This is a genomic window from Flavobacterium ammonificans (genome assembly GCF_020885975.1).
GTDB classification, from domain to species: domain Bacteria; phylum Bacteroidota; class Bacteroidia; order Flavobacteriales; family Flavobacteriaceae; genus Flavobacterium; species Flavobacterium ammonificans.
This window is the reverse complement of sequence record NZ_AP025183.1, coordinates 57,672-115,342: the sequence shown is the minus strand read 5'-3', so window position 1 is coordinate 115,342 and position 57,671 is coordinate 57,672. Positions and strand designations below refer to the sequence as shown.

General features: G+C 35.5%; 54 protein-coding genes and 2 tRNA genes (2 of these 56 cut by a window edge). 27 read left to right on the top strand and 29 right to left on the bottom strand.

What is annotated here, in order from left to right:
- The 4 genes from ftsA to LPC23_RS00510 all read left to right on the top strand — a co-directional run.
- Positions 1–217: the final stretch of a cell division protein FtsA gene (ftsA, locus tag LPC23_RS00525; RefSeq protein ID WP_229325471.1), read on the top strand. The gene continues 1,163 nt to the left of window position 1, outside the view; only the last 217 of its 1,380 coding nucleotides appear in the window; its start codon lies beyond the left edge, outside the window; its stop codon occupies positions 215–217.
- A gap of 54 nt (positions 218–271) precedes the next feature.
- Entirely contained in the window at positions 272–2,212 is a 1,941-nt protein-coding gene (gene ftsZ, locus LPC23_RS00520; protein ID WP_229330223.1) for a cell division protein FtsZ, read from the top strand.
- A 217-nt stretch (positions 2,213–2,429) separates the two neighbouring features.
- A complete protein-coding gene (locus LPC23_RS00515) occupies positions 2,430–2,879 on the top strand; it encodes a GatB/YqeY domain-containing protein (protein WP_229330220.1) in 450 nt (149 codons plus the stop codon).
- Between the two features lie 120 nt (positions 2,880–2,999).
- Positions 3,000–3,073 (top strand) — tRNA-Arg (locus LPC23_RS00510).
- Between the two features lie 32 nt (positions 3,074–3,105).
- Here LPC23_RS00510 and LPC23_RS00505 read toward each other — a convergent pair.
- The 6 genes from LPC23_RS00505 to LPC23_RS00480 all read right to left on the bottom strand — a co-directional run bounded on the left by LPC23_RS00505 (position 3,106) and on the right by LPC23_RS00480 (position 8,768).
- Positions 3,106–3,735, bottom strand: a complete 630-nt coding sequence (locus tag LPC23_RS00505) for a Crp/Fnr family transcriptional regulator (RefSeq protein WP_229330218.1) — start codon at positions 3,733–3,735, stop codon at positions 3,106–3,108.
- A 92-nt stretch (positions 3,736–3,827) separates the two neighbouring features.
- On the bottom strand, positions 3,828–4,490 hold the full coding sequence (gene rpe, locus LPC23_RS00500; protein ID WP_229330216.1) for a ribulose-phosphate 3-epimerase: 663 nt from the start codon (positions 4,488–4,490) through the stop codon (positions 3,828–3,830).
- A gap of 143 nt (positions 4,491–4,633) precedes the next feature.
- Positions 4,634–5,497, bottom strand: a complete 864-nt coding sequence (locus tag LPC23_RS00495) for a sigma-70 family RNA polymerase sigma factor (RefSeq protein WP_026707723.1) — start codon at positions 5,495–5,497, stop codon at positions 4,634–4,636.
- Between the two features lie 163 nt (positions 5,498–5,660).
- Positions 5,661–7,796 (bottom strand): polyribonucleotide nucleotidyltransferase, encoded by a 2,136-nt coding sequence (locus tag LPC23_RS00490; RefSeq protein ID WP_229330215.1) that lies wholly within the window; start codon positions 7,794–7,796, stop codon positions 5,661–5,663.
- A 142-nt stretch (positions 7,797–7,938) separates the two neighbouring features.
- Entirely contained in the window at positions 7,939–8,208 is a 270-nt protein-coding gene (gene rpsO / locus LPC23_RS00485; protein WP_229325447.1) for a 30S ribosomal protein S15, read from the bottom strand.
- A 104-nt stretch (positions 8,209–8,312) separates the two neighbouring features.
- On the bottom strand, positions 8,313–8,768 hold the full coding sequence (locus LPC23_RS00480) for a GAF domain-containing protein (protein ID WP_229330213.1): 456 nt from the start codon (positions 8,766–8,768) through the stop codon (positions 8,313–8,315).
- 130 nt (positions 8,769–8,898) lie between these two features.
- Between LPC23_RS00480 and LPC23_RS00475 the strand changes: the two genes are divergently transcribed.
- The 4 genes from LPC23_RS00475 to LPC23_RS00460 all read left to right on the top strand — a co-directional run bounded on the left by LPC23_RS00475 (position 8,899) and on the right by LPC23_RS00460 (position 12,538).
- Positions 8,899–9,303 (top strand): HYC_CC_PP family protein, encoded by a 405-nt coding sequence (locus tag LPC23_RS00475; protein ID WP_229330211.1) that lies wholly within the window; start codon positions 8,899–8,901, stop codon positions 9,301–9,303.
- 70 nt (positions 9,304–9,373) lie between these two features.
- Positions 9,374–11,383, top strand: a complete 2,010-nt coding sequence (locus LPC23_RS00470; protein WP_229330209.1) for a TonB-dependent receptor plug domain-containing protein — start codon at positions 9,374–9,376, stop codon at positions 11,381–11,383.
- A 39-nt stretch (positions 11,384–11,422) separates the two neighbouring features.
- Entirely contained in the window at positions 11,423–11,782 is a 360-nt protein-coding gene (locus LPC23_RS00465) for a heavy-metal-associated domain-containing protein (protein ID WP_229330207.1), read from the top strand.
- An 84-nt stretch (positions 11,783–11,866) separates the two neighbouring features.
- On the top strand, positions 11,867–12,538 hold the full coding sequence (locus LPC23_RS00460) for a DedA family protein (protein ID WP_229325437.1): 672 nt from the start codon (positions 11,867–11,869) through the stop codon (positions 12,536–12,538).
- Between the two features lie 115 nt (positions 12,539–12,653).
- Here LPC23_RS00460 and groL read toward each other — a convergent pair whose 3' ends face one another.
- From groL to miaB, 7 genes are all read right to left on the bottom strand, one after another.
- Complete coding sequence (groL, locus tag LPC23_RS00455; protein WP_229325433.1) at positions 12,654–14,279, bottom strand: chaperonin GroEL; 1,626 nt, start codon at positions 14,277–14,279, stop codon at positions 12,654–12,656.
- A 62-nt stretch (positions 14,280–14,341) separates the two neighbouring features.
- On the bottom strand, positions 14,342–14,617 hold the full coding sequence (locus tag LPC23_RS00450; RefSeq protein WP_229330205.1) for a co-chaperone GroES: 276 nt from the start codon (positions 14,615–14,617) through the stop codon (positions 14,342–14,344).
- A gap of 134 nt (positions 14,618–14,751) precedes the next feature.
- On the bottom strand, positions 14,752–15,078 hold the full coding sequence (gene secG / locus LPC23_RS00445) for a preprotein translocase subunit SecG (RefSeq protein WP_229330203.1): 327 nt from the start codon (positions 15,076–15,078) through the stop codon (positions 14,752–14,754).
- A gap of 2 nt (positions 15,079–15,080) precedes the next feature.
- Positions 15,081–15,902, bottom strand: coding sequence for a tetratricopeptide repeat protein (locus LPC23_RS00440; RefSeq protein WP_229330201.1), 822 nt, complete (start codon positions 15,900–15,902; stop codon positions 15,081–15,083).
- 98 nt (positions 15,903–16,000) lie between these two features.
- Positions 16,001–16,504: an LptE family protein gene (locus LPC23_RS00435; RefSeq protein ID WP_229325426.1), complete on the bottom strand. Its 504-nt coding sequence runs from the start codon at positions 16,502–16,504 to the stop codon at positions 16,001–16,003.
- Positions 16,505–16,549: 45 nt separating this feature from the next.
- Positions 16,550–17,809, bottom strand: a complete 1,260-nt coding sequence (locus tag LPC23_RS00430) for a sigma-54 interaction domain-containing protein (RefSeq protein WP_229330199.1) — start codon at positions 17,807–17,809, stop codon at positions 16,550–16,552.
- Between the two features lie 93 nt (positions 17,810–17,902).
- Positions 17,903–19,348 carry a tRNA (N6-isopentenyl adenosine(37)-C2)-methylthiotransferase MiaB gene (miaB, locus tag LPC23_RS00425; protein WP_229330197.1) on the bottom strand — a complete coding sequence of 482 codons (1,446 nt, stop codon included), beginning with the start codon at positions 19,346–19,348 and terminating at the stop codon, positions 17,903–17,905.
- Positions 19,349–19,620: 272 nt separating this feature from the next.
- On the opposite strand from miaB, the gene topA reads away from it, so the two are divergent.
- From topA to LPC23_RS00390, 7 genes are all read left to right on the top strand, one after another.
- Positions 19,621–22,140 carry a type I DNA topoisomerase gene (gene topA / locus LPC23_RS00420; protein WP_229330195.1) on the top strand — a complete coding sequence of 840 codons (2,520 nt, stop codon included), beginning with the start codon at positions 19,621–19,623 and terminating at the stop codon, positions 22,138–22,140.
- 3 nt (positions 22,141–22,143) lie between these two features.
- Positions 22,144–23,295 (top strand): formimidoylglutamase, encoded by a 1,152-nt coding sequence (locus LPC23_RS00415; protein ID WP_229330193.1) that lies wholly within the window; start codon positions 22,144–22,146, stop codon positions 23,293–23,295.
- 108 nt (positions 23,296–23,403) lie between these two features.
- Positions 23,404–24,807, top strand: coding sequence for a T9SS ring complex lipoprotein PorK/GldK (gene porK, locus LPC23_RS00410; RefSeq protein WP_229330191.1), 1,404 nt, complete (start codon positions 23,404–23,406; stop codon positions 24,805–24,807).
- 40 nt (positions 24,808–24,847) lie between these two features.
- Entirely contained in the window at positions 24,848–25,483 is a 636-nt protein-coding gene (gene porL / locus LPC23_RS00405) for a type IX secretion system motor protein PorL/GldL (protein ID WP_229330188.1), read from the top strand.
- Positions 25,484–25,533: 50 nt separating this feature from the next.
- Positions 25,534–27,072 carry a type IX secretion system motor protein PorM/GldM gene (gene porM, locus LPC23_RS00400; protein WP_229330186.1) on the top strand — a complete coding sequence of 513 codons (1,539 nt, stop codon included), beginning with the start codon at positions 25,534–25,536 and terminating at the stop codon, positions 27,070–27,072.
- A gap of 37 nt (positions 27,073–27,109) precedes the next feature.
- Complete coding sequence (porN, locus tag LPC23_RS00395; protein WP_229331597.1) at positions 27,110–28,000, top strand: type IX secretion system ring subunit PorN/GldN; 891 nt, start codon at positions 27,110–27,112, stop codon at positions 27,998–28,000.
- A gap of 90 nt (positions 28,001–28,090) precedes the next feature.
- Complete coding sequence (locus LPC23_RS00390; RefSeq protein WP_229330184.1) at positions 28,091–29,140, top strand: NAD(P)/FAD-dependent oxidoreductase; 1,050 nt, start codon at positions 28,091–28,093, stop codon at positions 29,138–29,140.
- A 2-nt stretch (positions 29,141–29,142) separates the two neighbouring features.
- Here LPC23_RS00390 and LPC23_RS00385 read toward each other — a convergent pair whose 3' ends face one another.
- The gene (locus LPC23_RS00385; protein WP_229330182.1) at positions 29,143–29,526 is read right to left on the bottom strand and encodes a DUF983 domain-containing protein; all 384 of its coding nucleotides are present in this window, start codon (positions 29,524–29,526) and stop codon (positions 29,143–29,145) included.
- A 64-nt stretch (positions 29,527–29,590) separates the two neighbouring features.
- Here LPC23_RS00385 and abc-f point away from each other — a divergent pair, with 64 nt between their 5' ends.
- Positions 29,591–31,498 carry a ribosomal protection-like ABC-F family protein gene (abc-f, locus tag LPC23_RS00380; protein WP_229330181.1) on the top strand — a complete coding sequence of 636 codons (1,908 nt, stop codon included), beginning with the start codon at positions 29,591–29,593 and terminating at the stop codon, positions 31,496–31,498.
- A gap of 44 nt (positions 31,499–31,542) precedes the next feature.
- Here abc-f and LPC23_RS00375 read toward each other — a convergent pair whose 3' ends face one another.
- Positions 31,543–32,694: a peptidogalycan biosysnthesis protein gene (locus LPC23_RS00375; protein WP_229330179.1), complete on the bottom strand. Its 1,152-nt coding sequence runs from the start codon at positions 32,692–32,694 to the stop codon at positions 31,543–31,545.
- A 171-nt stretch (positions 32,695–32,865) separates the two neighbouring features.
- Between LPC23_RS00375 and LPC23_RS00370 the strand changes: the two genes are divergently transcribed.
- Positions 32,866–33,024, top strand: a complete 159-nt coding sequence (locus LPC23_RS00370) for a lmo0937 family membrane protein (protein WP_229325404.1) — start codon at positions 32,866–32,868, stop codon at positions 33,022–33,024.
- Between the two features lie 17 nt (positions 33,025–33,041).
- Positions 33,042–33,272 (top strand): YtxH domain-containing protein, encoded by a 231-nt coding sequence (locus LPC23_RS00365; protein WP_229330177.1) that lies wholly within the window; start codon positions 33,042–33,044, stop codon positions 33,270–33,272.
- Between the two features lie 149 nt (positions 33,273–33,421).
- Here the strand turns inward: LPC23_RS00365 and LPC23_RS00360 are convergent, their stop codons facing one another.
- From LPC23_RS00360 to LPC23_RS00350, 3 genes are all read right to left on the bottom strand, one after another.
- Entirely contained in the window at positions 33,422–34,891 is a 1,470-nt protein-coding gene (locus tag LPC23_RS00360) for a magnesium chelatase ATPase subunit I (RefSeq protein WP_229330175.1), read from the bottom strand.
- Between the two features lie 16 nt (positions 34,892–34,907).
- On the bottom strand, positions 34,908–36,026 hold the full coding sequence (locus tag LPC23_RS00355) for a vWA domain-containing protein (protein ID WP_229330173.1): 1,119 nt from the start codon (positions 36,024–36,026) through the stop codon (positions 34,908–34,910).
- A 339-nt stretch (positions 36,027–36,365) separates the two neighbouring features.
- Positions 36,366–36,438 (bottom strand) — tRNA-Met (locus LPC23_RS00350).
- A 118-nt stretch (positions 36,439–36,556) separates the two neighbouring features.
- Here LPC23_RS00350 and era point away from each other — a divergent pair.
- From era to LPC23_RS00335, 3 genes are all read left to right on the top strand, one after another.
- Positions 36,557–37,438: a GTPase Era gene (gene era / locus LPC23_RS00345; protein ID WP_229330171.1), complete on the top strand. Its 882-nt coding sequence runs from the start codon at positions 36,557–36,559 to the stop codon at positions 37,436–37,438.
- Positions 37,439–37,604: 166 nt separating this feature from the next.
- Positions 37,605–38,915, top strand: coding sequence for a ribosome biogenesis GTPase Der (gene der, locus LPC23_RS00340; RefSeq protein WP_229330169.1), 1,311 nt, complete (start codon positions 37,605–37,607; stop codon positions 38,913–38,915).
- Between the two features lie 60 nt (positions 38,916–38,975).
- Positions 38,976–39,764: an SDR family oxidoreductase gene (locus LPC23_RS00335; RefSeq protein WP_229330167.1), complete on the top strand. Its 789-nt coding sequence runs from the start codon at positions 38,976–38,978 to the stop codon at positions 39,762–39,764.
- Between the two features lie 41 nt (positions 39,765–39,805).
- Here LPC23_RS00335 and LPC23_RS00330 read toward each other — a convergent pair whose 3' ends face one another.
- From LPC23_RS00330 to LPC23_RS00300, 7 genes are all read right to left on the bottom strand, one after another.
- On the bottom strand, positions 39,806–42,376 hold the full coding sequence (locus LPC23_RS00330; RefSeq protein ID WP_229330165.1) for a TonB-dependent receptor: 2,571 nt from the start codon (positions 42,374–42,376) through the stop codon (positions 39,806–39,808).
- Positions 42,377–42,597: 221 nt separating this feature from the next.
- Complete coding sequence (locus LPC23_RS00325) at positions 42,598–43,011, bottom strand: RrF2 family transcriptional regulator (protein WP_229330162.1); 414 nt, start codon at positions 43,009–43,011, stop codon at positions 42,598–42,600.
- 55 nt (positions 43,012–43,066) lie between these two features.
- A complete protein-coding gene (locus LPC23_RS00320; RefSeq protein ID WP_229330160.1) occupies positions 43,067–43,864 on the bottom strand; it encodes a TPM domain-containing protein in 798 nt (265 codons plus the stop codon).
- On the bottom strand, positions 43,864–44,301 hold the full coding sequence (locus LPC23_RS00315) for a TPM domain-containing protein (protein ID WP_229330157.1): 438 nt from the start codon (positions 44,299–44,301) through the stop codon (positions 43,864–43,866). The genes LPC23_RS00320 and LPC23_RS00315 overlap by 1 nt, the downstream gene beginning before the upstream one ends.
- Positions 44,302–44,320: 19 nt before the next feature.
- Complete coding sequence (locus LPC23_RS00310; protein WP_229330155.1) at positions 44,321–44,914, bottom strand: LemA family protein; 594 nt, start codon at positions 44,912–44,914, stop codon at positions 44,321–44,323.
- 38 nt (positions 44,915–44,952) lie between these two features.
- Positions 44,953–45,285 (bottom strand): MerR family transcriptional regulator, encoded by a 333-nt coding sequence (locus tag LPC23_RS00305; RefSeq protein WP_229330153.1) that lies wholly within the window; start codon positions 45,283–45,285, stop codon positions 44,953–44,955.
- Positions 45,285–46,262, bottom strand: coding sequence for a M23 family metallopeptidase (locus tag LPC23_RS00300; protein WP_229330151.1), 978 nt, complete (start codon positions 46,260–46,262; stop codon positions 45,285–45,287). The genes LPC23_RS00305 and LPC23_RS00300 overlap by 1 nt, the downstream gene beginning before the upstream one ends.
- A gap of 196 nt (positions 46,263–46,458) precedes the next feature.
- Here LPC23_RS00300 and alaS point away from each other — a divergent pair, with 196 nt between their 5' ends.
- Positions 46,459–49,095, top strand: coding sequence for an alanine--tRNA ligase (gene alaS, locus LPC23_RS00295; RefSeq protein ID WP_229330149.1), 2,637 nt, complete (start codon positions 46,459–46,461; stop codon positions 49,093–49,095).
- Between the two features lie 130 nt (positions 49,096–49,225).
- The gene (locus LPC23_RS00290; protein WP_229330147.1) at positions 49,226–50,179 is read left to right on the top strand and encodes a GSCFA domain-containing protein; all 954 of its coding nucleotides are present in this window, start codon (positions 49,226–49,228) and stop codon (positions 50,177–50,179) included.
- Here the strand turns inward: LPC23_RS00290 and ilvA are convergent, their stop codons facing one another.
- The 3 genes from ilvA to LPC23_RS00275 form a co-directional block, all read right to left on the bottom strand.
- Positions 50,180–51,424: a threonine ammonia-lyase IlvA gene (ilvA, locus tag LPC23_RS00285; RefSeq protein ID WP_229330145.1), complete on the bottom strand. Its 1,245-nt coding sequence runs from the start codon at positions 51,422–51,424 to the stop codon at positions 50,180–50,182.
- 89 nt (positions 51,425–51,513) lie between these two features.
- On the bottom strand, positions 51,514–52,074 hold the full coding sequence (locus tag LPC23_RS00280; protein WP_229331595.1) for a DUF4136 domain-containing protein: 561 nt from the start codon (positions 52,072–52,074) through the stop codon (positions 51,514–51,516).
- Between the two features lie 64 nt (positions 52,075–52,138).
- Positions 52,139–52,318: a C1orf53 family protein gene (locus LPC23_RS00275; protein ID WP_229325364.1), complete on the bottom strand. Its 180-nt coding sequence runs from the start codon at positions 52,316–52,318 to the stop codon at positions 52,139–52,141.
- Positions 52,319–52,420: 102 nt separating this feature from the next.
- On the opposite strand from LPC23_RS00275, the gene LPC23_RS00270 reads away from it, so the two are divergent.
- Genes LPC23_RS00270 through hemL form a run of 3 tightly spaced genes read left to right on the top strand, consistent with a single transcriptional unit; the run spans position 52,421 to position 55,418 of the window.
- Positions 52,421–53,317: a 1-aminocyclopropane-1-carboxylate deaminase/D-cysteine desulfhydrase gene (locus LPC23_RS00270; RefSeq protein ID WP_229330143.1), complete on the top strand. Its 897-nt coding sequence runs from the start codon at positions 52,421–52,423 to the stop codon at positions 53,315–53,317.
- Positions 53,310–54,113 (top strand): glucosaminidase domain-containing protein, encoded by an 804-nt coding sequence (locus LPC23_RS00265; protein WP_229330141.1) that lies wholly within the window; start codon positions 53,310–53,312, stop codon positions 54,111–54,113. Before LPC23_RS00270 ends, LPC23_RS00265 begins: the two co-directional genes overlap by 8 nt.
- Positions 54,114–54,131: 18 nt before the next feature.
- Positions 54,132–55,418, top strand: a complete 1,287-nt coding sequence (hemL, locus tag LPC23_RS00260) for a glutamate-1-semialdehyde 2,1-aminomutase (protein ID WP_229330139.1) — start codon at positions 54,132–54,134, stop codon at positions 55,416–55,418.
- Between the two features lie 75 nt (positions 55,419–55,493).
- Here the strand turns inward: hemL and lysS are convergent, their stop codons facing one another.
- Complete coding sequence (gene lysS, locus LPC23_RS00255; RefSeq protein WP_229330137.1) at positions 55,494–57,203, bottom strand: lysine--tRNA ligase; 1,710 nt, start codon at positions 57,201–57,203, stop codon at positions 55,494–55,496.
- 297 nt (positions 57,204–57,500) lie between these two features.
- On the opposite strand from lysS, the gene LPC23_RS00250 reads away from it, so the two are divergent.
- Positions 57,501–57,671, top strand: the beginning of a protein-coding gene (locus LPC23_RS00250; protein WP_229330134.1) for a hypothetical protein. Its footprint extends 555 nt past the window's final position; only the first 171 of its 726 coding nucleotides appear in the window; its start codon is at positions 57,501–57,503; the stop codon falls past the right edge of the window.

Genomic DNA, 57,671 nt, shown 5'->3' with positions numbered 1-57,671 from the left:
GCAGAGTGCTGTTAGAATAGATCAGGTCCAAGCCCCGGAAATGCCAGTCTATAAAGCTCCAGTAATGGAGGCAGATGAAGTCGTTGCAGCTGAATCAGATTCAGTTGAAATTACAAAAGAAGAAAGTAAAGACAAATCGACAGAAACTCAAATTAGAAGATCCTTTTTTGATAAGTATGTAGATAAAATCAAGGATTTCTTAGATAATGCAGAATAGAGGCTATGCCTTTCACAATATTAAATTAACAACAAATAGCAAAAACCAAATAAAATGATGAGCAACTCAGAATTTGGAAGTATTTCATTTGATTTACCAAAGAACCAATCAAATGTAATTAAAGTAATTGGTGTTGGAGGCGGCGGGAGCAACGCCATCAACCACATGTTTAAACAAGGAATCAAAGGGGTAGATTTTATTGTTTGTAATACAGATTCACAAGCTTTACAAAATAGTGCTGTGCCTAACAAAATTCAGTTGGGAGTTCACTTAACAGAAGGATTGGGAGCTGGAGCAAATCCAGATGTAGGACAACAATCAGCTATCGAAAGTATTTCTGACATTGAAAAAATGTTAGATCAAAATACTAAAATGGTATTTATCACTGCTGGTATGGGAGGTGGAACCGGAACTGGTGCTGCGCCTGTGATTGCTCAATTGGCTAAAGAACGTGATATTCTTACAGTAGGTATTGTGACCCTTCCTTTTGTTTTTGAAGGTAAAGTACGTCAAGAACAAGCCTTAATTGGTATTGAAAAATTACGCAAACAGGTTGATTCGCTTATTGTAATTAACAACAACAAATTGAGAGAAGTTTACGGAAACTTAGGTTTCAAAGCTGGTTTCTCAAAAGCGGACGAAGTATTAGCAACTGCCTCAAGAGGTATTGCTGAAGTAATTACACATCACTACACTCAAAATATCGATTTACGTGATGCTAAAACGGTATTGTCAGATAGTGGAACAGCTATAATGGGTTCCGCAATAGCTGAAGGTGAAACTAGAGCGAAAGATGCTATTATTTCTGCTTTGGATTCTCCTTTATTAAATGACAATAAAATAACAGGTGCCAAAAACGTATTGTTGCTTATCGTTTCTGGAACTAACGAAATTACTTTGGATGAAATTGGTGAAATCAATGACCACATTCAATCTGAAGCAGGTTTCAATGCGAATATTATCATGGGAGTTGGTGAAGACGAAACTCTTGGGGATGCTATCGCAGTAACTGTTATAGCTACAGGTTTTGACTTGGAGCAACAAAATGAAATCGTGAATTCTGAGCCAAAAAAGATCATCCACGCTTTGGAGGATGAGCAAAAAATCACTCACAATTTATCAAATACTCCAGTTCCTGCATTCGATTTGAATACAGAAACTCCAGTGGCTAGTGAAGAAAGAATTGTTTTTGAATTATTGGAGGAGGAGCCAGCAGCAGCAATTGTAGCTGAAGCAGTTCCAGCTTACGATGCTATTACCAATGAAAATGATTTAATCGTAATGTCTGAATTTATCAAAAATTTAGATGTGACTTTCGAAATCGTTTCGCCAATTAATGATATTGATTTTACTTTCACAACGCCTGAGGTACATGCTATCGAAACAGCGCAGCCAAAAGCTGTTCAAGTGGAAGAGCAAGCTGCACTATCCTTTGATTTACCCTTATTTAAATCAGAGCCAGTTGCAGAAGAAAATAAAATAGTTTTTGAATTGACTAATGAAATCAACGACATGCATGTTGTAGATCCTGTTGTTTTTGTACCTGTAACAGAAGTGGCTGAAAACGGAGTTATCCGTCACTCGTTAGAAGAGTACATGGAAGTAGAAAATGATTTTGTAGCAACTAAAACTATTGAAAAAGTGGCTGAAGTTGTTCCAGAAGAATTGAATATCACCATGAAAAAAATGGAGGAGTCAACAATTGCTTCTTCAGAGTTCGAATCGATTTCCCCAATGGAAATGACCATAGAAGAAACTTTACGCGCGCGCGCCGACGAAAGAAGAAGAAAGTTGAAAGAATTCAATTATAAGTTTCACAACAACGTTTCTAAAATTGACGAATACGAGAAAGAACCTGCGTATAAAAGATTGGGGGTAGAACTTTCTGCCAATCAATCAAATACAAATAACTCGAGAATATCAGTGGGAACAGACAGCAATAACGATTTGCAGTTGCGTTCAAACAACTCGTATTTACACGATAATGTAGATTAAAAATTACAAACTAATCAAAACCATTTTAGCCCGAAAGTCAAACGATTTTCGGGTTATTTTTATCCATTCAGCTTAAGAATCAATCTTTTGTTTGTTCGGGTAAATTGTTCTAAATTTGCGAGCCATATCACGACTGACATTGCTAGCTTTTTACTTAAAAAGACTATTTATTGTCCTCTGTTTCAAAAAAGAAAACACACTAAAAAAACAAAAAAATATGAGTTTAGCCACACAAATCATGGACGAAATTAAAAACGCCATGAGAGCCAAAGATACCGTTGCATTAGAATCATTGCGTGCAGTGAAATCAGCTCTGCTTTTAGCACAAACTGAAACGGGTGCCAAAGAAGAAATTAGTGCTGAGGAAGAAATCAAATTGTTGCAACGTTTGGTCAAACAACGTAAAGACAGTGCCAATATCTATACTGAACAAGGACGCCCTGATTTAGCTGAACCAGAATTGTTACAAGCAGCCGTAATTGAGAAATTCTTACCAGTTCAATTATCAGAAACAGAAGTGGAAGCTGTAGTAGCTAAAATTATTACAGATAATGGTGCTTCAGGAATGGCAGCCATGGGAAAAGTAATGGGATTGGCTTCGGCTGAATTAGCAGGAAAAGCCGATGGTAAAACCATCTCGACTATTGTCAAAAAATTATTATCTTAATTTCGTAAATCGTACATTGTCAATCGTATATAAATAAGACTGCGTAGTTCAACTGGATACCTGTCTGCCGACAGGCAGGGAATATCAGATTCAACAAGTAGTGATTAATGAAATAAACCTGACTGCGTAGTTCAACTGGATAGAATATCAGATTTCGGCTCTGAGGGTTGCAGGTTCGAACCCTGCCGCGGTCACAAAAAAACCAGAACATTTGTTCTGGTTTTTTTTATACTAAAACTTCAACTGAAGCTCTATTTAATTTGATTCGACCTTTGATTTCTAATGCTTTTAATAGTCTTGAAATAACTTCTCTTGATGAATGCAGGTCGTATGCAATTTCCTTATGAGTACTGAATATTTCACGAGAGTGATTGATTTTACATTTTTCAAAAAGATAATTGAGTAATCGTTCTTCCATATTCATGAAAGCCAAACTATCAATAGCATTTAGCATTTCTTTCAAACGGTTGTTGTAGTTATTAAAGACATAATTTCTCCAGCTTTTGTATTTGCCTAACCATTCTTCCATTTTGGTAACAGGAATCATGATTATTTTACCTTCTGTTTCAGCTACGGCTCTAATTTCACTTTTGGCTTCGCCAATACAACAGGCCATAGTCATCGCGCAGGTGTCTCCTTTTTCAATGAAATATAAAAGCATTTCGCCTTCGTCAAAATCTTCTCGTAAAATCTTAATTGCACCTTCAATAAGCAAAGGCATTTTTTTGATATAATCGCCAAAATCGATTAAAATATCTCCTTCTTTAAATTCTACCAATGTAGCAACAGCTATGATTTCATTAATAAGTGAATCCTCAAAAACAAATCCGTAACTGGCAGTAAGTAAATCTCTCATTTCTTTTCGTTTGAAACAAAAATAACTAATAATTACTAAAATAAAAGGGCTTAAAAGTTAATTTAAGCCCTTAATCTAATTGTATTATAAAGTTAGAAAGCGGTTAATTTTTTTAAATCAGCTACAGTAGCAATTGGGTCTTGGGCGCCAAAAACATAACTACCTGCCACTAAAACATCAGCACCTGCTTCGGCTAATTGTTTGGCATTTTTATTGGTTACACCACCGTCGATTTCGATTTGAGTGGCAGCACCTTTTTTAGTAATTAAAGCTTTTAGTTGGCGTACTTTTTCATACGTATTTTCAATGAATGATTGTCCGCCAAAACCTGGATTCACACTCATGATACACACTAAATCAATATCGTTGATTACGTCTTCTAATAATGTAACACTCGTATGTGGGTTCAAAGCTACACCTGCTTTCATTCCAGACGCTTTAATCGCTTGAAGTGTTCTGTGCAAGTGCGTACAGGCTTCGTAGTGAACCGTTAATACATTCGCTCCTAAATCAGCAAAGGTTTTGATATATCGATCCGGATCTACAATCATCAAGTGTACGTCGATGGTTTTTTTAGCATGTTTTGAAATTGCTTCTAAAACGGGCATTCCAAAAGAAATATTGGGAACAAAAACACCGTCCATAATATCAATATGAAACCAGTCGGCTTCACTAGCATTAATCATTTCGATGTCACGTTGTAAGTTGGCAAAATCAGCAGCTAAAACGGATGGGGCGATAAGTGTATTTTTCATTTGTAATAATAATTTATTGTTCAACATTCAAAATTCCAAGTTGAATATTCAAAATTAAAAAATAATGAACAATGAATTTTGAGTAACGAATTTTGAAATTAAGTTAAAAAAAACTCCGGAATGAAGCCGGAGTTTTGGTAGGATTACCCTAAATATGTTTTTAATATTTTACTTCTTGAAGTATGTTTCAATCTGCGGATGGCTTTTTCTTTAATTTGGCGCACACGCTCACGAGTTAAGTCAAAAGTTTCTCCAATTTCTTCCAAAGTCATTGGGTGTTGATCACCTAGACCAAAGTACAAACGAACTACGTCAGCTTCTCTTGGAGTTAAGGTTTCTAAAGAACGCTCGATTTCAGTACGCAATGATTCGTGAATCAATTCGCGGTCTGGGTTGGGAGACTCACCTGAACGTAATACGTCATACAAGTTAGAATCTTCTCCTTCTACTAAAGGCGCATCCATTGATAAGTGACGCCCTGAGTTTTTCATAGACTCTTTCACGTCATTCACGGTCATATCCAATTCTTTTGCAATTTCCTCTGCAGAAGGTGGACGCTCGTTAGATTGCTCCAATAAAGCGTACATTTTATTGATTTTATTGATAGAACCAATTTTGTTCAAAGGCAAACGAACGATACGAGATTGTTCAGCCAAAGCTTGAAGGATAGACTGACGAATCCACCAAACAGCATACGAAATGAATTTGAAACCGCGCGTTTCGTCAAAACGTTGTGCTGCTTTGATCAAACCTAAATTTCCTTCATTAATCAAATCGGGAAGTGTTAATCCTTGATTTTGGTATTGTTTAGCCACCGAAACAACGAAACGTAAATTGGCTTTGGTCAATTTCTCTAAAGCGCGTTGGTCTCCGGCTTTGATCTTCTGAGCTAATTCTACTTCCTCGTCAGCAGTAATAAGGTCAACTTTTCCAATTTCTTGTAAATATTTGTCTAATGAAGCGGTTTCACGATTGGTAACCTGCTTGGTAATTTTAAGTTGTCTCATGTTTTTGTCTCCTCAATTTTTTAAGTGTACAAAGGTTATACGTAGGGAAATGAATAAAAGTTACAAAACTTTTGATTTATTTTCATAAAAACGAAAAATCCCGTTCTAATACTTTAGAACGGGATTTTTTCTATCAATAAACCTTTAGTAAACTAAGATTGGATTACTCTTTTTTCTCCTCACGTGGAGGTCTTGGTAAAAGCGCTTTTCTTGACACTTTTTCTTTTCTAGTTTTAGGGTCAAGACCAAGGTATTTCACTTGGAATATATCGCCCATATTCACTACTTCAGAAACATTTTCAGTACGTTCCCAAGCCAATTCAGATACGTGTAATAAAACCTCGTTTCCTGGAGCAGCAGTATATTCTACAACAGCACCAAAATCTAACATTTTAATTACTTTTACTTCGTATGCTTCACCCACTTCAGGTTTGAAAATGATCGAATCAATTTTAGCCAATACTGCAGCAATTCCGTCTGGATCTGTACCTAAGATTTCAACTACACCTTGTTCGTCCACTTCGTTGATCACAATAGTACAACCAGTAGCTTTTTGTAATTCTTGAATTACTTTTCCACCAGGTCCAATTAAGGCACCAATGAAGTTACCAGGAATTGTACGCATGATAATTTTTGGTGCATGAACTTTAACGTCAGCATTTGGTTTGTCTAATGTCTCCATTATTTTTCCTAGGATATGCAAACGTCCATCACGAGCTTGAGCCAAGGCTTGCTCCATGATTTCGTATTTCAATCCGTCAATTTTGATGTCCATTTGACAAGCAGTAATTCCTTCAGAAGTTCCAGTTACTTTGAAATCCATATCTCCTAAATGATCTTCATCACCTAAAATATCCGATAACACTGCAAAACGTTCTCCATCAGTAATCAATCCCATGGCAATTCCAGAAACTGGACGAATCATTTGAATACCAGCATCCATTAATGATAATGTTCCAGCACAAACAGTAGCCATTGAAGATGAACCATTCGATTCTAATACTTCAGAAACTACACGAATTGTATAAGGACAATCAGCAGGAATCATGTTTTTCAATGCTCGTTGTGCCAAGTTTCCGTGACCAACTTCTCTTCTTGAAGTTCCTCTTAACGGACGAGCTTCTCCTGTAGAAAATGGAGGGAAATTATAGTGTAAATAGAATTTTTCTTCTCCTTGTTCAGATGGCGAATCAATTTGGTTGGCTTCTCTAGATGTTCCTAAAGTTGCTGTTGCCAAGGCTTGAGTTTCTCCACGTGTAAATAATGCTGATCCGTGAACCGATGGTAAATAATTTACTTCACTCCAAATAGGACGAATTTCAGTAGTTTTTCTACCGTCCAAACGAGTTCCTAAATCTAAAGTTACATTACGAACCGCTTCTTTGTTCACCTTATAGAAGTATTTAGAAACTAAATCTCCGTTTTCAGCTAATTCTTCTTCAGTAAATAACGCTTTTACTTCTTCTTTTACAGCGTCAAATGCAGCTGAACGCTCATGTTTAGCCGAACCTTTACTTGCAATAGCGTAAATTTTATCATAAGCGGCCGCTCTTACTTTTTCGTAAATAGCGTCGTCATTTTTTTCAGTTTCGTAGGTACGAACTTCTTTTTTTCCAAATGCTTGTGCCAATCTTTCTTGAGCATCAATTTGTACTTTAATGTGTTCGTGAGCAAATTTAATCGCTTCTACCATTTCTTTTTCTGAAATTTCTTTCATTTCGCCCTCTACCATGGCGATAGAATCTTTAGAAGCACCAATCATCATATCAATATCTGATAATTCTAATTGTGCACGAGATGGGTTGATGATGAATTTACCATCAATTCTTCCAACTCTAGCCTCAGAAATTAAAGTTTCAAAAGGAATGTCAGACAATGCTAATGCAGCTGAAGCAGCTAATCCTGCTAAAGCATCAGGCATAACGTCTTCGTCATGAGACATTAACTGAATCATAACTTGTACTTCAGCATGGTAATCTGATGGGAAAAGCGGACGCAATACACGATCCACTAAACGCATCGTCAACACTTCGCTATCACTTGGACGTGCTTCTCTTTTGAAGAAACCACCAGGGAAACGACCTGCTGCTGCAAATTTTTCACGGTAATCTACCGTTAATGGTAAAAAGTCAATACCTGGACTGGCTTTTCTTGCGGAAACAACTGTACCTAAAATAACAGTTTTTCCAATTCTAACTACTACAGATCCGTCTGCTTGTTTAGCTAAACGACCTGTCTCGATTGTGATGTTTCTGCCATCACCTAAATCGATACTTTCTACAAATAATTGTGGAATCATAAACTTTTTTAATAATTGATTAAAACCTTGGAACTAGTTGTGTTGTTGTGTGTAGTTGTTTATAATCCCAATGAAAAACCAAACTTTTTTTGTTGTTTGTAAAAATAAAAAGAGGCACTTTCGCACCTCTTTTTTATATTGATTATTTTCTAATACCCAATACTTTGATAATCTCACGATATCTCACGATATCTTTTTTCTTCAAGTAATCTAGTAAAGATCTTCTTTTACCTACTAATAATACTAGCGAACGCTCTGTGTTATAATCGTGACGATTTTTTTTCAAGTGCTCAGTTAAATGGCTAATTCTGTGTGTGAATAAAGCGATTTGACCTTCTGCAGATCCAGTGTTTTCTGCTTTTCCTCCGTGTTTAGCGAAGATTTCTTCTTTAATTTCTTTAGTTAAATACATTCCAATATTATTTAAATGATTATTATGTATGTTACACAGCTATTGAGTAACGGCTGCAAAAGTAGTGTTTATTTTTTGAAAAGTATGTAGATTTTTGAAAAAACTTAATACAATGTGGCTATTTCCGAATTTACAAACTCTAAAAAACGCTCGTCTTCAGCTGTAAATGGGTCTAAAACATGACTGTCAATATCAATTTGCCCAATATTGATTCCGTTGACAAATAAAGGCACCACAATTTCTGATTTCACGGTAAAGCTACACGCAATATAATTATCTTGAGCGGCTACATCTGGTACCACAAAGTTAGCATTCGATTCAGCTACTTGTCCGCAAATTCCTTTTCCAAAAGGGATTACAGTATGGTCAGTAGGAGCGCCAACATAAGGCCCTAAGTGTAAGGTTTTATCCTCGTGATTGGCAAAGTAAAAACCTACCCAATTGTAATGTGCGATATTTTCGTTGAGTAACTGACAAATAGCTTGCAGTTTTTCGTCTCTTGACAATTGTGCGTCACTAATTATTTCTGAAACTTTGGGTTGTAATTCTTGAAATGTCATGGATTATAATTTTAAACAAAAGTATTGATTTATTTATGATGTAAATAATTTTTATGGTACTGACTTAACTAAAATGCAACTTTAACATAAGTTTAATTCTAAAGGTGGGATTGTTGTGTAAATTTGCACTATGAAATGTAAAAAAGGCATCGGTTTACTCTTAGCACTACTAATATTGGTTTCCAATGTTGGATTGGCTTTTTCGATGCATTATTGCGGGGGCAAATTAGCTTCAGTTTCTATTCAAATCCCCTCAAGTTCGCAACAACAAATGACAAGTTGTTGTGCAAAAAAAGCAGTTGAAAAAGACAGTTGTTGTAAAAACAAGAAAGTTGAAATCGAAAAAAAATCAGATCATGCAACACTTAAGGCATTTTCTTTTGATCCCTATTTTGCCTGTATTGTCTCAATAAACAGACTGCCAATAGTTGTTGAATCAACTAGTTTTGTTACTAAATCTATTGCATCCTACTGTTGTGATGCTAATGCACCTCCTTTATTCAAGCTGTATAGTCAGTATGTTTTTTACGCTTGATTTATTGTTGTTGAAGTAAAGTTCTGTAGAACTTAAAAATATTTTTTTACAACATTAAATCATTATATCAATGAAAAAAACAATCTTTATTTTTGGATTGCTTTTACTCATAATTCCTGTTTTTGCACAAGAAAAACTAGATGAAGTAAAAGTGGTCAAAAAACGTAAAGGACTTCAAAAATCATTCACTGTTACAGGAAATACTACTTTGGTGACAAGTAAAGAGTTGCTGAAAGCAGCTTGTTGTAACTTGGCAGAAAGTTTTGAAACCAATCCTTCAATTGACGTTAATTTTTCGGATGCTCTAACTGGAACAAAGCAAATCAAAATGCTGGGGCTAACTAGTCCTTATTTAATGATCACTGAGGAAAACATTCCTTCAGTTCGAGGAGCTTCGCAAGCCTATGGTTTATCATTTACACCTGGCACTTGGGTTGAAAGCATTCAAATTACTAAAGGTGCAGGCAGTGTGGTCAATGGCTATGAAAGTATTTCGGGTCAGATTAACACCGAACTAATTAAACCTATAAATGATGTTCCGTTTTTTCTAAATGCGTATGGTTCTACCGATTCTCGATTTGAGTTGAATACTCATTTAAATACTTCGCTTTCTGATAAGTGGAGTAGTAGTTTGTTCTTGCATGGCAATACTCGAATTGCTAAAATGGATCAAAATAGGGACGGATTTTTGGACAACCCTTTAACCAAACAGGTCAACATGTTAAATCGCTATCAGTATTACGATGCTGAAAAGGGTTTAGTGAGTTTTATCAATTTCAGGTACATGAATGATAAAAAACAGACTGGTCAATTGCAATTTAATCCCAATACAGATAGAGGTACCACTAATTCCTGGGGTTCTGAAATTGACACAGAACGACTCGACATTGCTACTAAAGTAGGCTATGTGTACAAAGATTTGCCCTTTCAAAGTATCGGATTTCAAAACGCGTTTACTTCTCATAATCAACAATCGTATTTTGGTTTAAGGGGATATAATATCAAGCAAAATAGTTTTTATTCCAATTTAATTTTCAATTCGATTATCAATAATACGATGAATAAATTTGCAACAGGATTGAATTTTACCTTAGACAATTATCAAGAGTTGGTTCAACAAGTAGATTGGAGTAGAATCGACAATTCAGTGGGAGCATTCTTTGAATACACTTTTGATAATGATGATAATTTTAGTTTCATTTTAGGCGGAAGAATTGATAACCACAACCGATTGGGGACTTTTGTAACGCCAAGATTGCATCTAAGATACAATCCGTGGGAAAAAGCTGTAGTAAGATTTTCTGCGGGTAGAGGTAAACGTAGTGCTAATATTTTTGCAGAAAATCAATCACTTTTTGCTAGCTCAAGAGTTTTTTCAATACTAAATACTTCGGGAGCTATCTATGGTTTGAATCCTGAAATTGCTTGGAATTATGGAGCCAGTTTTACGCAGTCTTTTCTTCTTTTTGGTAAAAATGCCGATGTAACGCTAGATGTTTATCGTACTGATTTTCAAAACCAGGTAGTAGTAGATGTGATGCAAAGTCCACAGCAAGTGTTGTTTTATAATTTGACAGGTAGATCATTTGCAAATAGTGTACAACTGGAATTTAATTATGATTTCACAACTCGTTTTAAAATGCGATCGGCATATAAAATGTATGATGTTCAGACAGATTATCTTTCAGGGACTTTCCAAAGACCATTACAAGCACAAAACCGATTTTTTGCTAACCTGGAATATGAAACACTTCCGTTTTTAAATTCCAAACAATGGCGGTTTGACTTTACTTATAACTGGATTGGAAAGCAACAATTACCTACTACTAAAACCAATCCAACTAATGATCAATTTCCTGAGTTTTCACCTGCATATTCATTAATGAATACTCAAATAACAAGAGTATTTTCATCCGTATTTGAGGTCTACATTGGCGGAGAAAATATTGGAAATTATACACAATCTAGAGCGATTATTGGAAATGAAAATCCTTTTGGGACTAGTTTTGATTCCTCGATTGTGTATGCACCCATATTTGGACAGATGTATTATGCTGGGCTACGATTTACAATTAAATAAAATACAATATCAATATCAATAACAAAAAATAATTAAATCATGAAAAAAATAATTACAATAGTGCTTTTAGTGTTCGTTGGATTTTCGACCCAAGCACAAGTCAAAAAAAATAAAAACGCAAAATATGTTACCGAAGTAAATGGAAATTGCGAACAATGTCAGAAAAGAATACAGAAAGCTGCTTTCGGAGTGGAAGGGGTAAAATCAGCGATTTGGAATATTGAGTCACATCAGTTAACAGTCATTTTAAACGAAGAAAAATGCAGTCTTTTGGATGTGAAAAAAGCGATTGCTAAAGTAGGGCATGATACGGTTGAAGTTAAAGCTAACGATGAGGTTTACAAAAACTTACATCATTGTTGTCTTTACGATAGAGATGATATTAAAAAAAGCAATTAGTTAATTAAAGTTTAAAACCGGAGTTTAAATTGTAGTTAACTTAAAATATGCCTATTTTCACGCCGTATTATAATTAAATTTTTTATGAATAATTTTGATTGGACACAATTACTGAATCCTGAGTTTTATATTACATTTTCGATAGGAGGAGTTCAAATAGGGCTGTATATAGTGCTATTTATCATTTTTGCTGAAACAGGACTTTTTGCTGGATTTTTTCTACCAGGCGATAGTTTGCTTTTCCTTTCTGGTATTTACAGCGGTGATTTAATTGCTAATGTAATGGTAATTGAAAATGATTTTATTAATGTTACTTTATTGGCCTTATTAATTGCTTTAGCGGGTATTGTAGGGAATACGGTTGGGTATTGGTTTGGATCAAAAAGTGGCTACTATTTATTTAAAAAAGAAGATAGTTTTTGGTTTAAGAAAAAGTACTTATTACAATCCAAAGATTTTTTTGAGAAATATGGCGGTAAGGCAATAATTTATGCTCGTTTCTTGCCAATTTTTAGAACTTTTGCACCCATTGTAGCAGGGATAGTATCTATGGATAAAAAGAAGTTCATGTTTTATAATACTTTGAGTTCTTTTGTATGGTCATTTACTCTAGTTTTTTCGGGACATTATTTATATGGTGTTTTTTTAAAATTTGGAATAGATTTAAAGGAGCACATTGAGATGATTGTTATTGCAATTGTTTTAATTTCTACTTTTCCAGTCATTATGAAATTAGCAAAAAAAAGAGTTCAATAAAAGTTGAATAGTATTGAAATAAAAAAAATCCGAAGTGAAAACTTCGGATTTTTTATTTAAAATTTACTTCGTACTTCGTATATCGTACTTCGTATATCGTACTTCATAAATAGAATTACATCATTCCTGGCATACCTCCGCCCATTGGACTTGGTGCCGATTCTTCTTTGATATCTATTAAAGCACATTCTGTAGTCAAGATCATTCCAGCAACCGAAGCAGCATTTTCTAATGCTACACGAGTTACTTTCTTAGGATCAATAATACCTGCTTTTAACATGTCTACGTATTCGTCAGTTTTAGCATTGTAACCAAAATCACCTTTTCCTTCAGCAACTTTTGCAACTACAACAGAACCTTCTAGACCAGCATTTTCAACGATAGTTCTTAATGGCGCTTCTACAGCACGAGAAACGATTTGGATTCCAGTTGCTTCGTCAGCATTATCCGATTTAATTTTACTTAATACGGCTTTTGCTCTTAATAAGGCAACACCTCCACCAGCAACGATACCTTCTTCAACTGCTGCGCGAGTAGCGTGAAGTGCATCATCTACACGGTCTTTTTTCTCTTTCATTTCTACTTCAGAAGCAGCTCCAACGTATAAAACAGCAACACCTCCAGCTAATTTAGCCAAACGCTCTTGCAATTTTTCTTTGTCATAGTCAGAAGTAGTAGTTTCCATTTGACCTTTGATTTGGTTCACACGGTTTTTGATGGTATCCGCGTCACCTGCGCCACTAACAATAGTAGTGTTGTCTTTGTCAATGGTTACTCTTTTTGCTGTACCTAACATTTCGATAGTTGTGTTCTCCAAAGTATATCCTCTTTCTTCAGAGATTACTGTTCCACCAGTTAGGATTGCAATATCTTCTAACATCGCTTTTCTCCTGTCTCCAAAACCAGGTGCTTTAACAGCAGCAATTTTCAAGGCACCACGTAATTTGTTTACTACTAAAGTAGACAACGCTTCACCGTCAACATCTTCAGCAATAATCAATAATGGTTTTCCTGATTGCGCTACTGGCTCTAATACAGGTAGTAATTCTTTTAAAGAAGATACTTTTTTATCGTATAATAAAATGTACGGACTTTCTAATTCCGCTTCCATTTTTTCAGGATTAGTTACAAAGTATGGAGAAAGATAGCCTCTGTCAAATTGCATACCTTCTACAACGTCTACGAACGTATCTGTACCTTTAGCTTCTTCAACAGTGATAACACCTTCTTTTCCCACTTTTGCGAAAGCATTAGCGATTAATTCACCAATAACTTCATCATTGTTAGCAGAAATAGAAGCAATTTGTTTGATTTTTTCAGAATCACTTCCTACTACCTTAGCTTGTTTAGTTAAGTCTTCAACAATAGCTTCTACCGCTTTGTCAATTCCTCTTTTTAAATCCATTGGATTCGCTCCAGCAGCAACGTTTTTCAAACCTTCTTTTACGATAGCTTGTGCCAAAACAGTTGCAGTTGTAGTTCCATCTCCAGCTAAATCATTGGTTTTAGAAGCTACTTCTTTAACCATTTGCGCTCCCATATTTTCTAATGGGTCTTGCAATTCGATTTCTTTAGCTACGGTAACACCATCTTTAGTTACGTTTGGTCCACCAAAAGCTTTTCCAATAATTACATTACGTCCTTTAGGACCTAAAGTTACTTTTACTGCATTAGCTAATGCATCTACACCACGTTTTAATCCGTCACGTGCTTCAATATCAAATTTTATATCTTTTGCCATTTTATTGTTTATTTGTTTAAATTATTAATCTTAATACTTAAATACTCAAATCTTAATACTAATTAAATGATTGCTAGAATATCGTCTTCGCGCATGATTAAATAATCTTTTCCCTCTAATTTTAATTCGGTACCAGCATATTTCCCGTAAAGAACTGTATCTCCAACTTTTACGGTCATTGTGTGGTCTTTTGTTCCGTTGCCTACGGCAACAACAGTTCCTTTTTGAGGTTTTTCTTTTGCAGTATCTGGAATAAATATTCCTGATGCAGTTTTAGTTTCTGCAGCAACTGGTTCTATAAGAACGCGGTCTGAAAGTGGTTTAATGTTAAATCCCATGATTCTATATTTTTAAATTAATTTAATTAACGCTTATTGTATTTCAGAAATTATGCCATACCATTTTAACTGACATTTTTTCCTAAAAAAAATGCCAGCTTTGACAGGCTGGCATTTTGTATACTTGTATTTATTTATTTTGTAGCAGGAGCAGCTGGCTCAGTAGGTGTTGCTGGCATTGCAGCAGGAGCTTCTGATTTTTCAATGATTTTAGAATCAGTATCGCTTAATGTACCTGTAAAACTTAAACTAGATAGTAAAATTAGCACAATTAAAATTGTAGCTAATGTCCAAGTACTCTTGTCTAAAAAGTCAGTGGTTTTTTGAACGCCACCTAGCATTTGAGATCCTCCAATAGTAGAAGATAAACCGCCTCCTTTAGGGTTTTGTACCATGATTACTACTACCAATAGAAAGCAAACTATTGTAATTAAAACTAAAAAAATTGAAAATGTGCTCATTGTTATTTATTGTTATTTTGTTGTAAAATCTTGATGTCCGAAATACGGTCTGCAAAGAAACTAATTTTTTCTGGATATTTCAAAATTAATATTTCATACGCTTGAATTGCTTTTTGATATTTTTTTTGTTCCAAATAGACTTTAGCTAAAGTTTCGGTCATTAACATGGAATGGTCTTCTTTGTTTAAATCGAAGTTTATATTTGTGACAGCATCTTTTTTAACGGCAGGAATTTTCGGATTGGATTCAATAAATTTATCAATTAATTCCAGTTTCTGAGTTTTGTTTATTGATGCGATTTGAGTTCCCTCTTGATTTTCTCTAATAATTGGCTGAATTCTTGATAATTGAAGCCATTCTTGGAAAGAGTGTTTTTCATTGGTAGAAAAATCCAAAGGTTTTCCAATTTCTAATTTTTCTTCTACAGTTGATGCACTAGTTGTTTCTGGGTTAGATTCAATATCAGAAGTAGCAGCTTCATTTTGTTGATCGTTGAGTTTATTGGTAATTATGACTTCACTATCAATTACATTAATATCAAGTAGTTCCAATACCTTTTTATCGTAATATCCTTTCTGAATTGCCGTAAAAGTATCGGATGTAATAAAATCAAACAAAACGGTTCGGTCTGTGGTATGAGCCGCGGTAACCTTAAGATCATAATTGTATTTAAAACTATTTTGGTTGTAAATACCTTTTAATCGCAGGGCTCTAGCACTTTGAAAATAAGGGAAATCCTCTAATACTTGATGTAAAGCTTCAGTTTGCTTTTCATTGATAGTATCGGGTTTATTAATTAAAAAAGTGTAATCAGTAACGTTCATAAATGTTATTTTATTGAGGATTGGGCTAGCTGTTTATTCGTTTTTTTGTTTTTTTTTCATATTACCAAATCTACGAATCTCCGAATTTTCATTTTAATCTACCATTTAGCCAGCGACTCATTAAAAATATCTTGTGTTATTCTTTCGAAAATTTCATCTAAAGCCTTGTTCAATGTATTTCCATTCAGTTGTGCAGTAGCCGGATAATCATAAAAAAATTCAAAAGTTTTTTCAAAATTATCTTTCTCCGTTTTTTGATTGATAAATCTAACATTGACTCTTATTTTCAATCGGTTTTGAGAGGCTTGTTGGTCTGCAGTTGCAGTCATCGGACTAATTCGATAATCTACTATTTCGCCTTCATAAGTTAGGTCGCCTCCATTTTTAACCAAGTTTAAATTAGTTTGATTCTGAATTAAATCTTGTAATGTTAATGTAAATGTTCTGTCAATACCAGGTTCAATTAGCTCAGCATTATTTTGAAAAAAATTAACCTGAAATGTTTTAGCATCTATTTTTCCTGTTCCTGTAAAATTATATACAGAACAACCTGAAAAAAGTAGTGCAATTAGAATACTATATATATAATGTATGTTTTTCATTTTTTTATTTACAAATCAAAGATATTCAAAAACGATTGATATTTATTAAAGGTCAAATTGTTTTATTTTTCTGTATAATGTTCGTTCTGAAATTCCTAACTCATCTGCAGCTGCTTTGCGTTTACCTTTATTTTTTTCCAAAGAACGTTTAATCATTTCAATTTCTTTTTGTTCGAGCTTTAAAATTTCTTCCTCAGCTTCAATAGTTTCTGCAAAAAGGTAATTATCGTCGGCCTCGTCATATTCTTCCTCTTCTTCTGGTGCATTTATTATGGCTGCTCTAGGTGTCTCTTCAAAATGAATTTCGTTATCGCTTTCTTGATTCCCGTAGATTTTCTTGATGAGATTCTGATTCGTTTCTTGCACTTTAGACGTGCCATTTTTCATCAATTCTAATGTCAATTTCTTTAAATCATGCAAATCGCTTTTCATATCGAAAAGCACTTTGTATAAAATCTCTCTTTCGGTATTAAAATCGCTATCATTTTTTTTATCACTTACTACTGAGGGTAAATTACTGCCTTCTGACGGCAAATAGGATTGTAGCGTGATTGCATTGATGTCGCGACTGGTTTCCAAAACAGAAAGTTGTTCAGCTACATTTCGTAATTGACGAATATTTCCACTCCAGCGAAATTTTAGCAATAATTGAATGGCATTCTCATCCAATTTTAATGGTGGCATTTTGTATTTGTGAGCAAAGTCAGCTGCAAATTTTCTAAACAATAGGTGTATGTCATCTTTTCGTTCGCGCAATGGTGGTAATCCAATGTCAACTGTGCTTAAACGGTAATATAAATCTTCTCTGAATTTTCCTTTTTCGATAGCATTGAATAAGTTCACATTAGTAGCTGCTACAATTCGAACGTTTGTTTTTTGTACTTGTGACGACCCCACTTTGATAAACTCACCATTTTCTAATACACGAAGCAAACGAACTTGAGTTGTTAATGGTAATTCTCCTACTTCATCTAAAAAAATGGTACCGCCATTGGCTACTTCAAAATAGCCTTCGCGAGTATTTGTAGCTCCTGTAAAGGCGCCTTTTTCGTGTCCAAAAAGTTCGCTATCAATTGTTCCTTCAGGAATAGCACCGCAGTTTACAGCAATATATTTACCATGTTTCCGATGCGAAAGGGAATGGATTATTTTTGGAATACTTTCTTTTCCAACTCCACTTTCCCCAATCACCAGTACCGAAATATCGGTAGGAGCTACTTGAATTGCTTTTTCTATGGCGCGATTTAATTTTGGGTCATTCCCAATAATTTCAAATCGTTGTTTTATTGTTTGAACTGTTTCCATAATGTCATTGCGAGGCACGAAGCAATCTCTTTTTGTTAACCCTGTCCCAAAGTTTCGGGATACAGATTTATTTAAACTATTCTATAACCTTATTTAATTCATTTCACTTAAACCAACAGCTTCCCCTTTTAAAGTTCCGCTGGTACAAGATGTGATTTTTACATTCACGAAATCCCCTATTTTGTAATTTTCTTTTGGAAAAACTACCGTAATACTCTGTGAATTACGTCCAGAAAATTCTTCTTTTGATTTTTTTGACACTTTTTCAACCAAAACTTCTACAGTTTGCCCGATGAATTCTTCAGATCGGAACCAAGCGTGCTTTTGTTGTAAGTCCACAATTTCTTGTAGGCGTCTAGCTTTTGTTTCTTCAGGTACATCATCTTCCATTTTGCGTCCGGCCAAAGTACCTGGGCGTTCCGAATACGAATACATATAGCCAAAGTTATATTTTACATATTTCATTAAACTCAAAGTGTCTTGATGATCTTCTTCGGTTTCTGTTGGAAAACCAGCAATCATATCTTGAGAAATAGAGCAATTCGGAATTATGGTTCTGATTTTGTCAATCAATGTCATATATTCTTCACGTGTATGCAAACGGTTCATTTCCTTTAAGATACGATTGCTTCCAGATTGCACAGGTAGGTGAATGTGTTTGCAGATGTTTGGGTATTTGGCAATAACATGAAGTACTTCTTCATGCATATCTTGCGGATTAGAAGTCGAAAATCGGATGCGCATTTTAGGAAAAGTAACTGCAACATTTTCTAATAATTGATCAAACTTAATAGCTGTAGCTTTTTGGATTTCGCTAGCGTTTTCAAAATCTTTTTTCAATCCGCCACCATACCATAAATAGCTATCTACATTTTGTCCTAAAAGAGTTATTTCTTTAAATCCGTTATCCCACAAGTCTTGGATTTCTTTCATTATACTTTGTGGTTCACGACTGCGTTCACGACCACGAGTGAAAGGGACTACGCAAAACGTACACATATTATCGCAACCACGGGTGATGGAAACCAAAGCCGTTATACCATTGCTCATTAAACGAACTGGAGCAATATCTCCATAAGTTTCTTCTTTAGAAAGTATCACATTGATAGCATCACGTCCTTCTTCGACTTCGGCCAGCAAGTTGGGTAAATCTTTATAGGCATCAGGACCAACTACTAAGTCTACTATTTTTTCTTCTTCTAAGAATTGACTTTTCAAACGTTCGGCCATACAGCCTAAAACGCCCACTTTCATTTTGGGATTAATTCGTTTTACAGCATTGTATTTTTCTAAACGTTTGCGGATGGTTTGTTCAGCCTTGTCGCGAATGGAACAGGTATTGACTAATACCAAGTCAGCTTCTTCTAATATTTGTGTCGTATTAAAACCATTGTCAGATAGAATTGAAGCTACGATTTCACTATCTGAGAAATTCATAGCACAACCATAACTTTCTATAAAAAGTTTTTTAGTATTCTCTTTTTTTTGTTCTAAAACGAGGCTTTCACCTTGTTTACTTTCTACAATTACTTTTTCCATGTTCATTTTTCAAAGTGCAAATATACGTCTATTTTAAGAAATATGACAAGATGGCAGTCTAGTTTTAACAGTATTTTAGAGGTCGTTTTGAAATGAGAAATTTTGGGAGTAATTTAAAAGTACGGAAATAAATAGTCATTTCAGAACAAATCCAGTTATATAAATGAACTGTCGTTAAAATGCGTTTTTAGTCGGTAAAATTTACATTTAAAATTTAAAAAACTTAAAATTTAAAAAAATCCCATACTTTTGCACCTTCAAACAAATGGTATATGGCAAAGAATTTAGTTATAGTGGAATCACCTGCAAAGGCTAAAACAATCGAAAAATTCCTAGGAAGTGACTATCAAGTTGAGTCAAGTTATGGTCATATTGCCGACTTGCCTTCCAAAGAAATTGGTGTAGATGTTGAAAATGGTTTCAAACCTAAATACGAAGTTTCTGCCGATAAAAAAGCATTGGTTAGCAAACTAAAAACATTGTCAAAAAATGCTGAAATGGTTTGGTTGGCTTCCGATGAGGACCGTGAGGGAGAAGCGATTTCTTGGCACTTATCCGAAGAATTAAAATTAGACAAAAAGAAAACAAAACGTATCGTTTTTCACGAAATCACGAAGACGGCTATTTTAAAAGCTATTGATAATCCTCGCGAAATCGACTATAATTTAGTAAACGCACAACAAGCGCGTCGTGTTTTAGACCGATTGGTTGGGTATGAATTATCGCCTGTTTTGTGGAGAAAAGTAAAAGGAGGTCTTTCAGCTGGTCGTGTCCAATCTGTTTCTGTCCGTTTGATTGTAGAACGCGAACGCGAGATACAAAACTTTAAACCAGTTGCCAGTTATTCAGTTACTGCTGAGTTTACTAATGAAGCAGGAAAAATTGTTAAGGCGAAGTTGCCTAAAAATTTCAATACCAAAAAAGAAGCAGAAGATTTTTTACAAAAAAACAGTGCTTCCACCTATAAAGTAGGTGAGTTAGAAACTAAGCCTACAAAAAAATCACCAACTGCGCCATTTACTACTTCTACTTTACAACAAGAAGCCGCTCGTAAATTGTATTTACCAGTTGGAATTACGATGCAGTTAGCGCAACGTTTGTATGAGGCGGGGTTAATTACCTATATGAGAACAGATAGTGTAAACTTGTCCAAAGATGCAATGGACGCAGCACAGGCTGAGATCATTAAGTCTTACGGTAAAGAATTTTCAAAACCACGTACGTTTGCTAATAAGAGTAAAGGTGCTCAAGAAGCCCACGAAGCCATTCGTCCAACAGATATGTCACGTCACACCGTTAATATCGATAGGGATCAAGCGCGTTTGTATGATTTGATTTGGAAACGAACTTTAGCTTCGCAAATGAGTGATGCCGAATTAGAACGCACCAATGTTAAAATTGAAGCCAATAATCATAGTGAAGTCTTTACGGCTTCTGGAGAAGTTTTACTTTTTGAAGGTTTCTTGAAAGTGTATTTGGAAGGAAATGACGAAGATGATGAAGAACAAGAAGGCATGTTGCCAGCACTAAAAGTGAATGAAAGATTACAGAATAATTATATTACAGCTACCGAAAGGTATTCAAGAGCTGCAGCTAGATATACGGAGGCTTCTTTGGTTAAAAAACTAGAAGAATTAGGAATTGGTCGTCCTTCAACCTACGCGCCAACAATTTCTACAATTATCAATAGAAATTATGTTGAAAAAGGAAATTTAGAAGGACAAGAAAGAAAATACACTCAACTAACTTTGCAAGCTGGTAAAGTAGTGGAGAAAGTATTAAAAGAAAATACAGGTTCTGATAAAGGAAAATTAGTTCCAACAGATATTGGAACTATTGTCACTGATTTCTTGGTGAAAAATTTCGGAGCTATTTTAGATTATAATTTTACGGCAAAAGTAGAGCAAGATTTTGACGAAATTGCCGAAGGTAATATTGAATGGGCAAAGATGATGCAAGAGTTTTACGATAAATTTCACCCAAATGTGAAAGACGTAGAAGCGAATGCTGATAGAGAAAGTGGTGAACGAATTTTGGGTACAGATCCTGCAACAGGAAAACCAGTTTCTGTTCGTTTAGGAAAATTTGGACCTATGGCTCAAATTGGAGATGCTGAAGACGAAGACAAGAAATTTGCGAGTTTAAAAATTGATCAAAATATTGGGAACATTACTTTAGAAGATGCCTTGAATTTATTTTTATTACCTAAAAATTTAGGTTTGTATAAAGGAGAAGAGGTAGAAGTGAGTAATGGACGCTACGGACCATACGTTCGTCATGGTTCTGCTTTCATTTCGTTGCCAAAAGGCGAAGATCCATTAGATGTTTCAATGGAAAGAGCTCAGGAATTGATTGATGAAAAAGCTCAAGCCGATGCTCCAATTGCTACTTATAAAGGCTTAGGTGTGCAAAAAGGTGTTGGACGTTTTGGCGCTTTTATTAAATGGGATGGTCTTTTTATTAACGTGAGTAAGAAATACAATTTTGACAACTTATCTCAAGCTGATATCGAAGAATTGATTGAAGATAAATTACAAAAAAATATTGACAAAGTACTTCACAATTGGACCGAAGAAGGGATTTTAGTTGAAAAAGCTCGTTGGGGACGCTCTGTGATTACTAAAGGTAAAATCAAAATTGAATTGAGTAAAGATGTTGATGCAAGTAAATTGACATTGGAAGAAGTTCAGGAAATGATTGCCAAAAAAGCGCCTGCAAAGAAAGTAGCAGCAAAAAAAGCACCGGCAAAAAAAGCGTCGGCTTCAAAAAAACCGATTGCTAAAAAGAAGTAAAAAATGGAATTTGATTTTCTATCTCCTTTAGACAATGAAATTGTCGCCTTTAGAAACGAATTATCTTCTCAACAATTGGGGAGCAAAATTGTTTTGCATACTTCCCAAGATTTTCCTGAAGTGACTAAAGTATCAATTGGTATAATAGGAGTACTAGAAAATAGAGGAAATAGTTTTGGAAAACAAGACATTGATTTGACAGCAGTTCGCCATGAATTATATCAATTATATCCTGGGAACTGGGATGTTTCTATAGCTGATTTCGGAAATATTCAAGCTGGGAACACAATACAAGATACTTATTTTGCACTTAAAAAAGTAGCGGCACAATTAATTAAAAATAAAGTAATTCCAATTGTTATTGGTGGCTCTCAAGATTTGACCTTTGCACTTTACAGGGCCTACGACGATTTAGAGCAAATGGTCAATTTAGTCGCGGTTGATAGCAAATTTGATTTCGGAAAAGAAAGCGATGCAATTACGTCTTCTTCTTATTTGACAAAAATAATTATTGAAGAGCCCAACAACTTGTTCAACTATTGCAATATTGGTTACCAAACCTATTATAATTCTCAGGAAGAAATTGATTTGGTGGAGAAATTATTTTTTGATGGGTATCGATTAGGAGAAGTGTCAAATAATATTGCAATTGCAGAACCTGTTTTTCGTGATGCAGATTTAGTTAGTATCGATATGAATTCCGTAAAGTCATCCGATTCAGGTAATTTCAAACAATTTATCCCAAACGGTTTCAACGGAAAAGAAATATGTGCCTTGGCTAGATACGCTGGAATTAGTGATAAAGTAAGCTCGTTTGGCATATTTAATCATAATGACACTGAACAAGAATCAGTTTTAATTGCTCAAATTATTTGGTATTTCATTGAAGGATATCATTATCGTTCCAATGAATACCCTTTCGGGAGTAGAGAAAACTATTTAAAATATATTGTACCAATTGAAGAAGAGGAATTGGTATTTTATAAAAGTGATAAAACAGATCGCTGGTGGATTGAAATTCCGTTTACAGTGAATGGTAACAATAAATTAAAACGAAATACGTTATTACCCTGTTCTCATGAAGAATATTTAATGGCATGTGATCAAGAGCTGCCAGAACGCTGGTGGAAAGCACAACGAAAAAACACAATTTAAACAGCAGGATTGTAGTAAATTACTTTCTAAATAAAAAAAATTGCTTTTTTCAAAAATTATAAATAGGTTTACACATTGAAAAATAAAGAAAACATAAGACAAATTTACATGAAGAATTTCATTGCATTTATAGCAATTATAACACTATTTGTTGGTTGTGGAAAATCGGGTGATAAAGGTGAGTTGGTAGGAGCAAAAGGTGCAAAATGGCATCCTGAAAAACCTTACGGAATGTCACTAGTTCCTGGAGGTTCCTTTATAATGGGTAAGTCTGATCAGGATCTTGCAGGTGTTGAAGATGCACCTACAAAAACAGTTACCGTGCCCTCGTTTTACATGGATGAAACAGAGATTACTAATAATGAATACCGTCAGTTTGTTGAATGGGTAAAAGATTCAACTATGCGCATGCGTCTTGCTATTTTAGCTGATTTGAATGGTCAAAAAGCGGGTGCTAATGGTAAAGGTAAAAATTCTGGTAGCATTAGTGATTACGCATTTAACGATGCTGATCCAACTAAAATGAATGCCTATGATAAATATATGTATGATAATTATTATAGTTTAGGAACTGGAGATAATGAATATGCAGGACGAAAAATAAATAAAAAAGCAAAATTAATTAAAGACACTAAGAAGTATCCTGATGAATATTATTCAGAGGTTATGGATTCTATGTATTTACCATTAGAAGCATCATTTAATGGTGTTAGAACAATCGATGTTGATAAATTAAAATTTCGTTATTCTTGGTTGGATATTCATGCTGCTGCAAAATCAAAAGGAGGCAAAAGGCAAGACTTCGTTAAGACAGAACAAGTAAAAGTATATCCAGACACTACAGTTTGGATTAAAGATTTTGCCTACTCCTACAACGAACCAATGCATAATGACTATTTTTGGCACAAGGCCTATGGTGATTATCCAGTGGTTGGAGTAAAGCACTCTCAAGCAGTTGCCTTTTGTGAGTGGAGAACTTTATATAAAAATTCTTACGTTAAATCAAAAAAGAAAGGTAGAGATACTGTTAATAAATTCAGATTACCTTCTGAGGCAGAATGGGAATATGCTGCAAGAGGAGGTTTGCAATCAGGTTCCTATCCATGGGGTGGACCTTATACCAAAAATGATAGAGGATGCTTCTTAGCTAATTTTAAACCTAGCAGAGGAGATTATGCTGCAGATAATGCATTGTATACAGTCGAAGCAAAGTCATTTGATCCTAATGGTTACAATTTATACAATATGTCTGGGAATGTTGCTGAATGGACCGCTACGGCTTATGACTCTGGAGCTTATGAATATGTTTCTACAATGAGTCCAAACATTATAGATAATAAGAACAAAAGAAAAGTGGTTCGTGGAGGATCTTGGAAAGATGTAGCTTATATGTTACAAGTTTCTACTAGAGACTATGAATATGCTGACTCTGCAAGAAGTTACATAGGTTTTAGAACGGTTCAAGACTATATGGGAACTCAGAAAATTTCAACAAAAAAAGCTAAAAAATAAAAACCAAAATAATTAAAATAATCCCCTTAAAAAGAATAAAATGGCACTAATTAACAAAAAAGTAATGAATTTCGCTTACGGTATGGGAGCGGCAGTAGTAATTGTTGGAGCATTATTTAAAATACAGCACTGGACTGGGGCTAGTGAATTATTAATTGTCGGACTTTTAACTGAGGCCTTTATTTTTGCCTTATCTGCATTTGATAAAGTGGATGATGAATTAGACTGGACTTTAGTGTATCCAGAATTAGCTGGTGGTGAAGCAAAACCAAAAGCAAAGAAGAAGGAAGACGCATCTGATGCAGATGGATTACTTTCTCAAAAATTAGATACGATGTTAAAAGAAGCTAAAATTGATGGTGAATTAATGGCTAGTTTAGGGAATAGTATCAAAAATTTCGAGTCGGCTGCAAAAGGAATTGCTCCAACAGTAGATTCTTTGGCTTCTACTAAAAAATATAGTGAAGAATTGACAAAAGCTGCAGCTCAAATGGAGTCTTTAAACAATTTGTATAAATTACAATTAGAAAGTGCTTCGGTAAATGCTGAAGCTAATAAAGATATCGCTGAAAATGCGGCCATGTTGAAACAACAAATGCAATCTATGACTGCAAATATTGCTTCTTTGAATGCAGTGTATGGTGGAATGCTTTCTGCAATGAGTAACAAAGGATAATAATTGGTTTTTAAACTAAATTACTTTACTAACTAATTATTTAAAATACAATGGCAGGAGGAAAATTAAGTCCTAGACAGAAGATGGTAAACCTGATGTATCTGGTTTTCATCGCAATGTTAGCTTTAAACATGTCCAAAGAAGTATTATCGGCTTTTGGATTGATGAACGAAAAATTTGATGCTGCAAATTTAAGTGCAGAATCAATGAATGCAAGTATGTTACAGGCTTTAAATAAAAAAGCAGGAGAAGATACACGATTTGCACAAGCAAGTGAGGATGCCAACAAAGTAGCGGCAATATCTAAAGAATTTTATGACTATCTAGGCACTTTAAAGGCAGATGCGTTAGACGGAGTAGAAGTTGACGAAGAGACGGGTAAATTACCTTATGAGTCAATGGATAAAGGTGCTGCTATTGATGAGGGATGGTTTGAAGGTGATGGCTATTCAACTAAAGGCAATGAAATAGTGGAACGTTTCACTAAATATATTGCTGATATGAAAGCTGCTGCTGGTAACAATAGTAAGCTCAAAGGCGTTATAGATGAGATTAGTTCAAAATTGACTACTGCTGATGTAGTTGATGGTGAAGGCACTACCAAAAAATATTTAGACTATCATTTTAAAGGATTTCCAGCTATTGCATCTTTAACAAAGATCACTTCATTCCAAAATGATGTTAAGAAAGCAGAAGCCGATATTTATAGTATTTTATTAGGTAAGGCGGCTGTTGAAGCTTCGTCAATGAAAAATTTTACGGCTTTGGTAATTTTGGATAAGAATGCTTATTACCAAGGTGAAAAAGTTACAGGTAAAGTAGTATTAGGTAAATACGATGCTAATACAAAACCAACTTCTTTTCAAGGTCCGGGTAAACTAGAAAATGGCCAAGCTATTATTTCTATGACTGCTGGAGGTATTGGAGAGCAAAAAATCAATGGTAAGTTTACTTTTGTTCAAGACGGGGAGACTATTCCTTTGGCATTTGAAGGAAAGTATGTGGTTGTTCCTCGTCCAAATTCAGCTACTATTTCTGCTGACAAAATGAATGTAGTGTATAGAGGGGTTTCCAATCCAATGTCTATTTCGTTTGCAGGAGTTGCAGCAGATAAAGTTAATGCGAGTGGTCCAGGGTTACGATCTGTTGGGGCTGGTAAATATGTTATGAATCCTGGCGCTGGAAATGAAGCTGTAATTAATGTTACGGGTAAATTACCTGATGGTTCTACAGTATCAGACAAAAAGACTTTTAGAATTAAAGGAATTCCGGGTCCAGTAGGAACTATAAGAGGCGAAATGGGTGTAGTAAAAGGACCTAAATCAAGTTTAGAGATTTCTACAATAGGAGCTAAATTAGTTGATTTTGATTTTGAAGTAGGGCTTGATGTAGTTGGATTTAATTTTAAAGTTACCGGACAGCCAACCGTTGTAGTTCCTGGCAATAAATTGAATGCCCAATGTAAAGCTGTTTTAGCTAAAGCTGGAAGAGGGGATCAAGTTACTATTTCTGAGATTAAAACAAAATTAGTAGGCGCTGGTAGCTATATGTTGCCAAGAACTGCTCCAGTAATTTATGAAATACAATAATTAGTAGTAAAACTAGCTACTCAATATTTTCAATATGATGAACATTAAAAGCTTTTTAATAGCCGTTTTTTCACTAAGTTGTGCTATATCCAGTTTTGGTCAGTCGAATTTGCTTAACGCAAAATCACCAAGCCAAATTGGAATTAAAACTGAAGCACAAAAAAAATCAGATAATGATAAGCCTTTAGCCTATGGCTATGTTCACGACAGAGATATTTTAATGAGCAGAACTACTTGGGAAATTATTGATTTAGCTGAGAAAATTAATTTTCCATTGTACTTTCCTATTGATACTGCAAATGTTGGTCCTGAAAGACGTTCTTTATATGATGTATTGATTAAAGGAATCAAAAAAGGTAAAATAACTGAAGTGTATACCGATAGTTATTTCAATACTAAAAAGTCGTTTAAAGACATCAAAGCTTCATTGTCACGAATTGATACAACTGATGCTGGTAGAGAACAATTGAATGCAGGTATGAAAATATCCCCTGAGTATATTGTTCAACAAGATTTAACTTCTCAAGACGTAACTCAATACAAAATTAAAGGAGTTTGGTATTTCGATAAACGACAAGGCGAGTTAAAATACCGTTTGTTAGGAATTTGTCCTGTAACTCCAGACGTATACACTATGAACAGTGAAGATCCAGATTACATTGAATTGTTTTGGGTGTTTTTCCCAGATGCGAGAGAAACATTATTTAGAGCTACTGCTTTCAATGAAAAAAATTCTTCAATGCCAATCACTTTTGATCAAATATTGAATTCACGTCGATTTAACAGTATGATATACCGTGAAGAGAATGTATATGGTGATAGAGATATTAAGGATTATATTAGAGATAATGCGCAAAGTCAATTATTAGAATCAGATCGAGTGAAAGACAAAATTCGCAGTTTCGAACAAGATATGTGGAATTATTAAGAAATTCTTTTTTTAATATAAAAAAACTCTTACCGAAAGGTAGGAGTTTTTTCTTTTTAGCATTTACTTTGCATCATTCAAATTTGGAGTATGATTGATTATTTAATTGCGGGTTGTGGATTGGCAGGAATTTCTTTTGCCGAAAAAGCTTTGCAGCACAATAAAACGATATTGGTTATCGATAACGATTCGCAAAGCTCTTCCAAAGTTGCCGGAGGTTTGTACAATCCGGTTATTTTAAAGCGTTTTAGTGAAGTTTGGGAAGCGCAATCACAATTGGTTAGCATGAATGCTTTTTATACGCAATTAAATTCTAAAATTGATCGACAATTTGATTTCAAAAAGCCTATTCTAAGGAAGTTCTTTTCTGTCGAGGAGCAGAACAATTGGTTTTCAGCTTCTGACAAACCAAACTTAACCCCTTTTCTCTCCACAGATTTGCATTTCAAAGAATACAAAGGCATTACTGCTCCATTTGGTTATGGTGAAGTTTTGCATACAGGTTATGTTGATACGGCTTCATTATTAGAATCGTATAGAAATTATTTGGTTGATACTGATCGGTTTCGACAAGAATCATTCGATTATACTGCTATTAATTTCGAAGACAACTGTTGTATCTACAAAGACATTAAAGCCAAGCATATCATTTTTGCAGAAGGTTTTGGACTACACGTTAATCCGTATTTCAATCATTTGCCCTTAGACGGTACCAAAGGTGAGCTATTTATTATTAAAGCTCCTGGACTGGATTTGGATGTAATTGTGAACACCAGCGTCTTTATTTTGCCCTTAGGCAATGATTTATTCAAAGTGGGTGCTACTTACAATTGGAAAGACAAAACCGATTTACCTACTGAGGAAGGAAAAGCCGAGTTGATAGAACGAATTCAAGAAATTATTGATTGTGATTTCGAGATTGTATCTCATTTTGCTGGAGTGCGCCCAACTGTTAGAGATCGAAGACCGCTAGTAGGAACACATGCCGTTCATAAAAGAATACACCTGCTGAATGGTTTAGGTACCCGAGGGGTAATGCTTGGGCCGGCTATGGCAGACGCCTTATACAATGCAATTGAACATCAAATTCCTTTGGTTAAGGAAATTGATATTCAGCGATTTGCTAATAAAAATAAGTAGATTTATTGCTTAGCTGCGTTTGGATCATATGAAATAAACATATTAATGTAGATATTTCTTGCCCAACGCACCACAAATGGGAATGCTAGTACTACCATTCCAATGATGGCGAAAAAACTTTGCACCAGGTCCAAGCTTAAAAACACATTTGCTATAATAAATGCCGCAACACCTACCGCTACATTCAAAGCATAACTGACATACATAGCGCCATAAAAGAAAGAAGGTTCAATTTGATATTTCAAACCGCAATGGCTGCAATTTTCATTCATTTTGAGGACTTTTCCAAGATGTAGCGGATTTTTATCCTCATACATGCTTTCATTTTGACATTTAGGACAACTTCCTGTTAAAATACTATTTAGTTTGGATCCTTTTTTTAACATTTGCAAAAATTTTTAACAAAGGTACATTATTTTAAAAGTACCAATGTAACATTAGTCACAAACTATGCTTAATATCCACAATTTATCCGTTTCATTCGGAGGTTCTTATTTATTTGAAGAAGTTACTTTTCGCCTTGGTGCCGGAGACCGAGTTGGTCTTGTAGGTAAAAATGGCGCTGGAAAGTCTACCATGCTAAAAATTTTAGCACGCGATTTTGCTCCAGATTCAGGAAGTATCGCCCAAGAGAAAGAAATTCGAATGGGTTTTCTGCGTCAAGATATCGACTTTGAACAAGGAAGAACGGTTTTGGAAGAAGCCTACGAAGCGTTCACCGAAATTAAAATTGTAGAAAAAAAGCTAGAAGAAATTAATCATCAATTGGTTACTCGAACCGATTATGAAAGTGAAGAATACTCCCAAATTATTGAAGATTTATCTGACTATACCCACCGATTTGAATTATTAGGCGGCTACAATTATGTGGGCGATACCGAAAAAATTCTGTTGGGTTTAGGATTTAAAAGAGAGGTTTTCAATAATCAAACTGAAACTTTCTCTGGAGGTTGGAGAATGCGTATTGAATTGGCTAAATTATTATTGCAATCCAATGATATTTTACTACTGGATGAGCCAACGAATCACTTGGATATTGAGAGTATCATTTGGCTAGAAGGATTTTTACGTAATTTCCCTGGTGTGGTGGTGATTGTTTCGCACGACAAAATGTTTTTGGACAATGTGACCAATAGAACTATCGAAATTTCGTTAGGGAAAGCTTATGATTTCAACAAACCCTATTCACAGTATTTGGAATTACGTCATGAAATTCGCGAAAAGCAATTGGCTACCCAAAAAAATCAAGCCAAAAAAATTGAGGAAACGGAAAAGTTGATTGAGAAGTTCCGTGCCAAAGCATCCAAAGCTTCGATGGCGCAATCCTTAATTAAAAAATTGGATAAAGTTGAACGTATTGAGGTGGACGAAGATGATAATTCTGTGATGAATATTTCTTTTCCTGTGTCTAAAGAACCAGGTAGAGTAGTAGTAGAGGCAGAAAATGTAACAAAAAGTTACGGCGATAAAACGATTCTTAAAGACATCAATTTATTGGTTGAACGCGGAAGCAAAATTGCTTTTGTGGGACAAAATGGCCAAGGAAAATCGACTTTTATTAAGGCGATTGTAAATGAGTTTGAATACGAAGGCACCATTAAATTGGGACATAATGTGCAGTTGGGTTATTTTGCTCAAAATCAAGCTGAATATTTGGATGGCGAAATCACTTTACTTCAGACGATGGAAGATGCCGCTATGGATACGAATCGCTCTAAAGTACGCGATATGTTGGGTTCTTTCTTGTTTCGCGGTGACGATGTAGAAAAGAAGGTAAAAGTGCTTTCTGGAGGCGAAAGAAACCGTTTAGCGTTGTGTAAATTGTTGTTGCAACCGATTAACGTGTTGTTGATGGATGAGCCAACGAACCACTTGGATATCAAATCTAAAAATGTGTTGAAAGCCGCTTTGCAAAAATTTGGAGGAACCTTATTGTTGGTTTCTCACGATAGGGATTTCTTGCAAGGGATGTCTAACATTGTGTACGAATTCAAAGACCAAAAAATAAAAGAATATTTAGGAGACATCAACTATTTCTTGGAGCAACGCAATTTAGAAAACATGCGTGAAGTCGAGAAAAAAGACATCGCTAAAAAAGAGGCGCCTAAAGAAAACAAAAAAGTATCCTACGAAGACCAGAAAAAAGGGAAAACTCTTCAAAATAAATTAAGTAAGATTGAAAGTCAAATCCAGCAATTGGAAAAAGACATTCAACACGACGATAAAATGTTAGCGTCCAATTACGACAAACATATTGAAGACGCTTCATTCTTTAACGCTTATAATAAAAAGAAAGCCGACTTAGATCAATTGCTTTTGGATTGGGAAATCGTTCAGGAAGAGATTGATAATTTGTAGTTCAATTTGTTCGTGCCTTAGCGCCTTAGCGGCAAAACAAAAATTTAATCCTGAAAAGGATGTCGCTCTTTCCAAATCGTTTCTGGCTCTAAATAGCGAAAAAAGAAATCCAAACGTCTGTTGATGAATTTGTTGTCGTGGCGCATCATGCCATACATTTTCAAAGGAGTTGCGCCAACCGAACTTTTAATTTCAAGCGCTGTTCGGGCAAAAATAATTGTCTTAAATTGCTCTTTAATGGCATAGCCAATCATATCGTACAACATATTTAAATACAGCATTTTCTCTCTTTGAACACTGTTGTCATAGCCTAAAAAGTAGGTATCTAAATCACTGCCGTTTTTAATTAAAGTATTGAAACCAATTAATTTTTCGTTTTCAAAATACCCATAGAACAAAAAGTTTTCTTGAAGCTGTTCTTTGAAAACCGCAAAATGATTTTTAGGAAGAAAGAAGGTGTTGAAAGGCGCACTTTGGGCTACATGGTAATACAAATCATAGATTACTTCTTCTTGTGCAATAATTTCTTCTAAAGACAATTGTCTTTTGGTTAATCCAGCAGCTTTTTTTCTAGCACGTTTGTATTGGTCACGGTATTTTTTGGATAAGGCTGCTACATAATCTTCTTCAGTTTTCCATAGGTCACTCACCGCGAAAAGCATATTCGGTTGGGTTGTAAAACGCAAATAGGGATCAAATTCTGGTATTTCAAAAAGGGGTAATTCGTCTTCGCAAAAATCTTTTAACGAACATAGATGTACTTTCGTTCCTCTTTTTTTGAAAATTTCTTTGAGCGCTAAAACAGCTTTTTTTAAAGTTTTTAAAACCTCAGTTCTGTTGGCGTTTTCCGAAATTATAAAAGCGTTTTGTCCTGTTAAGGTATTGTTGCCTATTAATAATATATGGGAACAAAAATTCTTAAAGGCAATATTACGTAGGGATGATTTGATGCATTGATCTCGGTCTCCAAAAGATTCCAATTGGTTCAAATCTAAAAATTGAGAAACGGCTATCCCAACTAAATCTTCGTCCTCAAATAAACCTATAAAATGGCAGCTCATATTAGCAGGAGCTGATTTTTCAAGAATAGTAAGGTACTCTCTCGATAAGAAAATTGTAGCAACGGCCAACTCATTCCATTTTTCAGGAAGTTGAGTAGTGGAAGAATAGATTTGGTACGAATAATTACTTTTCAAAAGGAAAGAGATATTTTTTCAAAAATACTAATTAAGAACTAAAATATATCGGTTTTAAATACTTCTTTTTGAATATAATCGGATAATCATGTTTGTTTAACGAAATAGATTTCTATTCTTGAAAATAGGAGTTACTTTTAATTTAGTTGAACAGTAAACTAGTAAAATATCATGGGAAATTTTTTATATATTTTAGCCTTAGTGCTTATATTATTATGGATTATTGGGTTTTTAGGATACGGAGTAGGTGGTTTGATTCACGCTCTTTTGGTTATTGCCATAATCTCTTTCTTATTGCGATTTATTCAAGGAAATAAATATAAAAGTTAATTTAATACATTATAATCATGGAATCAAACAAAGTAGTAGTAGGAGTTATAGCAGGAGTTGCTATCGGGGCCTTAGTGGGAGTATTATTTGCACCAGCTAAAGGATCTAAAACCAGAAAAAAGGTAATGAATAAAGCTACGGCTTATAAGGATGAATTACAGTCAAAAATAGAAGATTTAGTTCATGGAGTTTCGGAACAATACGACTCTTTATTGACAGATGCTCATAGTGCAAATTCTAGTCTTTAATTGTAATTGTCGTTAAGTGGAATTGTATTTGATACAAATACTAGATCTATTGGTTTAGATGTACCTATTTGTATTAGATGTAAAAAACCCTCAAGAGTTTTCTTGAGGGTTTTTATTTTGTACTTAATAACCAGTATGGTTGAATTACTTTAACTATTCAATTTGTTGATGTAATTACTATACAAGTCTTTTATTTGGTAGCCTTTTTCAAAGCGGTCTTTACTTAATTTGTCGTATTCTACTAATCCCCATAAAATAAATTCTTTTAAAAAGTAGCGATCTTCTTTTGGGAAATCAGCTTGGTATTTCTCAATTAAATCATTTAATGGTAGAATAGCGTCTAAAGTTTTTTGATACTCTTCATCCGATGAATCATCGAGCAATTCAAAACCGGTTTCGGCAAAAAACCATTCCAGTAGTTGCGCATACGGACTTGACTCCACATCGCGTTCTAGTTTCTCAATTTTTGGAAAAAATGCAGGAAAGAAAGTGTGAATCGCATCGCCAATTAAATGTTGGGCAACGGCTGCAGCTCCCTCTTGTTCGCCTTCGTAGACCAATTCTACTTTTCCAGTAATAGCTGGAATAATTCCCATAAAATCAGATAATCGCACGGTAGTCGTTTCTGTCCCCGATTGTAGTGATCTGCGTTCCGCTGTACTCAATAATGTTTCATAGGCAGTAATGCTTAAACGAGCACTTACGCCACTTTTACTATCTATGAATTCACTTTCTCTGGCTTCAAAACTGATTTGTTCTAATAGATCTTTTGCTAAAGACGGCACGTGAATTGTTTCTGATTGTTGGCTAAGCAATTTTGCTTCTTGTTGGGTAATCGCTCTTGCAATGGCAATTGTTTCTGGATAATGCGTCAGAATTTGAGAGCCAATTCTATCTTTAAGCGGAGTTACAATACTACCACGATTGGTATAATCTTCAGGATTGGCTGTAAATATAAATTGTAAATCCAAAGCCAATCTCAATTTAAATCCACGGATTTGAATATCGCCTTCTTGTAGAATATTAAACAAGGCCACTTGAATGCGCGCTTGTAAATCAGGTAATTCATTGATGACAAAAATACAGCGGTTGGCTCTCGGAATCATTCCAAAATGAATTACACGATCATCAGCATAAGAGAGTTTTAATGTAGCCGCTTTGATGGGGTCAATATCTCCAATAAGATCCGCTACGGTCACATCTGGAGTAGCTAGTTTTTCGAAAAATCGTTCCGAGCGGTGCAGCCATTGAATAGGAGTAGCGTCCCCTTTTTCAGCAATGAGATCTTTGGCAAAACGAGAAAGAGGATTCAAAGGATCGTCGTTAATTTCAGAACCTGCCACCACTGGAATATATTCGTCCAGCAATTCAATCATTTTGCGTGCCATGCGCGTTTTGGCTTGACCACGAAGTCCTAATAAATTGATATTATGTCTCGATAAAATAGCTCGTTCCAGTTCTGGAATTACGGTGTTTTCAAATCCGTGAACACCTTCAAAAGCCACTTCTCCCGCTTTGATTTTGTTGCGAAGGTTGTCTCGTAATTCGTCTTTTATATTTTTCGATTGGTAGCCGTAGCGTTTTAATTCGCCTAAGGTATTGATGTTGTCTATTGTCATATTGCTGTTCAATTGTCTAATTAATTTTCTTTTTTCGGTTGGTTTCGTAATCTTCAAAAATCATTTCTCCCAAACCTTTTAAGCCGGTATAAAACGCTTTTCCTTGATTGGCTTCGGTAAACTGATTTACAAATTGTTGTAAATAAGGATCACTCGCAATCATAAAAGTGGTAATAGGAATGTGCAATTTTCTTGCCTGAGCCGCTTGATTGTAGCATTGCTCTGTTATGTACGGATCCAATCCATTGCTGTTCATGTAATAGTCGCCGTTTTTCTCTCTTACACAACTTGGTTTCCCGTCAGTGATCATGAAAATTTGTTTGTTGGTATTTCGTTTTCTTCGCAGGATGTCCATAGCTAATTGCAATCCAGCAACCGTATTGGTGTGATAAGGACCCACTTGCAAATACGGCAAATCTTTTATTTTAATCGGCCAAGCATCATTCCCAAAAACTAAAATATCAATCGTGTCTTTTGGGTAGCGCGTAGTGATTAACTCAGCTAATGCCATGGCTACTTTTTTGGCAGGAGTAATTCGGTCTTCGCCATACAAAATCATACTATGACTGATGTCAATCATTAAAACGGTACTCATTTGTGCTTTGAATTTGGACTCTTCCACAATCAAATCGTTCTCCGTGAGTTTGAATTTGTCTAAGCCATTATTGATTTGCGCATTGCGTAAACTCTCGGTTATCGATATGCTATCCAATCCATCTCCAAAGCGGTATTCTCTGAATTCTCCAGTTTGTTCATCGCCTTTTCCTGAAGATTTGGTATTGTGACTTCCTGTTTTGGATTGTTTCAGGTTACCAAAAATTTGATCTAAGGCTTGTTGGCGAATCGCGCGTTCTGTTTTGGAGGTGATTTTTGTGCCCGAGTTGCCGTCTCCATCGACTTCTTCTTTGATGTAGCCTTTTTTCTTTAAATCTTCAACAAAATCATCAATCGTATAGTTCGCATCAGTTAGTTTATATTCTACATCCAATTGGCGCAACCAATCAATAGCTTCATCAAAATCACCAGAGGTATGTGTGATTAATTCTTTGAAAATTTTAAACAGCTTTTCAAACGGAGTCTCAAAGGGAGCTTCGTAGGGCTTGAAGAAAAAACCTTTTGTAGTATTCTTTTTCATAATCGTTAAAATTAAAGTTTATTAATCAGAATAAAATAGAACGACTATTAATTTTTAGTTAAAAGCTAGATTTTTTAATTGGGAATTAAAGGCATAAAAAAACCTCAAAATTGCTTTTGAGGTTTGACTTAGTAGCGGGAACAGTCCCGAAGTTTCGGGAGAACCAGTGATTGATTTTTGTGCATAAAAAAACCTCAAAATTACTTTTGAGGTTTTGTCTTAGTAGACTATTCAGACCAAAAAATCGAATCTTTAGTTGACGAAATGGAAGATTTTATAGACTTATTTGAGTCCATAAAAAAACCTCAAGATTTCTCTTGAGGTCATTGGTACAACTAGTAGCGGGAACAGGACTCGAACCTGTGACCTTCGGGTTATGAGCCCGACGAGCTGCCTACTGCTCTATCCCGCGATGTTTCGAGTGCAAATATACAACCAAATTTGACTATTGCAACAAAAAAAATTAAAAAATCTTTTATTTCTTCTATTAGCTTGATATAACTACCTTTGCAAAAAATAAAAAGCAGTAAATGGCACACAAAGCAGGTTTTGTAAATATCATTGGAAATCCAAACGTAGGAAAATCAACCTTAATGAACGCTTTCGTTGGCGAAAGGTTGTCTATTATCACTTCTAAAGCACAAACGACGCGTCATAGAATTCTAGGAATTGTCAACGGAGAAGATTTTCAATTGGTTTTGTCAGACACACCTGGAATCATCAAACCCGCTTATGAAATGCAGGAATCGATGATGAACTTTGTGAAGTCGGCTTTTGAAGACGCGGATATTTTGATTTATATGGTCGAAATTGGCGAACAAGAATTAAAAGACGATGCCTTTTTTAATAAAATCATCCACGCCAAAATTCCGGTCTTGTTGTTATTAAACAAAATCGATAATTCGAATCAAGAACAATTGGAGGAGCAAGTGGCTTTTTGGACGGCAAAAGTTCCCAATGCCGAAATTTTTCCAATTTCCGCTTTGCAAAATTTCAATGTGCCTGAAGTTTTTGGACGCATCATCGAATTGCTTCCCGAATCGCCAGCCTATTATCCAAAAGACCAATTGACGGACAAACCGGAACGTTTCTTTGTGAACGAAACCATTCGGGAAAAAATCTTGTTGAATTACAGCAAAGAGATTCCGTATGCGGTTGAAATCGTAACCGAAGAATTCTTTGAAGATGAAAATATCATTCGCATTCGTTCATTGATTATGGTGGAACGCGATACCCAAAAAGGAATCATCATTGGTCACAAAGGCGCCGCTTTGAAAAAAGTAGGAATAGATTCTCGTGCCGATTTAGAGAAGTTCTTTGGCAAACAAATCCACATTGAATTGTATGTCAAAGTCAATAAAAATTGGCGAAGCAATGCCAATATGTTAAAACGTTTTGGATACAACCAATAATTTTTTTGGCGTGACCACAAGGGTCAGGCTATCCGTTTCAATCTTTTTAAGTTGCCTTCGAGAACCTCAGTCAACTTAAAAAGGATTTCCACTACTATCCTTCACGCACCACCATAGTAGCATATAAAATAATAGCGTACCTTTGCACAATATTTGAAATTAGATTATGAATAACATAGTAGCCATAGTAGGGAGACCTAACGTAGGAAAATCGACCCTTTTTAATCGTTTAATTCAACGAAGAGAAGCTATTGTAGATTCAGTTTCAGGGGTAACCCGAGATAGAAACTACGGAAAAAGTGAGTGGAACGGAAAAGAGTTTTCTGTTATTGATACAGGAGGATATGTGCGTGGATCGGATGATGTATTCGAGGGTGAGATTCGTAAACAAGTAGAATTAGCAATCGATGAGGCTGATGTAATCATCTTTGTGGTTGATGTGGAAGAAGGGATTACGCCTATGGACGAAACGGTAGCCAAGTTATTACGCAAAGTTACTAAACCGGTTTTGTTAGCTGTAAATAAGGTGGACAATGCCATGCGTGAGAAGGATGCGGTAGAGTTTTATAATCTTGGTTTAGGCGATTATTTCACTTTTGCGAGTATTTCAGGAAGTGGAACGGGAGATTTGTTAGATGCTTTAATTGATGCTTTTCCTGAAAAACCAGAACCAAAAGAAGAAGATAAAGAATTGCCTCGTTTTGCTGTGGTAGGAAGACCCAATGCAGGGAAATCGAGTTTTATCAACGCGTTAATTGGTCAAGACCGCTTCATGGTGACTGATATTGCTGGAACAACTCGTGATGCCATTGATACTAAATTTGACCGTTTTGGGTTTGAGTTCAACTTAGTGGATACGGCTGGAATTCGTCGTAAAGCGAAAGTGAAAGAAGATTTAGAATTTTATTCGGTCATGCGTTCTGTAAGAGCCATTGAGCATGCGGATGTTTGTATCTTGATTATCGACGCTACCCGAGGATTTGAAGGACAAGATCAAAGTATTTTTTGGCTGGCTGAGAAAAACCGTAAAGGAGTCGTGATTTTAGTAAACAAATGGGATTTAGTTGAAAAAGATACCATGTCTACCCGCGATTACGAAGAAAAAATTAGAAAAGAGTTAATGCCGTTTACTGATGTGCCTATTCTTTTTGTTTCGGCTTTGACTAAACAACGTTTGTTAAAAGCATTAGAGGCTACGGTTCAGGTATATGAAAATAGACAACAACGTATTCCAACATCTAAATTCAATGAATTCATGTTGAAAGTAATTGAAGCGTATCCGCCACCAGCTACCAAAGGGAAATATGTGAAAATTAAGTATTGCATGCAGTTACCGACGCAAACGCCACAGTTTGTATTCTTTGCTAACTTGCCGCAATATGTAAAAGAACCTTATAAAAGGTATTTGGAAAATAAAATAAGAGAAAAATGGGACTTCTCTGGAGTGCCAATTGATATATATATTAGAGAAAAATAATTTGAAAGTCCTGTTTTGTCGGGACTTTTTTATATTTATTAACTAAAAATAGGTTAAAAAATGAAATTAAACAATAAAGTCATTTGGATTACAGGAGCATCAAGTGGAATAGGAGAGGCCTTAGCTCATGCCTTAATTACCAAAAAATGTAGGTTGATTATATCAGCTCGAAATGAATCAGCCCTACAAGCTTTCAAAGCTAATTATCCTACTGATCAAGTTCAAGTGTTGCCTTTTGATTTATTGGATTTTGACAATGCATCAATTGTAGTAGCTAAAGCGATTTCTTTTTTTGGAAAAGTAGATGTCTTAGTTAATAATGGGGGAATTAGTCAGCGGTCTTTAATTGCTGAAACGGATTTCAACGTTGACAGAAGAATTATGGATGTTGATTATTTTGGAACCATTGCATTAACTAAGGCACTTTTACCTCATTTTATACAAAATCAGTCGGGTCATTATGTAACGGTTACCAGTTTGATGGGGAAATTTGGAGCACCATATCGTTCTGGCTATTGTGCAGCAAAACACGCTTTGCACGGTTATTTTGATGTATTGCGCATGGAACACGAAAAAGATGGTATAGAGGTGACTCTAGTTTGTCCAGGATTTGTTCAAACTAATGTAGCGATTAATGCCTTAACCGCCGATGGTAGTCCTCAGGCTAAAAATAGTGAATCAACTGAAAACGGAATGGAATTGTCTGAATTCATACCTAAAATGATTCGAGCGATAGAACGAAAGAAATTTGAAGTTTATATTGCTAAAAACGAGATATTAGGAGTCTATTTTAAACGTTTTTTACCGAAGTATTTACATAAACTAGTTGTTAAAAGTAAAGTTCGATAATAAATAAAAAGTGCTACTCTAGAGTAGCACTTTTTGTTATATTATAAGTTGTAACGAAGTGTGAGTCCGAAAGTTCTTTGATCTCCCAATACTCCGGCATAATGCCCTGCATTTCCTGCGGCTGGTAACAATTGTTCAAAATAGTTTTTGTCCAATAGATTTCTACCCCATAGGTACACAGACAGCCCTTCTGAGGCTCTAAATCCAATTCGTCCGTTAAAGATACTATACCCCTGGATATTCAAATATTTTGAAGGAGTGGCACTGGACGAAAAGCTAGATCTTGAATACGAATCAATTGCTAAAAAGAATCGTCCTTGGTTTCCGAAAAATTGACCTTCTTTAGACAAATCTCCTCCAAGAGAGCCAATCCATTTTGAAATACCTGGTAATTGACCCCCCGAAACATCTTTGGAAAAAACAGAAACCCCATTCACTTTCAAACCTGTTTCTTCTAAAGGTAAAGGTGCGTTTTTGAAACTAACATAGTGACCTTCATTATAGGTTAATGCCGCATTGAACGATAAATATTGGCTGATAGTGATTCTTGAATCGGCTTCAAATCCACGAACTCTTACTTTTTCTGCATTAGCAAGATATCCACGGTTTAATGTAGGGTCTTCACTTTGTACTAAGGTTTGGTAGTTGTCAATATCGGTATTAAAAACAGTCAAGTTGATTGTAGTGTTGTTAAAAGGTGTTGATTTAATTCCAATTTCATAATGATTTACTTTTTCTGGTTTTATTTTAGCCAATGCTATAATTGGGCCGTTAGCATCTGACGGAATTCCACCTAAATTAATTCCCACTGGTTTGTAGCTATTAGCAAAGGTGGCGAAAGTGTTGATTTTCTCTGATACTTTGTAGGCTACAGTTAGGTTGCCTGAAAAGTTAGTGTCTTCTACATCCACTTTAAAGGCTTGATCAGAATACACTTTTTTCTTTATGGCTAATAATGCAGTATTTGTTGTTTGAAGTCCGCCGTACGTAGTTCTACTATAATCAATTTTTTTCGAATCATAGTTATAACGCAAACCAGTTAACAAGTGTAACTTATCCGTAATCTCCCAATCAGTTTGACCAAAAATAGCTCCACTCACAGTATTTAAAGTAGATTTAGTTTTGAATCCATAGCCATTAAATAAACCAGCGGTTTGCCAAAGTGGATCAGTTGAATCTTGTGAGAAACGCCATTGTGCAGCCCCTGATTCTTCGATATGGTATGGATCTGTTTTTAAATCTTGTCCAATTCCAAAAACACCTATAACTCCTGTTACTTTGGATAAAAATGTTCCTGCATAGCGAATTTCTTGTGACCATTGTTGGTGTTTTGAAGTAGCTTGCGACAAACGTAATACAGACAATCCTGTAAAATCTCTATCGTTTGACGGATCCCAATTCCAGAAACGCCAAGCTGAGGTGGCTGTTAATTTTCCATTTCCAATTTTACTATTAATGTTCAAAGAGGCACCACCTAAATCCTGCCCAGAACGCCATGGTGTATCGTGATCGATTTTTCTGTCAAACGGATTAGTACTTGGTAAACTATAGCCTAACGAACTGATGATGTTATGGAATTGGCGGTAAGCAGCTCTGTTAGTTTGTACCACTCCTGCAACTACTTGCGCATAACCATCGGGTCTTTGTTTAGAATAATCAACAGCTAGAGTAATATCTGTATTTTCGGTTGGTGTATACAACAATTGGCCTCGTACTCCTTGGTTGTTTAAATCGTTAACCGATTTTCCGGTTACTACGTTTTCCAATAATCCATCACGTTGTGTTCCTGAGAAAGACAATCTAGCAGCAATTTTTTTGCTTAGAGCTCCTGTAATGGAAGCTTTTGCCTGAATGAAACCATAATTACCATAGCTCAATTCAAAGTTGGCGCCCGATGTAAAACTCGCTTTTCTACTCGTCACGTTAAAAGCTCCAGCAGTAGTATTTTTACCAAAAAGTGTTCCTTGTGGACCGCGTAAAACTTCAATTTGATCCACATCAACAAAATCAAGCGTGGTTGCAGCAGGACGGGCATAATACACTCCGTCAACATAGAATCCTACGCCAGGATCAATTCCGTCATTGGTTAAACCAAAAGTAGAACCAAGTCCTCTAATATTGATGGTCGTATTTCTTGGATTTGAAGAATACAATTGTACAGAAGGTACTAACTCTTTTAAACGGTTCACATTAAATGCTCCCGCTTGTTCAGCTTGTCTTCCACCTACAACAGAGATCGGTATAGGCACATTCTGTGCTTTTTCAATTCTACGTCTGGAGGTGATCACTACATCATTCAATTGATTTTCACTTTTCAAAATGATTTCAATAGGACTAGTTGGTAAAGCTGTAAATCGAACCTCAGCGGTTTGGTGTCCCACATATTGAACAATTAAAGTAAAAGGTAGTTTTTCTCGAGTGTCAATAGTGAATTTTCCATTGTTATCTGATACGGTATTATACTTCGTACCTTTAATCAGTACATTGGCCAATTCTAAAGGTTGGTTGTTTTTATCTTTCACTATTCCTTCTACATCAGCTTGCCCAAAAAGAGTAGTGGTAATTAGTAAAATAAGACTTGAAATTAAGTTTTGTAAAGTATTGTTTTTCATTGTATTTTAATTATATGTAAATAGTCGAGTTTAAAAATATTTTTTTTTGAACTAGCTTAAGCACATACAATTGTTAGAATAGATTAGTTTACTTTGATATTTTCTGATTTTTTTCTTACTTATTAGTAGGATAGCACTTTTCATAATTGAATATAATTTTTAATTCGGGTGCAAATGTATAATTAATTCTATAAAATTAGTAGAGTTTATAAAATATTTTTTTATTTTTTTACAAGAGAGGCAATAGTAATGCCTTGCATCGTTTTTAGGGTTTCTTCTCGAATAGCAATTAAACCGTGTCTTAATCCACATTCTGACTCACTTTTACAATCGGAACAAGGTTCGTAAAAATTCAAAGAAGCACATGGGAGTAATGCGATGGCACCATCAAATAATCGATGAATATCAGCCATAGTAATTTCATTTGAGGATTTAATTAAGTAATATCCACCAAATTTTCCTTGTTTACTACCAACCAAATGGGCACGTTTTAAATCCAATAAAATTTGCTCTAAAAACTTTTTAGGTATCGCAGCTGTATCTGCAATTTCAATGGTACGCGCAATATATCCAGGCTCTTGTTGAGCAAGAAATAACAAAGCTTTAAGTGCGTATTTGGTTTTGTGTGAAAGCATCTAATACAGTTATTGGTACAAATATAGTTGGCAATTGATTAGAAATCAAAATAAATTACCAACTTCCACTAGAACCTCCACCAGAGAATCCACCGCCGCCAAAACCTCCTCCGAAGCCTCCGCCACCAAATCCGCCACCTGATGAACCTCCGAAACCGCCTCTGTTGCCGCTGGCTAAGCTGCTTAAAACGAGAATATCTAAAAAACTTGGGCCTCCACCAAAACTGCCTGAACCTCCTGAATTGCCGCCGCCTTTTTTATTTCTTGAAAATAAGATCAAGACAATAACTATGATAACTATAAACGGAAGTATTGGAAAATCTTCGCCTTTCTTTTGTTTTCGTGTTCCTTTGTATTTGCCTTTAAAAACATCTATTATGGCATCAGTTCCTTTGTCCAAGCCTTTGAAATAACTTCCCGCTTTGAATTCGGGTATAATAATATTTCGGATAATTTCACCACCAGTCCCTGCAGTTAATCGATCTTCCAAACCATAACCAGGATTGATGGCTATTTTCTTTTCGGCTTTTGCCAATAAAATAACGACACCATTGTCTTCTTTGGCTTGACCAATTCCCCAAGTTTGCGCCCAGTTGGTAGCTAATTGGCTCACGTCTTCGCCTTTCAAACTTTCAATGGTAACAATGATAATTTGGGTAGTGGTAGAATCCGAATAACGTACGAGTTTTTCTTCTAATTGTGATTTTTCTGTCTTGCTTAGTACTTTGGCATAGTCATAGACCGAAGTTTGAAATTGGGGTTTTTCAGGAATGGTAAATTGAGCCCAACCCCATTGCGTGAATAATAAACAAACGAATACTTTAAAAAAGGGGGTAGTTAAAAATGCTTTCATTATCCTTTTGAGATTTCGTTTGATAATTCGTTAGTGTCGTCATTTTGCCAAGGGAAATAGGTTTTCAATTGTTCGCCTGCTTGCGCAATTCCGTCAATTAATCCTTGTTTGAAGTGGCCTTGTTTGAATTGAGCCGCCATAATTTCTTTGGTACTGTCCCAAAAATCAGTAGCTACCACCTCATTAATTCCTTTATCCCCGCAAATGACAAATTGTTTGTCGGCTATAGCCAAATAAATCAAGACGCCGTTTTGTAATTGCGTTTCATTCATTTTTAATTCATAAAAAACTTCCAAAGCCCTATCAAAAGGCACTTTGGAAGTCGTTTGTTCTATGTGAACTCGTATTTCGCCAGAAGTATTTTTTTCGGCCAAACGAATGGCTTCAACAATTTCGTTTTCGTCTTCTTTGGTTAAAAAAATAGTATCTGGTTGCATATGGAGTTACTGTTTTGAATTAGAATTTTACTTCTACCGGTTTGTCAGCTCCAACAGCAGCTTCAAAATAAGGTTTTTCTTTAAACCCGAACATCCCTGCAAAAAGAGAATTTGGGAACGTTTTGATATGTGTATTATACGGCTTTACCGCTTCGTTGAAACGTGTTCTAGCCGTTAAAATTTGATTTTCCGTGCTTGCCAATTCGTCTTGTAATTTCAAGAAATTTTCATTGGCTTTCAAGTCAGGATATTTTTCCACTGAAACTAATAATTTAGATAAGGAACTACTCACACCGCTTTGTGCTGAGTTGAACGCTGCCAATTGTGCAGGACTTACATTAGTTGGATCAACAGTAATTGAAGTCGCTTTAGCTCTCGCTGAAATAACGGCAGTCAATGTACTTTTTTCAAACTCAGCTGCGCCTTTTACCGTATTTACTAAGTTGCCAATTAAGTCATTTCTTCTTTGATAAGCCGTTTGTACATTTCCCCAAGACTCATTAATGTCTTGCTCATATGTTACCGCTGTGTTGTTGATTCCTTTTATCCAGCTGAAAAGCCCAATTACTACTACAGCCACTATAATCCAAGGTAAGAATTTTTTAAAGTCCATTTTTAATTTAATTTAAGGTTGATTGTTTATTTATTTAATTATAATTCACTTTTTATGCTCAATAATTGTGCCTTAATGGTTTCCAATTTATTGATTATATCAAATTTATCTAAAGTTTTCTTTTGACCTTCTTTCAAATGTGTTTTGGCACCTTCTAAAGTGAAGCCTCTTTCTTTGACCAAATGAAAAATTAATTGAAGATTTTTCACATCTTCAGGGGTAAACATTCGATTGCCTTTGGCATTTTTTTTCGGCTTTAAAATGTCGAATTCGCTATCCCAAAAACGAATAAGTGATGCGTTTACTCCAAAAGCTTTAGCGACTTCGCCAATACTATAATACCTTTTGTCTGCTGATAAATTGATATGCATTAATCTAATGATTGATTTTCTTGATTAGCTAATTTAGAAATGGCAACATATTCCACTGCTGAAATGTTTCCATAATAAAAATTGAGCGGATTTACTACTCTGTTGTTCTTGTGTACTTCGTAATGTAAATGAGGCGCTTCCGATCGACCAGTGCTTCCTACATACCCTATAATATCTCCTCTTTTTACTTTTTGACCTCTGCGCGCTTTGTATTTGCTCAAATGCGCATATAAGGTTTGATAGCCGTAACCGTGCCGAATCACAATATGATTTCCAAATCCCGAAGCGGTGTTGTCAGCTCGAGCTACTACACCATCACCTGTGGCATAAATTGGAGTGCCTGTTTTGGCTGTAAAATCCATCCCTTCGTGCATTTTTCTTGCTTTAGTAAAGGGATCAGAACGGTAACCATATCCAGATGCTATGCGCTTCAAATTTTCATTTTTTACCGGCTGAATAGCTGGAATTGCACTTAGTAAATTGTTTTTTGCCTTGGCAAGTTGTACTATTTCATCCAGCGATTTCGACTGCACTGCTAATGCTTTGGTTAAAATATCGATTCGTTGAGTTGTTTTCTGTACTAATTTTGAGTTGTCATACCCTTCCAATTCAGCATACCTATTTTTTGATTTCATACCCGATTTTCTCTCCTCATCAGAAATAGGTGCGGTATTAAAATACGTTCTATAAATAGTATTGTCTCTTTCTTCTATGGCAGCTGCAACTGCATTTAACTCGTCAATTTTTTTATTTAGAATTGAATAATTCAATTTTAAATTGTCAATTTCTCTTGCTTGTAATCGGTCTTTGGGAGTTTCAAAATAAGGTGTGTTTAATAAAATAACGAAACTTAAAAAACCAAACAATGCTGAAGCCAACAAAAACAGCATAAAAAATCCAAATTTCTTAGTTTTTTTAGTTTTTATTTTTCGATATGCTAGATTTTCAGAATCGTAATAATATTTTACTTTCGACATATTTTAAAATACCCTATTTTTGCACTTCTTAACAAAGTTAGTCGAACAAATTTAATAAATGTTTCATAGGTTCTTTTACTTTTTAGGAATAAAATAACAATTCGAGTTTTGAATATTAACTTAATTGGAGCTCTTGCTGAAATAGTAAAGAGCGACCAATTTGATTTTAATTTCAAACAATAATTTCAATAAACAAATGAAATCACAAGACGTACGTAAACAATTTTTGGACTTTTTTCAAAGTAAAGGACATCTTATCGTTCCTTCAGCTCCTATCGTTCTCAAAGACGATCCAACCCTAATGTTTAATAACTCAGGGATGGCCCAGTTCAAAGAGTACTTTTTAGGTAACGGAACTCCAAAAAGCCAACGAATTGCCGATACGCAAAAATGTCTTCGTGTTTCGGGTAAGCACAACGATCTAGAGGATGTAGGTTTTGATACCTACCACCACACGATGTTCGAAATGTTAGGGAACTGGTCTTTTGGTAATTATTTCAAGAAAGACGCTATCAATTGGGCATGGGAATTATTAACAGAGGTGTATAAAATTCCAAAAGAAAACTTATACGTTTCTGTTTTTGAAGGAAATCCAGACGAAAATGTACCTTTTGATCAAGAAGCTTGGGATTTATGGAAAGAATTAATTGATGAAGACCGTATCATTTTAGGAAATAAAAAAGACAATTTCTGGGAAATGGGTGACCAAGGACCTTGCGGACCTTGTTCTGAAATCCATGTGGATTTGCGTTCAGAAGAAGAGAAAGCTTTGGTTTCTGGTAAGAGTTTGGTGAACAATGATCATCCACAAGTGGTTGAAATTTGGAACAATGTATTTATGGAATTCAACCGTAAAGCGGATGGTTCTTTAGAAAAATTACCAGCGCAACACGTTGATACCGGAATGGGATTTGAGCGTTTGTGCATGGCCTTACAAGGAAAAACGTCGAATTACGATACTGATGTTTTCACTCCGTTAATTGAAAAAGTAGAACAAATTACAGGTTTAAAATACACATCCAACGAAATTAAAGATGTTTCAGAGGAACAAAATAAAACCAACATTGCTATCCGTGTGGTGGCCGATCACGTTCGTGCTGTAGCTTTCGCTATTGCGGATGGTCAATTGCCATCAAACACAGGTGCGGGTTATGTTATTCGTCGTATTTTACGTCGTGCCATCCGTTATGGATTTACGTTCTTAAATACGAAAGAACCTTTTATTTATGAGTTGGTTGCAGTATTGTCTAACCAAATGAGTGAATTTTTCCCTGAAATTAAATCGCAACAAACCTTGGTTACCAATGTGATTCGTGAAGAAGAAGCATCATTTTTAAGAACCTTAGATCAAGGATTGCAGTTATTGGAAAATGTAATGAATCAAACTGCTGGAACTGAAATTTCAGGAGAAAAAGCGTTTGAATTGTACGATACTTTCGGATTCCCAATTGACTTAACGGCTTTGATATTAAGAGAAAGAGGCTACCAATTAGACGAAGCTGGTTTTGAGAAAGCGATGCATGAGCAAAAATCACGTTCCCGTGCTGCTTCGGAAGTTTCAACCGAAGATTGGTCGGTTTTGATTCCTGGAAATGTGGAAAAATTTGTTGGTTACGACCAAACAGAAAATGAAGTTAAAATTTCGAGAATCAGAAAAGTTGACAGTAAAAAAGACGGGGTTTTGTACCAAATCGTTTTGGATGCTACACCTTTTTATCCAGAAGGCGGAGGACAAGTGGGAGATAAGGGAACTTTAGTTTCGGCTAACGAGACTATTGAAATTATCGATACCAAAAAAGAAAACAATTTGATTTTGCATTTGGCGAAGCAATTACCCGAAAATGTAACGGCTAGTTTTGTGGCAAAAGTAAATACGGATTTGAGAACTTTATCGTCTCGCAATCACTCGGCTACGCACTTGATGCACCAAGCCTTGAGAAGTATTTTAGGAACGCATGTGGAGCAAAAAGGATCTTTGGTTAACCCAAATTACTTGCGTTTTGACTTTTCACATTTTTCTAAAATGACGGACGAAGAATTGCAAGCGGTAGAAGATTTTGTTAACGCTCGTATTCAAGAGCAATTGCCTTTGATAGAAAGAAGAAGCATTCCAATTCAACAAGCCTTAGACGAAGGTGCGATGGCCTTGTTTGGTGAGAAATATGGAGATAACGTTCGTGCGATTAAATTTGGCGAAAGTATGGAATTGTGTGGTGGAATCCATGTGAATAACACGGCTGAAATTTGGCATTTCAAAATTGTATCTGAAGGTGCGGTGGCTGCAGGTATCCGTCGTATTGAAGCGATTACAAGTGATGCTGTAAAAGCGCATTTTGCTTCGTATGAAACTACTTTGAATGATATTAAAGGCGCTTTGAAAAACCCTCAAGATATTTTGAAAGCCGTTCTTAATTTGCAAGACGAAAATGCGAAATTGGCAAAACAAATTGAAGCTTTGATGAAAGACAAAGTGAAACATTTGAAAGCGAGTTTGGCTTCCCAAATACAAGAAGTAAATGGCGTTCAATTCTTGGCGACACAAGTCGAATTGAATCCAGAGGGTGCTAAAGATTTGGCGTATGAATTAGGCAATTTAGGTACCAATCTGTTTTTAGTTTTGGCTACAGCCGAAGAAGACAAACCGATGTTAACTTGCTATATTTCGAAAGAATTAGTAGCTGCCAAAAACCTGAATGCCGGACAAGTAGTTCGTGAGCTCGGTAAATTTATTCAAGGTGGAGGAGGAGGACAGCCGTTCTTTGCTACTGCCGGTGGAAAAAATGTAGCTGGAATTGCTGAGGCTTTATCTAAAGCAGTTGATTTTATAAAATAATATACTACAATAGTTCATAAGCCCTTTTAAAGTACTGCTTTTTAAGGGCTTTGTTATGAAGTAGAATAGTTGAAGTTATGTCGCAACTATTTATAAAAAAATCGTACATTGTAGTAACAAAATACAGAAAATGAAATTCACTACTCTTATACCTATTCCAAATTCAACCAATCCAATTGACTTCAATGCTAGTATGTTGTCTTTAGGGTCATGCTTTGCAGTGAACATGGGAGAGAAATTAGACTATTTTAAATTTTATAATACGACTAATCCGTTTGGGATAATTTTTAATCCAGTATCTATTGAAAAATTAATAGTTCGAGCTGTCAATCAAATCAAGTTTACTGAAGAGGATATCTTTTTTCATAACGAACGGTTTCATTGTTATGAAGTCCATTCTGATTTGAGTTCTGATAATAAACAGGAATTTTTAGAGGGTCTTAATGCGAAAGTGGAATCGACTCATCAAAAAATTAAAGCAGCCACTCATGTAATGATCACTTATGGAACATCATGGGTGTATCAAGAGAAAAAATCAGGAGCTGTAGTGGCAAATTGTCATAAAATGCCACAATCGCATTTTGACAAACGTGTTCTATCAGTAGCATCAATAGAAATTTCAATTCAAAATACGGTAGATGCTATTCGGAAATTGAATCCCAATTGTTCGTTTGTATTTACCATTTCGCCGGTACGACATATCAAGGATGGTTTTGTAGAAAACCAACGAAGTAAAGCGCATTTGATAACAGCTTTACAGAATTTACTTTCGGATCATTTGTTAGACAAAGCCTATTACTTTCCGGCCTATGAAATTATAATGGATGAATTGCGTGATTATCGTTTTTATGGAGAAGATTTATTGCATCCAAGCACCATGGCAATAGATTATATTTGGCAACGATTTAAAGCTACTGCCATTTCTGAAACGGTATTGTCTACATTAGATGATATTGATGCTATACAAAAGAGTTTGTTGCACAAACCCTTTAATCCAACATCCGAAAGTCATCAAAAATTCTTGTCAAAACTGCAAGAAAAAATCACGAAATTACAGGAAAATTACCCAACGGTACAGTTTTAATTATCCAATCAATTGATTGAATAGATCTTGTTTTTCGTTGATGTAATTGTATTGAAAGCCTCTTTCTGTCATTTTCGATTTAATTGCGTGAATGTCGTTTTTGTTTTTCAATTCTAATCCCACGACAACTGGAGCTGATTCTCGATTGTTCTTTTTAGTAAACTGAAAATAGGTGATATCATCTTCCGGGCCTAATATCTCACTAACAAATTCTTTTAATGAACCAGGTCTTTGTGGAAATTGGATAATAAAATAATGCATTAAGCCTTCATATAATAAAGAACGTTCTTTAATTTCAGCAGTTCGTTCTATATCATTGTTACTACCACTCACGATACAAACAACGGTTTTTCCTTTAATTTTATCTTTGTAAAAATCCAAAGCAGCGATAGTTAAAGCCCCTGCAGGTTCTACTACCATAGCCTCTTCGTTGTACAAACGCAAAATGGTTGTACACACTTTTCCTTCAGGAACTAAAATGATATCATCAAGATAATTTTTACATATTTCGAAAGTCAAATCTCCCACTTGCTTTACTGCAGCGCCATCAACAAACTTATCAATTGAGGCTAGAGGGGCATTATTTCCAGCTGCTATAGCAGTTTTCATTGTTGGAGCACCTTCAGGTTCTACACCAATAATTTTAGTATTTGGACTTAATTTTTCAAAAACAGTAGATAGTCCAGCCGATAAACCTCCGCCTCCAATAGGGACAAAAATAAAATCAATAGGTTCTTTATGTGATTCTAAAATTTCTAATCCAACAGTAGCTTGTCCTGCAATAACTTTATAATCATTGAATGGATGAATGAAAATTTTGTTAGCTTCTTTTGCATCGGTAACAGCTTTAGCGTAGGCGTCATCAAAGGTGTCTCCAATTAGTTCAATTTCGATATACGATTTACCAAATAGTTGAACTTGTTTGATTTTTTGTTTTGGAGTGGTTTTAGGCATGTAAATTTTGCCTTTAATTTGCAACATATTACAGGAAAAAGCCACGCCTTGCGCATGGTTTCCAGCACTAGCACACACAATACCTTGCTCTTTTTCGGAGGGGGTTAACGAATTAATTTTATTAAACGCACCTCTAATCTTATAAGATCTTACTTTGTGTAAATCTTCTCGTTTCAACAAAATAGTAGCAGCAAATTCTTCAGAAAGAATACTGTTTTCTAGTAATGGCGTAGGAGAAATTACACTTTGAAGTTGCTGTTGAGCAATTACGGCTTCGTCAAAAAGATTCATTGTTTGTTAATTTTAATTCAAAAATACAATTTGTTTCTTTCTTTTGATTGTATTTTTAATAAAAAACCTCCAATTAAGGAGGTTGGTATTTATTTACTTATTGTTGGCGGGTATTGGGATAGAATAGTAGTTACAAATTCTTTAATTCGTTGTTCCTTTTTTGGGCTATTCTTTGTTAATACGCCAGAACCTTCTCCTTGCCAAATCAATTCTTTTTTAGTAGCATCGATAAAATCGATATATAAGGTTCCTTCAGTAGAAGTAGATACTGCGGTTTGTTGACCACCCATCATGAATGGATTCCAACCCCAACCCCATCCCCAACCCCAGCCAAGACCCCATCCCCAGCCAGTATTGAACTGATTTACATTTACCTGTTCACGAGACTTTGTGAATATAGAAATCAAAAGATCAGGTGTTTCGCTTTTTACAAATCCTTTCTCAAGCATTTTTTCGTCAATAGCTCTTAAAATTCTTCGTTTGTCTAAATCAGAAATTTCTACTTTATCGATTCCTGGTTTATAATAAGCGTAACTTTTGTATTTTGAAAAGTCAACATTGGTATCATAATCTGCACTAATACTTACCATAGGACCGCAGGATACTATCGTAAAAAGGAGACCTACAAATAAAAATTGAATTGTTTTCATCATAATTGTTTTTAAGAGTTGGAAATTGATTTCAATAGTAATAATCAATTAGTATGCCTAAAATTTATTTTTTCCGAATGGTGTTCGTTTTTTTATCAAACCCGTAAGGACAATGTCGACAACCGCTTTTGCAGCAATATCCACGTTTAAGATGGAATTTTTCCGTAAAACATTTATATCCTTCAGGGGTGTAATAGAAATCTTCTTCTGCTGTTAATTTATTTTCATTACTTTGCCTATCCATAAATCAGTTGTATACAGTAATTAGTTTGTAAACAAATTTATAAATTAAATAGAGGTCATTGTAATTCTTACTAAATAATTAACATTTTATATTTCAATTTTTTTGAATCAATCTATTGCCATCGAATTACCAAACGGAATTTCCCTTGTTATGAAACGAGAAGATTTGATTCATCCATTTGTTTCAGGTAATAAATTCAGAAAATTAAAGTACAATTTACTACAAGCAAATACCGAAAATCAATCCACACTTTTAACTTTTGGTGGGGCCTATTCGAATCATATTGCAGCGGTAGCCTATGCAGGAAAAGAAAATGGATTTCAAACTATAGGAATCATCCGTGGGGATGAATTAGCAGACAAAATAGCGTCTAATCCTACGCTTAAATTTGCTCAAGAATGTGGGATGCAATTCGAATTTGTTTCCAGAGAGGACTATCGTTTGAAAACGGATGCTGCTTTTTTGGCACAATTGGAAAACAAATTTGGTTCTTTTTATCTTATTCCCGAAGGTGGTACAAATGCACTTGCTATAAAAGGGTGCGAAGAGATATTGACTCAAGAAGATGGTATCTTTGATTATGTGGCTTGTGCCATTGGAACTGGCGGGACAATTTCGGGTATTATAAATAGTGCATTACCACATCAAAAAATTTTAGGATTTCCTGCGCTAAAAGGGGACTTTTTACAAGATGAAATTCGTAATTTTGTGCAAAATGAAAATTGGGAATTAATTACCGATTATCATTTTGGAGGATATGGAAAAGTAAATACGGACTTGGTTGATTTTATCAATCGATTTTTAGAAAAGACTAAAATTCCTCTAGACCCGGTTTACACCGGAAAAATGGTTTTTGGGATAGTGGATTTAATTGAGAAAAACTACTTTCCAGAAAATGCTACAATTCTATTGATTCATACTGGTGGGATTCAAGGGATTCAAGGCATGAATTTAAAATTAAAAAATAAAGGTGTACCAATACTACATACTCATGATTAAAAAAATAGCTCTTGTTTTCGTATTACTACTTTTGGTAGGTTGTCATGCTAAGAAATCGGTGATAGTCACTCAAAAAGACGATCGTTATAATTCGAATCGAAACAAAAAAACTACCGTATCAAAACCTACGAAATCCATTACGGTGAATGGAACGGTCAATGATTATATTGCCAATTACAAGGATGTAGCAATGAGCAATATGAAAAATTATGGTATTCCAGCGAGTATAATTCTAGCCCAAGGAATTTTAGAATCGGGAGCAGGGAAAAGCTCGCTAGCAGTAACAGCTAATAATCATTTTGGGATCAAATGCCATAATGATTGGAAAGGTGAAAGTGTATTGAAAGATGATGATGCGGCTCAGGAATGTTTTAGAAAATACAATGATCCAGCAGAATCCTTTAAAGATCACGCCACATTTTTAACAGGAAGAAATCGCTATGCTACTTTATTTGAATTGCCAAAAGATGATTATGAAGCTTGGGCAAAAGGATTGCGATTAGCAGGCTATGCTACTGACCCAAACTATCCTCAGAAGTTAATATCCTACATTGAAAGTTATGAGTTATACCAATTCGATAGTCAGGTTTTGGGCAAAAAATTCACTTTAAACAAAAAGAAAATGGAGTCGGCACCCGTTGCTGATAGTCAAGCCCAAGGCGAATACGAAGTACAAAAAGGAGATACTTTATTTTCTATAGCAAAGAGGTTTAATTTGGATATAGAAACCGTAAAACAAAAAAATAACATGATCGATAACTCCCTTTATGTGGGGCAAAAACTTCGATTAAAATAAATACAAAATACAATAACAATGATATACCAAAGAAGCAGTCAGCTGTTTGCTGAAGCCGAAAAAGTAATTCCAGGAGGTGTAAACTCACCTGTTAGAGCGTTTAAAGCGGTAGGAGGAACTCCTATTTTTGTAAAAAGTGCTAAAGGGGCCTATTTGTATGACGAAGACGGTAATCGATTAATTGATTATATCAATTCATGGGGGCCAATGGTGTTGGGCCATGCTTTTGAACCTGTTGTAGAGGCAGTTGTGGCTAAAGCTAAATTGGGAACTTCTTTTGGGATGCCTACCGAATTAGAAACGCAAATTGCTGCTTTAGCGGTTTCAATGGTGCCCAATATCGACAAAATCCGTTTTGTAAATTCAGGAACGGAGGCGTGTATGAGTGCCATTCGATTAGCGCGTGGCTATACTAAAAGAGATAAAATTATCAAGTTTGCAGGTTGTTATCACGGTCATTCGGATTCGTTTTTAATTCAGGCAGGAAGTGGAGCGATTACTTTTGGTTCGCCTAATAGTCCTGGAGTAACCGAAGGTACAGCTAAAGATACTTTATTGGCTCGTTACAATGATTTAGAAAATGTAGCGACTTTAATTGAAGCCAATAAAAATGAAATTGCCGCCATTATTGTGGAGCCTGTTGCAGGAAATATGGGTTGTATTCCGCCACAAAAAGGATTTTTAGAAGGCCTTCGCCAATTGTGTACCGATAATGGTATTCAGTTGATTTTTGACGAAGTAATGACGGGTTTCCGTTTGGCAAAAGGCGGTGTGCAAGAATTGTATGGTATTCAAGCGGATATTGTTTGTTTCGGAAAAGTAATTGGAGGTGGTTTGCCAGTGGGAGCATTTGCAGCTCGATCTGAAATTATGAATCATTTGGCACCTTTAGGTCCAGTCTATCAAGCGGGAACTTTGTCTGGAAATCCATTGGCTATGGCTGCTGGATTAGCGATGTTACAAGCTTTGAATAACGACCCTGCAATTTTTCAACGATTAGAAGAAAAAACAGCCTATTTAGCGGCAGGAATTGACCGTGTTTTAAAAGCGAATAATGTTGTTTTTACAATTAATAGAGTAGGTTCTATGATTTCGGTTCATTTTGATGCCAATCCCGTAGTTGATTTTCAATCGGCTGCCAAAGGAGATAATGACACCTTCAAGAAATTCTTCCACGGTTTGTTGCAAGAAGGAATTTATATTGCGCCATCGGCATACGAAACCTGGTTTATTACTGATGCGTTGACTTATGAAGATTTAGATGTTACCATTCAAGCCATTAATACAGTGTCTAAAACTTTTTAATTTTAAAAATGAAACCGCAGATTCGCAGATTATCATTAATCTGCGAATCTGCGGTTTTTTATTTACGAAATTAATTTACCCAATCAATTCCATTATTTTACTTTCGCCAGTAACACTCACTTTGATCAATTTGTGTTGTGATAAGCCTTTAGTAGCAGCATCCCATTTTTTACCGCTCAATTCTGATTTGGCTTTCAATTCGCCTAAATCCATTTGGTTGTTGTTAGCTTTCAACATGTCAACAATTAATTTCTCTTCAGCGGTTAATTCAATTTGAACTTGCTTTTTCTCTGGTCGCATTTGCGGGAAGAACAATACTTCTTGAATGGACGAATTGTTCGTCAAGAACATCATCAATCGGTCCATTCCAATTCCTAATCCAGAAGTTGGCGGCATACCGTATTCTAAAGCACGCAAGAAATCTTCGTCAATAACACCATTCGCTTCATCGTCACCTTTTTCAGCCAAACGCATTTGGTCTTCAAAACGTTCTCTTTGGTCAATTGGGTCGTTCAATTCCGAATAGGCATTGGCAACCTCTTTTCCACATACCATCAATTCAAAACGTTCAGTCAGTTCTGGATTGTCGCGGTGTTGTTTACACAGCGGACTCATTTCTTTTGGATAATCCGTGATGAAAGTTGGCTGAATGTAATTTCCTTCGCATTTAGCGCCAAAAATTTCGTCAATCAATTTTCCTTTACCCATGGTTTCGTCCACGTCAATTCCCATGCCTTTAGCAGCTGCAAACAATTCCGCTTCTGATTTGCCAGAAATATCAAAACCAGTAAAGTGTTTGATAGAATCCGTCATTGTCACTCTTGCATATGGCGCTTTGAAATTAATTTTGTGTTCGCCAAAAGTCACTTCACTTGTTCCGTTAACCCCAATAGCACAGTGCTCTAGCAGGTTTTCGGTAAAGTTCATCATCCAGTTGTAGTCTTTGTAGGCTACATATATTTCCATAGCGGTAAATTCTGGGTTGTGTGTTCTGTCCATTCCTTCGTTACGGAAGTTTTTCGAGAACTCATATACCCCTTCAAATCCACCCACAATCAATCTTTTTAAATACAACTCATTGGCAATACGCATGTATAGCGGAATGTCAAGCGAGTTGTGGTGCGTGATAAAAGGTCTAGCTGCAGCACCACCTGGAATCGGTTGTAAAACCGGTGTTTCCACCTCCAAATACCCTTTGTCATTAAAAAACGAACGCATCGCATTGAACAATTTGGTTCTTTTAATGAAGGTATCTTTTACATGGTCGTTCACCGTTAAATCTACGTAACGACGACGGTATCTTTGTTCTGGATCAGCAAAGGCATCGTGGATTTTTCCATCGGCATCCATTTTTACTACAGGAAGCGGTTTCAAGGCTTTCGCCAAAACCGTTAATCCATATACATGAACGGAGATTTCGCCTACTTGTGTTTTAAAAACAGTTCCACGAACCCCAATAAAATCACCAATGTCCAATAGTTTTTTGAAAACCACATTGTACATCGTTTTCTCTTCATCATCCGAAATGTCATCTCTCGAAACATAGACTTGAATACGTCCTTCAGCATCTTTCAATTCTGCAAATGATGCCTTTCCCATGATGCGTTTCCCCATCAATCGTCCCGCTAAAACCACTTCCTTACCTTCGTACTTCTCAAAGTTGGCTAGGATTTCGCTCGAATAAGCGGTGGTGGTAAACTCGGCTGCTGGATACGGCTCAATACCTAAATTGCGTAATTCGGTAAGTGCTTCTCTACGTAAAATTTCTTGTTCGGATAATGCCATTGTATTCGGATTTTAAGAGCGCAAAGATAGTTAAATTTAAAAACGTGGCAATTTCAATATTTGAAAATGATTTTGGTTTTTTTAAGAGCAGTAATTTTCGTTTTTTATCCCGTTTAGTCCTGCTATACGCTCTATCTTTTTTAGGTTACTTTGGCTTCGAGAGCCTCAGCCGTCGTCCCCTAAAAAAGGATGCCGCTTCTCCCGAAGCTTCGGGAAGGGCTAGAAAAGACGTTTTTATTTTCAAAACCTATAAAACCTTTTGTATATTTGAAATCCTAACCCAAAACCCAAATCGAAATGAAAAGAATCTTTTGTGCTTTTTTTATAATCACACTTCATAGTTGTCAAGTAACCGAAACAATTCACTTAAATTCTGATGGAAGTGGAAGTATTTTGGTTGAAGAAATGCGTGATGAACAAAGTTATCAGTTAATAGCAGGAGAAAATTATTCTAAAGAGGAAGAGTAT

Excerpts from the sequence above, each read along its gene's own strand:
- alaS (WP_229330149.1), top strand. The coding sequence starts at position 46,459 with ATGAAATCACAAGACGTACGTAAACAATTTTTGGACTTTTTTCAAAGT.
- hemL (WP_229330139.1), top strand. The coding sequence starts at position 54,132 with ATGATATACCAAAGAAGCAGTCAGCTGTTTGCTGAAGCCGAAAAAGTA.
- rpe (WP_229330216.1), bottom strand. The coding sequence starts at position 4,490 with ATGAAAAATACACTTATCGCCCCATCCGTTTTAGCTGCTGATTTTGCC.
- LPC23_RS00320 (WP_229330160.1), bottom strand. The coding sequence starts at position 43,864 with ATGAAAGCATTTTTAACTACCCCCTTTTTTAAAGTATTCGTTTGTTTA.
- LPC23_RS00505 (WP_229330218.1), bottom strand. The coding sequence starts at position 3,735 with ATGAGAGATTTACTTACTGCCAGTTACGGATTTGTTTTTGAGGATTCA.
- LPC23_RS00460 (WP_229325437.1), top strand. The coding sequence starts at position 11,867 with ATGAATAATTTTGATTGGACACAATTACTGAATCCTGAGTTTTATATT.
- LPC23_RS00300 (WP_229330151.1), bottom strand. The coding sequence starts at position 46,262 with ATGTCGAAAGTAAAATATTATTACGATTCTGAAAATCTAGCATATCGA.
- porM (WP_229330186.1), top strand. The coding sequence starts at position 25,534 with ATGGCAGGAGGAAAATTAAGTCCTAGACAGAAGATGGTAAACCTGATG.
- ftsZ (WP_229330223.1), top strand. The coding sequence starts at position 272 with ATGATGAGCAACTCAGAATTTGGAAGTATTTCATTTGATTTACCAAAG.
- lysS (WP_229330137.1), bottom strand. The coding sequence starts at position 57,203 with ATGGCATTATCCGAACAAGAAATTTTACGTAGAGAAGCACTTACCGAA.
- LPC23_RS00480 (WP_229330213.1), bottom strand. The coding sequence starts at position 8,768 with ATGACATTTCAAGAATTACAACCCAAAGTTTCAGAAATAATTAGTGAC.
- LPC23_RS00335 (WP_229330167.1), top strand. The coding sequence starts at position 38,976 with ATGAAATTAAACAATAAAGTCATTTGGATTACAGGAGCATCAAGTGGA.
- LPC23_RS00495 (WP_026707723.1), bottom strand. The coding sequence starts at position 5,497 with ATGAGACAACTTAAAATTACCAAGCAGGTTACCAATCGTGAAACCGCT.
- LPC23_RS00355 (WP_229330173.1), bottom strand. The coding sequence starts at position 36,026 with ATGAAAAAGAATACTACAAAAGGTTTTTTCTTCAAGCCCTACGAAGCT.
- der (WP_229330169.1), top strand. The coding sequence starts at position 37,605 with ATGAATAACATAGTAGCCATAGTAGGGAGACCTAACGTAGGAAAATCG.
- miaB (WP_229330197.1), bottom strand. The coding sequence starts at position 19,348 with ATGGAAAAAGTAATTGTAGAAAGTAAACAAGGTGAAAGCCTCGTTTTA.
- LPC23_RS00310 (WP_229330155.1), bottom strand. The coding sequence starts at position 44,914 with ATGGACTTTAAAAAATTCTTACCTTGGATTATAGTGGCTGTAGTAGTA.
- LPC23_RS00385 (WP_229330182.1), bottom strand. The coding sequence starts at position 29,526 with ATGTTAAAAAAAGGATCCAAACTAAATAGTATTTTAACAGGAAGTTGT.
- LPC23_RS00280 (WP_229331595.1), bottom strand. The coding sequence starts at position 52,074 with ATGAAAACAATTCAATTTTTATTTGTAGGTCTCCTTTTTACGATAGTA.
- secG (WP_229330203.1), bottom strand. The coding sequence starts at position 15,078 with ATGAGCACATTTTCAATTTTTTTAGTTTTAATTACAATAGTTTGCTTT.
- LPC23_RS00415 (WP_229330193.1), top strand. The coding sequence starts at position 22,144 with ATGGAATTTGATTTTCTATCTCCTTTAGACAATGAAATTGTCGCCTTT.
- LPC23_RS00360 (WP_229330175.1), bottom strand. The coding sequence starts at position 34,891 with ATGACAATAGACAACATCAATACCTTAGGCGAATTAAAACGCTACGGC.
- topA (WP_229330195.1), top strand. The coding sequence starts at position 19,621 with ATGGCAAAGAATTTAGTTATAGTGGAATCACCTGCAAAGGCTAAAACA.
- LPC23_RS00435 (WP_229325426.1), bottom strand. The coding sequence starts at position 16,504 with ATGAAAAACATACATTATATATATAGTATTCTAATTGCACTACTTTTT.
- LPC23_RS00515 (WP_229330220.1), top strand. The coding sequence starts at position 2,430 with ATGAGTTTAGCCACACAAATCATGGACGAAATTAAAAACGCCATGAGA.
- LPC23_RS00470 (WP_229330209.1), top strand. The coding sequence starts at position 9,374 with ATGAAAAAAACAATCTTTATTTTTGGATTGCTTTTACTCATAATTCCT.
- abc-f (WP_229330181.1), top strand. The coding sequence starts at position 29,591 with ATGCTTAATATCCACAATTTATCCGTTTCATTCGGAGGTTCTTATTTA.
- LPC23_RS00305 (WP_229330153.1), bottom strand. The coding sequence starts at position 45,285 with ATGCATATCAATTTATCAGCAGACAAAAGGTATTATAGTATTGGCGAA.
- LPC23_RS00325 (WP_229330162.1), bottom strand. The coding sequence starts at position 43,011 with ATGCTTTCACACAAAACCAAATACGCACTTAAAGCTTTGTTATTTCTT.
- LPC23_RS00430 (WP_229330199.1), bottom strand. The coding sequence starts at position 17,809 with ATGGAAACAGTTCAAACAATAAAACAACGATTTGAAATTATTGGGAAT.
- era (WP_229330171.1), top strand. The coding sequence starts at position 36,557 with ATGGCACACAAAGCAGGTTTTGTAAATATCATTGGAAATCCAAACGTA.
- LPC23_RS00490 (WP_229330215.1), bottom strand. The coding sequence starts at position 7,796 with ATGATTCCACAATTATTTGTAGAAAGTATCGATTTAGGTGATGGCAGA.
- LPC23_RS00365 (WP_229330177.1), top strand. The coding sequence starts at position 33,042 with ATGGAATCAAACAAAGTAGTAGTAGGAGTTATAGCAGGAGTTGCTATC.
- LPC23_RS00465 (WP_229330207.1), top strand. The coding sequence starts at position 11,423 with ATGAAAAAAATAATTACAATAGTGCTTTTAGTGTTCGTTGGATTTTCG.
- LPC23_RS00475 (WP_229330211.1), top strand. The coding sequence starts at position 8,899 with ATGAAATGTAAAAAAGGCATCGGTTTACTCTTAGCACTACTAATATTG.
- LPC23_RS00440 (WP_229330201.1), bottom strand. The coding sequence starts at position 15,902 with ATGAACGTTACTGATTACACTTTTTTAATTAATAAACCCGATACTATC.
- LPC23_RS00390 (WP_229330184.1), top strand. The coding sequence starts at position 28,091 with ATGATTGATTATTTAATTGCGGGTTGTGGATTGGCAGGAATTTCTTTT.
- porK (WP_229330191.1), top strand. The coding sequence starts at position 23,404 with ATGAAGAATTTCATTGCATTTATAGCAATTATAACACTATTTGTTGGT.
- LPC23_RS00290 (WP_229330147.1), top strand. The coding sequence starts at position 49,226 with ATGAAATTCACTACTCTTATACCTATTCCAAATTCAACCAATCCAATT.
- LPC23_RS00315 (WP_229330157.1), bottom strand. The coding sequence starts at position 44,301 with ATGCAACCAGATACTATTTTTTTAACCAAAGAAGACGAAAACGAAATT.
- LPC23_RS00450 (WP_229330205.1), bottom strand. The coding sequence starts at position 14,617 with ATGGGATTTAACATTAAACCACTTTCAGACCGCGTTCTTATAGAACCA.
- ilvA (WP_229330145.1), bottom strand. The coding sequence starts at position 51,424 with ATGAATCTTTTTGACGAAGCCGTAATTGCTCAACAGCAACTTCAAAGT.
- rpsO (WP_229325447.1), bottom strand. The coding sequence starts at position 8,208 with ATGTATTTAACTAAAGAAATTAAAGAAGAAATCTTCGCTAAACACGGA.
- porL (WP_229330188.1), top strand. The coding sequence starts at position 24,848 with ATGGCACTAATTAACAAAAAAGTAATGAATTTCGCTTACGGTATGGGA.
- LPC23_RS00275 (WP_229325364.1), bottom strand. The coding sequence starts at position 52,318 with ATGGATAGGCAAAGTAATGAAAATAAATTAACAGCAGAAGAAGATTTC.
- LPC23_RS00370 (WP_229325404.1), top strand. The coding sequence starts at position 32,866 with ATGGGAAATTTTTTATATATTTTAGCCTTAGTGCTTATATTATTATGG.
- groL (WP_229325433.1), bottom strand. The coding sequence starts at position 14,279 with ATGGCAAAAGATATAAAATTTGATATTGAAGCACGTGACGGATTAAAA.
- porN (WP_229331597.1), top strand. The coding sequence starts at position 27,110 with ATGAACATTAAAAGCTTTTTAATAGCCGTTTTTTCACTAAGTTGTGCT.
- LPC23_RS00330 (WP_229330165.1), bottom strand. The coding sequence starts at position 42,376 with ATGAAAAACAATACTTTACAAAACTTAATTTCAAGTCTTATTTTACTA.
- LPC23_RS00265 (WP_229330141.1), top strand. The coding sequence starts at position 53,310 with ATGATTAAAAAAATAGCTCTTGTTTTCGTATTACTACTTTTGGTAGGT.